This window comes from Streptomyces sp. IBSBF 3136, from assembly GCF_036815105.1.
Taxonomy (GTDB): Bacteria; Actinomycetota; Actinomycetes; order Streptomycetales; family Streptomycetaceae; genus Streptomyces.
This window is the reverse complement of the sequence record NZ_JAJSZC010000023.1, coordinates 13694-63332: the sequence shown is the minus strand read 5'-3', so window position 1 is coordinate 63332 and position 49639 is coordinate 13694. Positions and strand designations below refer to the sequence as shown.

44 protein-coding genes and 4 pseudogenes are annotated in these 49639 nt (G+C 68.2%); 17 read left to right on the top strand and 31 right to left on the bottom strand.

The features are described 5' to 3' along the window. Both V7E45_RS07905 and V7E45_RS07900 read right to left on the bottom strand, forming a co-directional pair. Positions 1 to 977, bottom strand: a 977-nt coding sequence (locus V7E45_RS07905) for a hypothetical protein (RefSeq protein WP_333773364.1), incomplete at its 3' end; no start/stop codon positions are given. 1214 nt (positions 978 to 2191) lie between these two features. After that, positions 2192 to 2383, bottom strand: coding sequence for a hypothetical protein (locus tag V7E45_RS07900; protein ID WP_333773363.1), 192 nt, complete (start codon positions 2381 to 2383; stop codon positions 2192 to 2194). Between the two features lie 422 nt (positions 2384 to 2805). Here V7E45_RS07900 and V7E45_RS07895 point away from each other — a divergent pair, with 422 nt between their 5' ends. Beyond that, entirely contained in the window at positions 2806 to 3393 is a 588-nt protein-coding gene (locus V7E45_RS07895; protein ID WP_333773362.1) for a hypothetical protein, read from the top strand. A 1316-nt stretch (positions 3394 to 4709) separates the two neighbouring features. Here the strand turns inward: V7E45_RS07895 and V7E45_RS07890 are convergent. After that, positions 4710 to 5672, bottom strand: a complete 963-nt coding sequence (locus V7E45_RS07890) for a hypothetical protein (protein WP_333773361.1) — start codon at positions 5670 to 5672, stop codon at positions 4710 to 4712. A 1262-nt stretch (positions 5673 to 6934) separates the two neighbouring features. On the opposite strand from V7E45_RS07890, the gene V7E45_RS07885 reads away from it, so the two are divergent. After that, positions 6935 to 7789, top strand: coding sequence for a hypothetical protein (locus V7E45_RS07885; RefSeq protein WP_333773360.1), 855 nt, complete (start codon positions 6935 to 6937; stop codon positions 7787 to 7789). Continuing rightward, positions 7786 to 7992 (top strand): hypothetical protein, encoded by a 207-nt coding sequence (locus V7E45_RS07880; RefSeq protein WP_333773359.1) that lies wholly within the window; start codon positions 7786 to 7788, stop codon positions 7990 to 7992. The genes V7E45_RS07885 and V7E45_RS07880 overlap by 4 nt, the downstream gene beginning before the upstream one ends. 93 nt (positions 7993 to 8085) lie before the next feature. Here V7E45_RS07880 and V7E45_RS07875 read toward each other — a convergent pair whose 3' ends face one another. Both V7E45_RS07875 and V7E45_RS07870 read right to left on the bottom strand, forming a co-directional pair. Beyond that, a complete protein-coding gene (locus V7E45_RS07875; RefSeq protein WP_333773358.1) occupies positions 8086 to 8607 on the bottom strand; it encodes a hypothetical protein in 522 nt (173 codons plus the stop codon). Positions 8608 to 8719: 112 nt separating this feature from the next. Then, the gene (locus V7E45_RS07870) at positions 8720 to 8848 is read right to left on the bottom strand and encodes a hypothetical protein (RefSeq protein WP_333773357.1); all 129 of its coding nucleotides are present in this window, start codon (positions 8846 to 8848) and stop codon (positions 8720 to 8722) included. A gap of 409 nt (positions 8849 to 9257) precedes the next feature. Between V7E45_RS07870 and V7E45_RS07865 the strand changes: the two genes are divergently transcribed. Continuing rightward, on the top strand, positions 9258 to 9473 hold the full coding sequence (locus V7E45_RS07865) for a hypothetical protein (protein ID WP_333773356.1): 216 nt from the start codon (positions 9258 to 9260) through the stop codon (positions 9471 to 9473). Between the two features lie 248 nt (positions 9474 to 9721). On the opposite strand, the gene V7E45_RS07860 is transcribed toward V7E45_RS07865, so the two are convergent. Then, positions 9722 to 9922 (bottom strand): hypothetical protein, encoded by a 201-nt coding sequence (locus V7E45_RS07860; RefSeq protein ID WP_333773355.1) that lies wholly within the window; start codon positions 9920 to 9922, stop codon positions 9722 to 9724. A 233-nt stretch (positions 9923 to 10155) separates the two neighbouring features. On the opposite strand from V7E45_RS07860, the gene V7E45_RS07855 reads away from it, so the two are divergent. After that, entirely contained in the window at positions 10156 to 10341 is a 186-nt protein-coding gene (locus V7E45_RS07855; RefSeq protein WP_333773354.1) for a hypothetical protein, read from the top strand. Between the two features lie 1467 nt (positions 10342 to 11808). Here V7E45_RS07855 and V7E45_RS07850 read toward each other — a convergent pair. Continuing rightward, the gene (locus V7E45_RS07850; RefSeq protein ID WP_333773353.1) at positions 11809 to 11952 is read right to left on the bottom strand and encodes a hypothetical protein; all 144 of its coding nucleotides are present in this window, start codon (positions 11950 to 11952) and stop codon (positions 11809 to 11811) included. Between the two features lie 248 nt (positions 11953 to 12200). Further along, complete coding sequence (locus tag V7E45_RS07845) at positions 12201 to 13079, bottom strand: metallophosphoesterase family protein (protein ID WP_333773352.1); 879 nt, start codon at positions 13077 to 13079, stop codon at positions 12201 to 12203. Between the two features lie 535 nt (positions 13080 to 13614). On the opposite strand from V7E45_RS07845, the gene V7E45_RS07840 reads away from it, so the two are divergent. Further along, complete coding sequence (locus V7E45_RS07840; protein ID WP_333773351.1) at positions 13615 to 13947, top strand: helix-turn-helix domain-containing protein; 333 nt, start codon at positions 13615 to 13617, stop codon at positions 13945 to 13947. A gap of 47 nt (positions 13948 to 13994) precedes the next feature. Here the strand turns inward: V7E45_RS07840 and V7E45_RS07835 are convergent, their stop codons facing one another. The 3 genes from V7E45_RS07835 to V7E45_RS07825 all read right to left on the bottom strand — a co-directional run bounded on the left by V7E45_RS07835 (position 13995) and on the right by V7E45_RS07825 (position 16142). Continuing rightward, complete coding sequence (locus V7E45_RS07835) at positions 13995 to 14810, bottom strand: hypothetical protein (RefSeq protein ID WP_333773350.1); 816 nt, start codon at positions 14808 to 14810, stop codon at positions 13995 to 13997. A gap of 405 nt (positions 14811 to 15215) precedes the next feature. After that, the gene (locus tag V7E45_RS07830; protein WP_333773367.1) at positions 15216 to 15545 is read right to left on the bottom strand and encodes a CBS domain-containing protein; all 330 of its coding nucleotides are present in this window, start codon (positions 15543 to 15545) and stop codon (positions 15216 to 15218) included. Positions 15546 to 15905: 360 nt separating this feature from the next. Continuing rightward, positions 15906 to 16142, bottom strand: coding sequence for a hypothetical protein (locus tag V7E45_RS07825; protein WP_333773349.1), 237 nt, complete (start codon positions 16140 to 16142; stop codon positions 15906 to 15908). A 484-nt stretch (positions 16143 to 16626) separates the two neighbouring features. Between V7E45_RS07825 and tcmP the strand changes: the two genes are divergently transcribed. Further along, positions 16627 to 17790, top strand: a complete 1164-nt coding sequence (gene tcmP / locus V7E45_RS07820) for a three-Cys-motif partner protein TcmP (RefSeq protein ID WP_333773348.1) — start codon at positions 16627 to 16629, stop codon at positions 17788 to 17790. Between the two features lie 6 nt (positions 17791 to 17796). Here tcmP and V7E45_RS07815 read toward each other — a convergent pair whose 3' ends face one another. The 4 genes from V7E45_RS07815 to V7E45_RS07800 form a co-directional block, all read right to left on the bottom strand. Then, complete coding sequence (locus tag V7E45_RS07815; RefSeq protein WP_333773347.1) at positions 17797 to 18543, bottom strand: DUF5131 family protein; 747 nt, start codon at positions 18541 to 18543, stop codon at positions 17797 to 17799. 204 nt (positions 18544 to 18747) lie between these two features. Next, positions 18748 to 18966 carry a hypothetical protein gene (locus V7E45_RS07810; RefSeq protein WP_333773346.1) on the bottom strand — a complete coding sequence of 73 codons (219 nt, stop codon included), beginning with the start codon at positions 18964 to 18966 and terminating at the stop codon, positions 18748 to 18750. A gap of 38 nt (positions 18967 to 19004) precedes the next feature. Further along, entirely contained in the window at positions 19005 to 19139 is a 135-nt protein-coding gene (locus tag V7E45_RS07805) for a hypothetical protein (RefSeq protein ID WP_333773345.1), read from the bottom strand. Between the two features lie 61 nt (positions 19140 to 19200). Then, positions 19201 to 19419, bottom strand: a complete 219-nt coding sequence (locus tag V7E45_RS07800) for a LexA family protein (protein ID WP_333773344.1) — start codon at positions 19417 to 19419, stop codon at positions 19201 to 19203. A 98-nt stretch (positions 19420 to 19517) separates the two neighbouring features. On the opposite strand from V7E45_RS07800, the gene V7E45_RS07795 reads away from it, so the two are divergent. From V7E45_RS07795 to V7E45_RS07785, 3 genes and pseudogenes are all read left to right on the top strand, one after another. Continuing rightward, positions 19518 to 19841, top strand: coding sequence for a DUF6233 domain-containing protein (locus V7E45_RS07795; RefSeq protein WP_333773366.1), 324 nt, complete (start codon positions 19518 to 19520; stop codon positions 19839 to 19841). 42 nt (positions 19842 to 19883) lie between these two features. Further along, positions 19884 to 20133 (top strand): annotated as a pseudogene (locus V7E45_RS07790) (DUF1206 domain-containing protein); the annotation flags it as partial. 105 nt (positions 20134 to 20238) lie between these two features. After that, positions 20239 to 20673 carry a peptidase inhibitor family I36 protein gene (locus V7E45_RS07785; RefSeq protein WP_333773343.1) on the top strand — a complete coding sequence of 145 codons (435 nt, stop codon included), beginning with the start codon at positions 20239 to 20241 and terminating at the stop codon, positions 20671 to 20673. Positions 20674 to 20775: 102 nt separating this feature from the next. On the opposite strand, the gene V7E45_RS07780 is transcribed toward V7E45_RS07785, so the two are convergent. Further along, entirely contained in the window at positions 20776 to 20928 is a 153-nt protein-coding gene (locus V7E45_RS07780) for a hypothetical protein (protein WP_333773342.1), read from the bottom strand. Between the two features lie 141 nt (positions 20929 to 21069). On the opposite strand from V7E45_RS07780, the gene V7E45_RS07775 reads away from it, so the two are divergent. Continuing rightward, the gene (locus V7E45_RS07775; protein WP_333773341.1) at positions 21070 to 21756 is read left to right on the top strand and encodes an HNH endonuclease family protein; all 687 of its coding nucleotides are present in this window, start codon (positions 21070 to 21072) and stop codon (positions 21754 to 21756) included. A gap of 179 nt (positions 21757 to 21935) precedes the next feature. Here V7E45_RS07775 and V7E45_RS07770 read toward each other — a convergent pair whose 3' ends face one another. From V7E45_RS07770 to V7E45_RS07755, 4 genes and pseudogenes are all read right to left on the bottom strand, one after another. Next, positions 21936 to 22385 carry a lamin tail domain-containing protein gene (locus V7E45_RS07770; protein WP_333773340.1) on the bottom strand — a complete coding sequence of 150 codons (450 nt, stop codon included), beginning with the start codon at positions 22383 to 22385 and terminating at the stop codon, positions 21936 to 21938. Between the two features lie 424 nt (positions 22386 to 22809). Beyond that, positions 22810 to 22905 (bottom strand): annotated as a pseudogene (locus V7E45_RS07765). Positions 22906 to 23209: 304 nt separating this feature from the next. Next, positions 23210 to 23725 (bottom strand): hypothetical protein, encoded by a 516-nt coding sequence (locus tag V7E45_RS07760; protein ID WP_333773339.1) that lies wholly within the window; start codon positions 23723 to 23725, stop codon positions 23210 to 23212. 504 nt (positions 23726 to 24229) lie between these two features. Beyond that, a complete protein-coding gene (locus tag V7E45_RS07755) occupies positions 24230 to 26365 on the bottom strand; it encodes a hypothetical protein (protein ID WP_333773338.1) in 2136 nt (711 codons plus the stop codon). Positions 26366 to 27648: 1283 nt separating this feature from the next. On the opposite strand from V7E45_RS07755, the gene V7E45_RS07750 reads away from it, so the two are divergent. The 3 genes from V7E45_RS07750 to V7E45_RS07740 are packed head-to-tail and all read left to right on the top strand — an operon-like array spanning position 27649 to position 31282. Then, the gene (locus tag V7E45_RS07750) at positions 27649 to 28725 is read left to right on the top strand and encodes a hypothetical protein (protein ID WP_333773337.1); all 1077 of its coding nucleotides are present in this window, start codon (positions 27649 to 27651) and stop codon (positions 28723 to 28725) included. Between the two features lie 22 nt (positions 28726 to 28747). Beyond that, a complete protein-coding gene (locus V7E45_RS07745) occupies positions 28748 to 30535 on the top strand; it encodes an Hsp70 family protein (protein ID WP_333773336.1) in 1788 nt (595 codons plus the stop codon). 15 nt (positions 30536 to 30550) lie between these two features. Next, positions 30551 to 31282, top strand: a complete 732-nt coding sequence (locus V7E45_RS07740; RefSeq protein WP_333773335.1) for a hypothetical protein — start codon at positions 30551 to 30553, stop codon at positions 31280 to 31282. A gap of 49 nt (positions 31283 to 31331) precedes the next feature. On the opposite strand, the pseudogene V7E45_RS07735 reads toward V7E45_RS07740, so the two are convergent. The 9 genes and pseudogenes from V7E45_RS07735 to V7E45_RS07695 form a co-directional block, all read right to left on the bottom strand. After that, positions 31332 to 31487 (bottom strand): annotated as a pseudogene (locus tag V7E45_RS07735) (IS701 family transposase); the annotation flags it as partial. Between the two features lie 197 nt (positions 31488 to 31684). Next, positions 31685 to 31996, bottom strand: a complete 312-nt coding sequence (locus V7E45_RS07730; protein WP_333773365.1) for a replication initiation protein, RepL2 — start codon at positions 31994 to 31996, stop codon at positions 31685 to 31687. Next, positions 31996 to 32286, bottom strand: coding sequence for a hypothetical protein (locus V7E45_RS40555; RefSeq protein ID WP_443055973.1), 291 nt, complete (start codon positions 32284 to 32286; stop codon positions 31996 to 31998). The genes V7E45_RS07730 and V7E45_RS40555 overlap by 1 nt, the downstream gene beginning before the upstream one ends. A 718-nt stretch (positions 32287 to 33004) precedes the next feature. Further along, complete coding sequence (locus tag V7E45_RS07720; protein WP_333773334.1) at positions 33005 to 34921, bottom strand: PEP/pyruvate-binding domain-containing protein; 1917 nt, start codon at positions 34919 to 34921, stop codon at positions 33005 to 33007. A 116-nt stretch (positions 34922 to 35037) separates the two neighbouring features. Beyond that, positions 35038 to 35751: a 2OG-Fe(II) oxygenase gene (locus V7E45_RS07715; RefSeq protein ID WP_333773333.1), complete on the bottom strand. Its 714-nt coding sequence runs from the start codon at positions 35749 to 35751 to the stop codon at positions 35038 to 35040. Positions 35752 to 35783: 32 nt separating this feature from the next. Continuing rightward, positions 35784 to 36533, bottom strand: a complete 750-nt coding sequence (locus V7E45_RS07710) for a class I SAM-dependent methyltransferase (RefSeq protein ID WP_333773332.1) — start codon at positions 36531 to 36533, stop codon at positions 35784 to 35786. Next, a complete protein-coding gene (locus V7E45_RS07705; protein ID WP_333773331.1) occupies positions 36530 to 37903 on the bottom strand; it encodes an ABC transporter substrate-binding protein in 1374 nt (457 codons plus the stop codon). The genes V7E45_RS07710 and V7E45_RS07705 overlap by 4 nt, the downstream gene beginning before the upstream one ends. 10 nt (positions 37904 to 37913) lie before the next feature. Beyond that, positions 37914 to 38972 (bottom strand): HesA/MoeB/ThiF family protein, encoded by a 1059-nt coding sequence (locus tag V7E45_RS07700; RefSeq protein WP_333773330.1) that lies wholly within the window; start codon positions 38970 to 38972, stop codon positions 37914 to 37916. Between the two features lie 12 nt (positions 38973 to 38984). Next, a complete protein-coding gene (locus V7E45_RS07695; protein WP_333773329.1) occupies positions 38985 to 39107 on the bottom strand; it encodes a hypothetical protein in 123 nt (40 codons plus the stop codon). A 1221-nt stretch (positions 39108 to 40328) separates the two neighbouring features. Here V7E45_RS07695 and V7E45_RS07690 point away from each other — a divergent pair. Next, positions 40329 to 40847 carry a hypothetical protein gene (locus V7E45_RS07690; protein WP_333773328.1) on the top strand — a complete coding sequence of 173 codons (519 nt, stop codon included), beginning with the start codon at positions 40329 to 40331 and terminating at the stop codon, positions 40845 to 40847. Positions 40848 to 41044: 197 nt separating this feature from the next. Here the strand turns inward: V7E45_RS07690 and V7E45_RS07685 are convergent, their stop codons facing one another. Together V7E45_RS07685 and V7E45_RS07680 are read right to left on the bottom strand one after the other, a co-directional pair. Next, positions 41045 to 44779 carry a CHAT domain-containing protein gene (locus tag V7E45_RS07685; protein WP_333773327.1) on the bottom strand — a complete coding sequence of 1245 codons (3735 nt, stop codon included), beginning with the start codon at positions 44777 to 44779 and terminating at the stop codon, positions 41045 to 41047. Next, complete coding sequence (locus V7E45_RS07680) at positions 44776 to 45714, bottom strand: hypothetical protein (protein ID WP_333773326.1); 939 nt, start codon at positions 45712 to 45714, stop codon at positions 44776 to 44778. The genes V7E45_RS07685 and V7E45_RS07680 overlap by 4 nt, the downstream gene beginning before the upstream one ends. A 2290-nt stretch (positions 45715 to 48004) precedes the next feature. Here V7E45_RS07680 and V7E45_RS07675 point away from each other — a divergent pair. Together V7E45_RS07675 and V7E45_RS07670 are read left to right on the top strand one after the other, a co-directional pair. Further along, a pseudogene (locus V7E45_RS07675) lies at positions 48005 to 48215 on the top strand (transposase); the annotation flags it as partial. Positions 48216 to 48821: 606 nt separating this feature from the next. Beyond that, a complete protein-coding gene (locus V7E45_RS07670) occupies positions 48822 to 49220 on the top strand; it encodes a hypothetical protein (RefSeq protein WP_333773325.1) in 399 nt (132 codons plus the stop codon). The last annotated feature ends 419 nt before the right edge of the window (positions 49221 to 49639 follow it).

The following is a 49639-nucleotide window of genomic DNA, read 5'->3' as shown; positions in this document are numbered from 1 at the left end:
ACGTCCGGCTCCGCGTCTCGGGTGGGGTTGCAGGTGGGGCGGTTGTAGCTCGCCCTGTCCGCGGAGCCGGACGTGTCGGGGGCGGGTGGCAGCTGCGTGTCGTCGGCCTGGAGGTCTTCCAGGCGGTCGCGGTCGGCGTCGGTGACCCAGAAGCGGTGCTGTTTCGTGGCGGTGCGGAACTGGATGGGCACGATCAGCCCGGCGGCGGTGCCGCGGACGAGGTCGTCGAAGAGGATGCCGTGGGGTGTGGGGGTGGCGTGTGCCTTGCCGCAGCGTCGCACCCCGTGCGGGCAGGGGTGGACGGCGTGGACGTCGCAGCGCCAGAAGTCCAGGGTGCGAAAGCCGGAGACGACACGGAGGTCGCCGGTCTTGGCGATGACGTAGGCGGGGAGGTTGTTGCTGCGGGTCCACTGGCTGTCGTGCCGGTTGGCGTAGTCGGCCCGGTCGGTGTGCCAGGCGGGAGTGATGCCGTTCTTCTCCGCCCTGGAGGCGCGTGCCCGGACGCTGCGGGGGCCTTCGGTGCCGGCGGAGGAGAGCTGGATCTCCCAGCCGATGCGCCGTCCGTCGGCGCCCTCGATGAGGGTGTCGGTCTGGATCCAGCTGCGTCCCACCCGGGTACGGACCTCGCTGTCCCCCGCGTAACCGCCCTGATGGGCGGCTTTCAGGATGCGCTCCTGGTAGGCATTGTGCTCGTCGCTGACAGGAGCGGTGTGGCGTTCCTCGTCCTCTGCACGCTCATGGACGGCTTCGCGCCTGCCGTTCCGCACCCGCAGGAACATCGGCGCCTCCACGCCGGCTTCCTGGCACACGCCCCCGCACTGCAGCTCCCGCTCCCGTACCGGCACTCCCCGCGCCGAGTACATGCGGTCCATGGCGTAGACCGTGCCCCACAGATCCTCGTACTCCTCGTGCCCCAGGTCCGCCCGGGTCAGATCCAGATAGATCCGCAGCTTCCTGTGCCAGACGATGTTGGCCACCCACAACCGCCCTTCCCCACACGAACACCGACACAACCGACGGTAGAGGCGGCCACTGACAAAGCATCAGGTGCAGGGCGGCCAGCCGTACCTATCAGGCCACGCGACAGACACGCCTCATGTGACCAGGAGGCCCTTTCCTGCCGGCGGCCCGGACACACTGTCGGGCCGCCGTGCAGCAGGGGCCTTCCATCACGGCGTCGCAGCCCTCCTGGCGGCGGGCCGCCGCATCACGCGCATCCCGGCGTCGCAGCCCGCTGGCCGAGCTGACCTACCCCGCCGACCGATGCCAGTTCCTCACAGGGCACAAGGAACGAAGTTGACGGCAATCTATACAACCGTCTAGCAGCCCAGGTTATAGACCGAGGTGCCATTTCCCGTACGATGCAGAGGACTCACCGCAAAACAACTGGCTGGCCGGGCCTCACGTCCGGGAAGCCATCAGGGGGCCCGAAGCCGGCGGCCACCAGCGACAGACCCCCTGCGGCGAGTACTGCAGTCACCGAGCCCGGCCGTCCATGATGCGGCCGGGCTCACTGCTGAGCACGACCCTCTCGGCGGGGCGATCCGGCTTCCCGGTCACGACCAGAAAGACCGCAGTACGTCGATGGCCGTGACGATCACAGGCGCCCAGTCGACGAACGCCTGACGCCAGGTCAGGACTTGTTCGTAACAGGTGCAGTGCTCGTGCTGGTCCATCGCTGCTTCACCTCACTTAGCCCCAGACAGCCCCTGGGGAGGGGACCTTGCCCTGAGTGAGCAAGGCGCTTGAGGGGGCCGTGTGGTGAAGCAGCCCCAAGCATAGGGCAGTTGGTTTTGGGAGTAGGACCGGAGCTTCCCGAAAACCACTACTTATTGGGGTTCAAGTAGTTATCCAACCACTAGATGTGGGGGTCAGTGTGTGTACCGAGGTGTCGGCGCATGTCGCCTGCTCAGGCCAGCCGACATCAGTGTTTGATCCGATGCTGCTGGCCTGTGGGCAGTGGGTGAAGGGCAGGAGAAACACTCGTTCTGGTGAGAGAAAACCGACTCCGCCCATGCTCAACCCCCGACGGCGGAGACACGCAGTACTGACGTGCCGCCACTGGCAACCGCCCACCGACACCTAACCGGCACATCGCGACGGCCCCGCGCTGCGCGGGTGGGGGTCGCCTCGGACGCCACAGTTGCGCACCCCCCAAACCCCGCGCCTCGTACAGACCAGCCACGGCAGGTCAGCGGCTCACTACTTGCACGATGCCGAGTACGAGGCCGGCCAGCACGCCCGTAGCGGTGACAGCAATAGCGATCGGCTGAGTGAGCGCCGGACGGCGGTAGACGAGACAGCCGAGGAAGACCACTCCGGCTCCGCCGACCACGGCGGTAAGCAGAGCAACGAGCAAGGCGAGCACGGTGATGGCAGACATGGAGTCCCCCTGTGGGTCAGGCTCGCGGACCGTCCGCGAGCAGGGATGGCGGAGCATGGACGCTCCCCGGCCCTTACGTCTTGGCCGACGACGCATCGACAGCACCGGGATTGGCCGCGCCATAGTCGTGGAAGCAGGGGCAAGCCCCGCAACCACGCTCTGAGCAGCGGATTTACCGGCAGCTGTGAACCCGCTCACACAATCCGGAGAGGCGGGGCCGACAGCGCTGCGGCGGCCTTGACTGTCCTCAGCAGGGATCCCACATTCAATAGATCCAAGCGGTCTTGTGAGCCTCAGATCAGGTAGCGCCGCCCCTACCTATGTAGTCGGGCGGGTGTGACGCCCCCCAGGCGGCTTCACGTCCACTCAGCGCGCACCCTCGTGCGGGCCCCGGCTCAACCGCCGACGTCTAGCCTTCTCGCATGGGGAAGCAGCAGCGATATCCCGACCCGTCACCGGAGGGAGAGGAGACTGCCCGCCACTTCGTGCAGCAGTGGGCGGAAGCGGTCATCCGACAGGCCCACCACACCCGCCAGGCGCGGAAGGACAGCGCCGCTAACTCGCGGGCCTACGACCTCGCCGAAGACTTCAGCCCGCCCCTTGAGCAGCTCCAGGCCGACTTCCGCACGCAGTGGGCCGAGGAACACCTCCTCATCTGGTGCGCCCACCAGCTCGAGCGCTGGCGCGGTCGTCTCGCTCACGAGCGGGGCGAGGAGCTGCCACCCGAGAACAAGGCCCTCAAGCTCGTCCGCGACGCCCTGGAACACCTCGAAGAGGCCGCCTTCACCGAACGCGCCGCCCGCTCTCCGGAAGACAAGGGATCCGCCGGCCGGGCCCTCCGCGACCTTCCCGAGCAGCAACTGCGCCTGGTGCTCGGAGGCCACAGCCTCTTCGAGGTCCTGGACGCGGAACAACTCGACGAGGAGGCCCTCAAGATCGTGCAGTCCGTCGAGGACGAACTGGAGGAGCGAGCCGTGGCCGCGTATCAGGACCTCCTGAGCGGACGCTGACCCTCACCGCTGTCCTGTGCCGGGGCACTACCGGGACCTGACCGGCCCGCCGACGGGTTCGTCGTGGTGGCTGTGGCGAGTTCAGGCGATGCAGAACTTGTGGGCGGCCGCACCGCGCCCACTGAGGGTGGTCCAGGATGGCGTCGGAGTCGGTGACCGTCGGCGCCCTCGAGGAACACGGCCAGGTCTAGGTCGCCGTGGGCGACGCCGAGAGCTCGTTCCAGCCGTTGTGGTGCACGGTGGCTCTCCGGCCGGCCGAGATTGAAGGCCAGCGGACGACGATCGGGGCGCTGCTCACGCCGCCTCCCTCCGTGCCCCGGACCGGCGCAAAGGGCGAATCCGAGAGCCCTCTGGACATGTGCGACTGCAACCTCCGTGTGTCAGCAGTGGCCTTGGCGCTCGGCGCGTTGTGCTATCCGGCGCCGGATAGCTTCGCGCTGCCCGAGGTCGAGGGCCGGTGCGCTACCGAGGACGTCGCGAAACTTGCTGATCAGGTTGTGTGCGCTGTCCGCGTGCCCTGCCGGCCGTGCGTCCGCAGGCGGCGGCACAGTCTGATCAAGGCGTCCGCGATGTCCCCGAGGCCAAGAAGACCGGCACTCCCATGGATGAGAGCGGGCACGGCTGCCTGTTCTGGATCGCGTGGAAGGTCGGCGGCATAGCGGTGATCCTGCTGCTCGGTGCCGCATTGCCTCAGTAGTTCTGACTACCGGCGCGGCCAGGGTGGCCTAGGACGCGCCGGGGTAACCAGTTCGGCTGCGCACAGTGGTTTGCGGCTGGTGACACGGTATTGCCGGCCGGCACCCCTACCGGCGGGACAAGGCGAGGGCGAGCGTCACGACCAAGGTCACGCCTGTGAGCGCCGTTCCGAGAGGCCCACTCAGGCTCGGGTGGCGCCACGTCAGGTAGGCGAGCCCGACGAAGACGAGCACAATTACGAGCACTAGGACCAGGATCAGCAGCGGCCAGACCGCGGGGGTGGGCGGCACCGTAGGGCCCTGGCGATGCGATCCCCCAGGGGAAGGCGTGGTTGAAGGCATGACACTTCCTTGTCTGAGCGTGTTGGGGCCACGCGTGAGTTGGGCAGCGGAACCGTGAGCTACGAGGGTGCTAGTCCCGCAAGTTCCGGCCCGGAGGTGGCTTCGAAGTCCTCGAGCGAGTCGAACGCCTGGTACACAGGGGCGAACCGCAGCCAGGCAGTGGGGGCCGACCTGGCAAGCCAGGTCGGCCTCTACGCCTCTCCTAGGCGACGCACCCGGTCCGCGCGTCGGTCAGCGGTGGGCCAAGGGACCGCCGCACATCGATCCCTTGGCGTGTGGTCAGCCGCGTGTGTGGGACGTGTCCGGGCCGGACCGGCGGTTCCCAACACCGTCCCCGGTCTCCCTGCCAGTGAGTTGGTTGGCAAGCCGCTTCACCTTCCGGCGGACCTGCTCGCCGACGACCTCCGGCTGTGAGACGCCGACGACCCGAGCGGCTTCCGGCCAGCTGTTGACCCCGGGGCGGCTACGTGCCATGGTCACCGCCTGCTCTTTCTCGGAGAGAGCCTCCAGGATCTGGACCAGGCGCGGGTCGTCGAAGCCCTCGAAGCCGGTGTCGGCAGCGGGCTGCCCGGAGAGCACGTCGTACAGGGTCATCCCATCGCCGAGCGGGGCGTCGAGCAATCGCACGCGTTCCCGGTTGGCCTGGCGGAGCCAGATCGGCTTGAGTTGCCCGTTGATGACCTTGGCCTCGGCCAGGATCTTGCCCACCGCGCCGGGGGAGAGTTGGCCTGACTTGTAGAGCGGGTCCGCCCAGTTGCCGAGCAAAGCGGTGGAGACCGGCTCACTCCAGCCGCTCCACCGGCCCAGCCCTTCCGAGACGAAGGCGCGGAGCGCGGCCCGGTCCCCGGTGCGCGCGGCCTCGCGGGCGTTCATCGCCCGGACCACATCGGGCACCGGGATGCCGACCGCCCGGAACCCGGACTCGATCGTCTGGTTGTCCGGGTGGTCGGGCTTGAGCGCCGCCATGCCGGTGGTGGTGGTGATCATCGTGGGAGGCGTGCCGCGGTCGAACGGCTCAGGCAAGTCGAATGTACCGTCCAGGTCGAGGGCGACGGTCCCGTTCTCGCGAAGGGTCGCGAGTTCGCCCTCGGCCCCGGTCCAGTCGACCGGGAACAAGGCCATGACCGCCCCTGCGCCGTCCGGATACCCGTTGAAATGAGCGATCCGCTCCGCGATGTGGGTGTCGATGGAGTCGTCGTCTTCGACCATGTAGTAGCTGGGCGTCATGTCCTCGGCGGCCATGGGCGCCTCCTTACGTCAGTGGAGAATCCTTCTCCTCTCAGGGATGGCGCCGGCCCGATCCGACAACGAGACCCGCAAGTAGCGCTGTGATCTGCATCACAGTACTGTCGCATCCCGTCCGCCGCTGGGTGCGGCACGGCCTCCACCGTTATGACCACCCCAACCTGCTGCGGACCCAACGCGGAGAAACGCCAGCGCACACCCGGGCCGCTGCGGCTGTGAGCTAGTGGGCGGCTTCAGCGTCGGTCACGGGCGAAGCCAGCGCGCCGAGTCGCGGGTCGGCTAGGTGTCACTGGTTGGTGAGGGCGGCGACGAATGCCGGAGCGAGGGCACGGAAACCTGCGCCATGTGGCCATGGTGGGGGCTCCGCTGACGGCGGGCCTATCGGCGTAGCGGAGGACGGGCGTGTGTGGGGTTTCGTGCAGCGTGACGTCCCACTCGCGCATCAGCTCCCGGCGCTCGCGGGTTAGCACCATGTACACCGCGGTGCCCACGGTCAGCACAGAGACCGCGCCGATCCCGCCGATCTCCAGCGTCGCCAGGTCCTGCTCGGTTGTCCCACCACAGCTCCCCGGTGTTCTGCACAGTGGCGTCCAGGTGCTGAGTGGCCAGGTAGCCGACCTCCCAGACGCCGGCCCCCAGCGCGATGCGGAAGGACAGACACCGCCACCCGGGCTCGTAGAGGCGGCGCCGGACCTTACCCCCTCCATCCTTCGGCAGGAGCGGGTGCCCGCGCGCCAGAACGTGGCGTCGGTCCGCTTCGCGCCGTCGAGGTCCTGGCCGGCCAGGGCCCGGCCGATCCCGCGCACGAGGGAGTCGGCGGACTGCTCCAGTTGCTTGTCGAACTTCGTCTGCGCCATACCGGGCAACGCCCCTCGGGCCAGGTGTGCTTGGGGCGTCACGGTGCCGCCGGAAGCGGACACCGACGCCGGACGAGGACGCTAAGACGATCTCCTTGTCGGCAGATTGCTGTGACGGGCACAGGTCGTCGGGAGCGGCGGGATCAACTCCAACTCCCCGACCAGCCCCTCCCGCGAGGTGAGGCCGACATTGCGAACGGCTCATTCACCGAGGTCAGTTCGGTGCGCTCAGCAATCTGCAGCGGTCGCATTGCTGCCGCCGAAAAACTTTGGAGCGGTGTGTGACATTCCCACTTCTACTCTGCACATGACTCCGTACAACCAGCCGACTGCTTGTGATCTGCGCGCGCGCCGTAAGGACATGGTCAAGGGTCGAAAGTGGTCCAACACGGAGGATTTTTTATGTGTGCGGTACGTGAGGTCGCGGAGGCCGTCGACGACGGCCTGTCCGCCGACCGGTCGGCCCGGATCCAGAGGGACGCCGCCCGGGTCAGCGAGCTGGCCGCAGGCGGCTTCGAGGGGCCGGCCTACAAGGTGTTCGAGAACGAGCTGTGCGCGGAGGTATGGCCGATCCTGCGCGGCATGCTCCGCGAGGGCCAGCTCGCCCGGATCGCACTGAAGTGGTGCGCGGAGCGAGGCCTCCCGTTCTGGATCCACCCCGACGACTCCGCGCTGCTGCGCTCCGATCCCGGGGCCCGTGACGAGATCCTCGTCGACGTGGTGCTGCGGGCGCGAACGTCGTTCCGGCGCAAGGCACTGGTCCAGGGCGGATGGAATCCCGCCTACAAGCAAGGACGAGGGGCCAGCTGCCTGACCACGTACTTCGTGGGCCAGTGCATTTGGGAGTTCCGCCGGGTGTACACGAAGTGGGCGAAGAACCGCCAGGAGTGGGCCAAGCAGCACGCGCTGTACGACGGTTCGGAGGAGTCCGCGCACGCCAACCCGAAGCTTTTCGGCCCGCTCCTGGAGGCCGGCTACCTCTCCGAGCCCGAGGCCGCCGTCCTCAGCACCAACTTCGAGGACATCCTGGACGAACAGCCCCCGGTCACCCAGGCCGTCATCCGCATGACCGTCGAAGGCTACGTGGACACCGAGATCGCGGACGCGCTGCACATCACCCACGCGGCGGTCCGGATGCGCAAGACCCGCTTCCGTGGCGTCCTGTACGACGCGGCCCGTGAGCGGCGCATCTGGATCCCCGAGCAGCTTCACACGAAGGCCGGCACCCGCCACCGCAAGCAGCGGGGTGCCGCATGACCATGCAACTGCTCGTGTTCCTGATGCTCGTGCTGGGCATGTGCATCCTCTTCTCCGCACTCGCCGGCCTCATCGGATTCGGAATCGCCCGCCTGGTCAAGGCACCGGTGGACAAGGCGATCGGCTGGGGGAGCATCGTGGCCCTCAGCATCATGACGCTTTGCATCGCCATGCTGGCGATCGTCGTACCGCTGGTGAGGTGACTGGCCGTCGCGTGCCTGAGCGCGGACGGGCTGCACAGCCGTACTGTGCAGCCCGTCGCCGCCGGACCCCGGGACAGAGGCACCGCCCGCCGGTCACGGACAGGCTGGTCCCTGGCGCAGGAGGTCTGGGCGGGCGTCGGCGAGCGCGAAAGCCCGCCTCAGCCCCTCCAGAAGGACAGGCGCGACCCGGTAGACGCGGACACGGTCGTCGAGTTCAAGCAGCCGGGTGTTGTTGTCGGGACCAGTCCGTCGGCATACCGCGCGGACGCTGGTGAGCGTCCCGCCGATCCTCCCCCGCGGAATCGGTGTCTCGGGATGGTCGGCGAAGAAGTCCTGTATGTCGTCGTAGGAGGCCATGCCGCCCAGGTCGACCACGCGGCGCAGGACAGCACGGGCGCCGGGCATCACAGCGGCGATCGTGTCGAACAGCAGCCGCTCCGTCCAACCCTCCCCAAGATCCTCGACGCTGAGACCCTCCAGGCCCGGCCGGCGATCCAGGGCGGGTGCCTCCGGCCAGTCGCTCGCCAGGGCGACAGGGTTGAACCCGTACGCGGCCTGCACCGCGGCGATCGCCTGCTCGTAGGTGTCGCTCTGCGTATCGATGACCAGCCGCACGCTCTCCCCCTCCACGGTCTTCGCCCCCATCCTGGCCCTAGTCTCACTGCCCTGTCGTCTGGCCAGTGGAGTCAGCTGCCCGGCGGGGAGGTGTACACCGCCGGAGTGGAGTTCAGCGAGCGGGACGGGTGCTGGACGACGAGGCTCCGCGCCGCCAGTCCGAGGGCTTCTGGCCGCGGAACGTCTCGCCGCTCTCGATCCGGCCCTTGTTCCGGGCGAACTCGCGCTCGGCTGCCGACATCTGCCGAGAGGCACAGCCGGGGTGCACCGCCTTCTTGGCCGCCGTCTTCTCCGCGGCCGGCTTCCCATCGCCCGCCTTGTTCTTCGCCGCCTGCGCCCGTTTGATCGCGTCGCGCTGTGCCTTGCCGGGCCACTTCTTCGGCTGCTGCCCACGTCACTGTTACCGGCATATCTGTGACGCCGAAGCGGCCCTATTGCCCCTCTCTGCACCACCTGGTGAAGGCGCATCAGGCCGTGCACCGAAGAGCCATTACGGAGAGTAAGGAAACCAATCACCGTACGTTCGTGCATCTTCATCCGTGTCCGGGAGGCGCCCCCGGGCCGGGGCTTGCGGGGCTAACACCTCGGTGACCCACGGTTCCACTGCCCAGTTCACGCGTGGCTCCGTCACGCTCAGACAAGGAAGTGAAATGTCTGCACCCACGCCTCCCCCTGGGGAGCCGCAGTGTCAGGGCCTCGCGGTCTGGCGGCTGCTGATCCTGGTCTTTGCGCTCGTGTTCCTGATCGTCTTCGCCGGGCTCGCCTACCTGACGTGGCGCCATCCGTCCCTGGGCACGCCTCTGGGAACGGCGTTCATGGGCGTGTCCCTGCCCGTTACGCTCGCCATCGCCTTGGCCCGGCGATAGCACGGTGAGCGATCGCACCGGTCGACGCCGGCGTCAGGCTGTCGAGTGGGGCGCCTCGTCGGCGCGGCCGCCGGCTCCGAGGGTTCGCCGCGGGGCCGGGACCGCGGCCGGGTGGGCGGCGAGCGTCGCGGGCCCGCAGCTCGTCGGTGAACGCGGCGCAGTCCACTGATCCGCAGAGGCCCGCCGGGTGCGTCCCGGCGGGCCTTCGTCGTCCTCGGCCTACTCCGGGAGTTGTTGGTAGGACAGGGTCAGAACAGGGCGTCCTGGTCCGGCTCCTCGCGGGGCAACGGCTCGACGTCCTCGCCTCGCCACTTCGCCTCGAGGTGCTTGCGCCATCCTTTCGGCGGAGGCCAGGGGACACCCCATTCCGCAAGCTGCTTCTGCGTCCAGCCGTCGTTAGGGGTCTGCGCGGCAGCGACCTCCTCAGGCGAGGGCACGTAGTTGACCATGCGGCGATGCTGCCCCAGCACACGGCCCTGGCGCCACAGGCCGGCGGACGCCGCGCGGGGCCGAGCTGGTCGACGCGCTCTGAGGCCGCCATTAACAACCTGCAGCGCCTTCCTGTTCTCCTGGATGAAAGGCGCCCCCGGCTCCATTCGTACTCATGCGCCACGCGCTCCTGTCTGGGAACGCCCAGCGCCTCGGAAGGGGTGAACGATCCGAGACGACTGGAGACGGCGCCATGACGACGCTTCACCACCTGATGACCCCCGCGCACCTGACCGAGGCCGACCACGTGATCGGCGTGGTGCACGGGCTCTACCTGCTGACCCGGGGCGCGCTGCGACTGCTTCACCCCGGTACTGGTCGCCACCGCCGGGGCCGGAACGGCGGAGGCCCGGCCGGTCACGGTACGGGCCGGGCCTGACGCTTCCCACACCTCGGGGGTTCGACTGGGCAGACGCCGAGGGGAAGACCAGGACAACGCCGGCTCCGATCTCGAAGATCCGGGACGGCCAAGAGCCCCCGGGACCCGGATCAGCGGACCCGTTCACTGACTTCGTCGCCGACCGGATCATCGGCCAGCGCAACGGCCGCCACGACGCGCTTGCCGACGGGCTCCCGGTGTACATGCTCACCTTCGAGTGCGGGAGCTGGCCTACGGCTTACGACCCGTCCCTCGGGGAGCAGGTCACCGCGGACTCGAAGATGAGACCGAAGCCCCAGGTGTAGTGGACTCCGGTGCCGTCGGATCGGCCGCTGCCGGAACGCCGGAGAGCGCCAACACTGCGGCGAGCAGCCCGCCGACGGCTGCTGCGGCGCCGATTGCCTGTCCCAGGTCGCCCCGCTGCTGAGGCACTCCGGCCTCGGTCCTGTGCTGGCTCCACCTGTACACGATGACTCCCACTGCCCCGGCGATCACGATGATCACCAAGGCACTTGCGCTGACCTGTACCGTCATTCTTAGGCCCTCCTAAGGGCTGTCGGCCTGCCCGTCGGACCCCGCCAAGAGACGAACGGGCAGGCCACCTCACTTGCGGAAACACGCGATAGTCGGCTCCTCAACCCCCATGGCTCTAAAGCCCATCGAGGGAAGCGGCTCGGCTGGTCGCGGCGCCACAGGGCATTTTTCATTGCCTGCTCCGCAGCATAAGGAGCAATTGCCGCGCATCGGGTGGCTCACGTACGCACGAGGGGGCGCATGACCGCCAAGTCTGTCTGGTAGCCATGAAAGCTGCTGGTCAGACGCGAGGGTGCCCCGTGCAGGGGTGGCTCCCTCCTCTTGTGGCGTCTAGACGGGTTCAGGGCCTTCGAGAGGGCTACCAGCAGGAAAGTGCCTGGTCAGCCCGCCAACGCGAGGCAAGAACATGGGTTGGCACGCGTCACGGAGGGGGCGCACAGAGCAGGGCGGGGGCGCGGGGAAAAACGGTTCAATACCGTCATAACAGAAGACTTCGCCCATATCGGGCGTCAACTGGGGCGGCGCTCTCGCGACTCCGGGACGGGTATCTGGGTCAACCCGCCGAGACGGATCAAGACGCGCAGGGTGCGGCTGTTCCTGAAGGGCCGCCGCCTCTGCTCCGCGCAGACGACCCGAGTCCGGGATCGACACCGGCCCGGACATCAAGGTCGGTGTGCGCTTCAGGGGGATCGGCCAAGTGGCCTGCGACACCATGAGCGAAAGGATCGTCGTGTCGACCACAACTGCGGCGAGCCAGGCCGCCAGGCTCGATGCCTCCCGGTCGGGCAGCAGGGCGGCGGAGCTCGACGTCGACAAGAACAGTGCCGTCGTGGCGGCCATTGCGTGTGGCGTACTTGTCGGCGCCGACCACCACGCGGAGCGGGCACTGCTGGCTCGGGAAGGGCGTCGACCAGGCGCAGGACGGTGCTCCGGCTAACGCAGACCTCGAAGCGCGGAGCTCAGACGGGCGCCGGCCCGGCCCGCCAGGGCGAGACCGACCGCGGCCAGCGTCGCGCGCAGCCGCTCGTAGATGTCGAGGAGGTCCTCGTCGGCTTCCAGCCACACCTCCGGCGGCATCCGGCAGACCAGGGCGGTCAGCCGGGTAAGGGCGGTCAGCCCCGGCAGCCGGTCGGCCCCTCGGTCAGCAGAGGCTCGGTGCCGGGCGAGCGACCTTGCGGGGCCCTGGCTTTGTCCACAAGATTGGACAGCAGTTGCGCAGCGCCTCGGACAGCACTCTGCGGTTCCGTCGATTCGAACAGTGGAAGTCGCAGCGGGGTGCTGGAGGCGGCTGCAGAGGATGAATCCCGTTCACTGGAGGCACAGGGTCAGTTCAGGCCCGCGGGAGAGGGGCCGAGCCTTTCGATGGCCTCGCGCATCTCCTCCTTGTCGGCCTCGTAGACCGTCTCACCCATGCGAGGGTCTCGTGCGTGGAGCGTATGGATGATTGGCCCGTTGGGCGTTCCCAGGTGAACGAGGGAAGCCGACGGGCCGTGGACGGCACGCTCGGTGCCGGGGCGGGCGGTCAGGTCGATACGGCTGACGACGCCGGGCGTGACCCAGACGGTCGCTTGCTCCAGACGGGCCAGTATCTGCAGGTGGAAGTGCCCGCACAGGATGAGCTGCACGTCGGTCCCGCGGATCGTTTCGGCCAGCTCTGCGCTGTTCTGTAGGCCGAGCGCCCGCTGGACGTCGACGTCCAGGCAGACCGGCGGGTGGTGGAAGGCCAGGACGGTGCCCATGGGCGCTGGCGTTGCAAGGAGTTCGCGAAGCCAGTCGAGCTGGGCGCCGTCGAGTCGGCCGTGACCCTTGCCCGGAACGAGCGTGTCCAGCGTGATCAGTCGCCATCCGTCGACGGTGGTTGCCGCCGCGCGCTCACCTGCGGCTCCCTCGTACACCGCGTCGGGCTGTACGTGGCCGGTGCCGAGCACGTCGGCGAACGCGGTGCGGTCGTCGTGGTTGCCCGTCGTGTAGAAGACGTTCACCCCTCGCCGGCTGGCGTAGCCGGACAGGAGTTCACGTGCCCGTGTGTACGCCTCGTGAGAGCCGTCGTCCGCGATGTCGCCGCTGACGATCACCGCGTCGAGGTCGTCCAGATGACTCAATTCGCCCAGCAGGCGGCCGAGTGCCGCAGTGCCATCGGCCCCATCCTCGTCGGGGCCGCCGGACCGGTCCAGGTGGGTGTCTGAGAGATGCAAGATCCGCATCGCCCGACGCTAACCTCCGGCATCGGGACCGAGCCGTGGCCTTTCTCGCCACGCGGCCTCCTCCACGGGCTCCTGGCTGTCCCGGCGCATGAAATCGAACGGCGGCAGGGCTGGATGCTGCCCGAAGCGCTGAACAACTGCTGCCCGCTCTCGTGAACAGAACCAGCGGCCCCCTGAGCCGTGCCGGGGACCGCTCCGAGCGCGTGACCAGCCAGCCGGCCAGCCGCCATACCGAGGCGCGCATGTCCGAGTGACCGGGGCACCGCGGCATCGGTCGTGGCGTCAGGGCAGGCCGAGCTTGTCCTCAATGAAGGGGAAGAAGCCGCAGCCGCGCGTCTGTTCCTCTCCTCCGAGTAGGTGACTTTGCGTCAACTACCACTGCAGCCAAAAGTGCAGGTCAAAGGCCGGTTCACGGAGGGTGAGGCAGGAGGTTTCGAAGACTTTTTGCCCCAACTGAGTTTTTAGCTAGAGCTAAAGGTGGCATCCTCGTAGAGAGGCAACACATGTTGCCATGCGATGAGTTGGGGGTAGATCTGTGAGCATCTTTGCTCGCTCCGAGAACACCACAGACTTAGCGGCTGCCCGGCTGGCCAGGCAGGCCTCCGCTTCATTGGCCGGCCTGCTGGCAGGCCTGGGCTGGTCCCGTTCGGACCTGGCGAAGGCCATGGGGGTCAGTCCCGGGCGGATCAGCCAGATCATGTCCGGCGACGCGAACCTGACCGTGCGCACCCTGGCCGCGGTCGCCGAGGCACTCGACGCCGAGGTGGAGATCACGTTCCACCCCCGGCCGCGTCAGACGGGCACCGACAACTGTGACGGCAAGGACTCCTCACCGCTCACAAGCGCGAGCCTGAAGTTCTCCCACTGAGCGGTGATCCGCCGGTTGTGTCCGAAAGTCGTTGTGGCGCACCCGCCCTAGGGCTTCGTCTCCTGCTTGCGCCCACGCCAGCGGCTCAGCAATGAGCGCTGCGGCGGCAGTTGCGGACTGTGGAACGCATCGTTCGAGGTGGCCTTCTCGCGCAGCGCAATCAGCTGCGCATACTCGCTGCGCCGGCCGTGGACGTAGGCGAAGAGCAGCAGGTGACCGCACTGCGCTCGAGCTTCTGCGAACGCGCGGCGCTCACGGATGGCTTCGTCCTCGCTCGGCTCACGCGACCACGGCATGCCGGGCTCCCGGCAGTCCTGGGCGATCGTGGTCTGCACTTCCAGAGCTGCGTCCAGGGCCTTCTCGGCATCGGCGTACAGGGTGGTGACCGTCTTGACGTCGCCGCTGAGCTCGTGCCGGTCGAGCAGGTACAGCTTGAGGTCGTAGACGAACACCCGCAGCTGCGCCGAGCTGTGGATGCCCTCGAGGAACGTGTCGGACCAGGCCCGGGCGTCCAGGTGCACCCGGTCGATCAGCCTCTCCCTGACCAGGGCGATCCCCAAGGTCATGAACTTGATGTACGGCGGCGTCCCCTCTTCCTGCTTGCGCCTCGGTACCGCGGCCGCTCCCGTGGCGACACCCGCCACCACAGGCGGAAGATCACCGGCATGAGGCAGCAACGCCGCCGCGACCACCGTGACACCGCCCAGCATCCCCAACATCAAGGCCAACAGACCGATCGACTGCCGGCTCCCCAATAACCGGCCCCGCCGCGAGAAATCCCGCAGCAGCCCGAGCCACGCGATCGCGGCACTCACCACCGCGGGTAACGCATACCGGCCCACCCAGACGTGCTCGTGCCACATCACCGACGGTCCCCTCGACGTCCGCACACAAGGCAGGGACAACCGCCACCACACACCGATGAAGCCGGTCCTTCCCCTTCGGCGCGTCACACCAGCGCCCACCCCCACAGCAGCCACCCAAGACGAGGCCACCGCGAGCAGAGCCGATGATGTCACCCACCACCACCCAGGTCAGTCACTTTGCGCAACAATTGGCCACCACCCGCAGGCCCGCCCGCGCCTCGGCCGCGTGCAGGCGCGGCTGCGCGGTGAGGTGGTGTCGTCGGCTGCTGCTGCCGTACGAGCTGCGAGCCTGGAGCGTTCGTTTAGCGTACGAACGGCGTACCGATCCGCTGGGGTGGGGGCCAGGCCCCACCTGACCTCGCCCCAGACCGCAGCGCGCGACACCCGAGGATCGCGGGCGGTTCAGCGGGCCAGGGCGAGGACGCCCAGGGCGTTGCCGTGTTCGTCGACCACGGGCAGGGCATCGAGGCGGCGGTAGCGCATCGCGTGCTCGGCTTCGGTCATCGTGGCCACGGGGGAGGCGAAGGGGCCCAGGTCGACGAGGATGTCCCGCAGCTGGACCCGGTCGGTGTACACGGAGCTCTCGCGGACCGCGGTGAGCTGGGCCTGGGTGAGGATTCCGGTGCATACGCCGTCGTTGTCGCAGACGAGCAGGTGTGCGGTGCGGGCGCTCGCCATGACTGACGGGGTGAGGACGAGCAGCGGGTCGGCATCCTTGCCCGGACCGGCCAACTTCGGCTGACCGAGCTTCGCCTCGCGCAGCGTCCAGTCCACCAGGGACGGGATCGACTGGAACCGGCCATGACCTGTGCTTCCACGCCCTGGCCGACGTCGTCGACGCCGCGCAGCGCCATCCGGCGATCACGGCCGTGACCGTGATCCGGCGTGACGGCGAAGCCCTGCTCCGACAGGAGAGCGGGAGCCGGCGAGCGGCCTGGGCGCTCCCCGCGGAACGGCTGCGTCCCTACACCGAGCAGGAGGCCGCCGAATTCCTCCGCCTCCACCAGGCGCTGCGCCGGGCGCTTCCCCCGCACCGCCAGGAGCTGGACGAGATCGCCGCCCTCGCGCGACCGCTGACGCCCGCTGTACTGGCTACTCGGTGTGCCGGACCGCCTTCTTCACGTCGAGCTCTACGCCAGCCCGCATCGTGCTCTGCTCTTTCGCATGCTCGGTGATTGCGGCTTGTACGTCTTGCGCGAGGTCGCGCCATGCCTGCCATGCAGTCTCGAACGCGGGCGGGTCGTCCTGGTCGCGTAGGGCCTGGACGGTCGCGTGTGCCTGGTCGGCGGCGCGTTGTTTCTCCACAAGTTCTTCGAAGGTGTGTGCCACGTGCAGGGATCCTACGTGTCGGCGTTGCGAAGCCCTCGCCTCGACCCGCGAGACGGAGGCTTGGGCGCGCAGCGCTACGGCCGCCACTCCTCTCGGGCAGGCGAGCCGGACATGAAGGAGTCGCTCGTCCTGGCTCTCGGTGAGCGTCTGCCAGGCCGCGCAGCCGCCAGGTCGTCCGCCAACACCTCGCCGCCCTCGCGGCGCCGCAATGGCTGGACGGCGAGGCCACCTGCGCGCGGTGGCGCGAGATCTTCACCGCCCGGCGCGACCTTCTGCGCACCAGGCGGTAGACCTCATCAGTTGTTTGAGACGGGACCACAACGCCCGTAGGTCGCCCGACAGGTGCCGGGCGACCTTCGATAGCCGCGGCCGCCCAACATGCCTCACCACGGCCTGTGTTCCCGGCGCTGCCGCCCTCTTTACGGTGCGTGACGCTTACTTCAATATCGGTTATCACAGTGGATTCTGGGGTGGGGGGAAGGCCATGTCGACGGGCACGGACAAGGATTATTGGGCCTCACAGGCGCTGCCGAGCGTCCTCAAGCACAAGCTGCTGGGCCAGTACATTCCCCGCTTCGGCGGGATGACCGGCTCGCGTGGTCGTCGCCAGGTCGTGTACCTCGACGGCTATGCGGGCGAGGGACGGTACGAGAGCGGCGACCCCGGCTCTGCGGAGATCGCGATGCAGGTGGCTGCTCATCACCTGGAGAAGAACGCGTTGTTATGGAACTGCTTCTTCGTGGAGCAGAAACCCGATTCCGTTGCCCGTCTGGACCAGGTCGCTGCCCACTACCGCGCCTTGGGCGTGGACGCGAGGGTGCATCACGGCGACGTGGACGGAGTTCTGGGCGAGGTTCTGCGGGTTGCCGAAGGGCTCCCGCTGTTCCTGTTCCTTGATCCGTGCGGCCTGGGGCTGCCGTTCGACCGGATCGTTCAGACGCTGAACCAGCGGCGCAGCAGTCCGCGGCTCTGGCAGCCGACCGAGTTCTTGATGAACTTCAGCATGGACGCGGTACGCCGCCTGGGAGGCAATGCCCGGTCCGCGCGCGGTCTGGAACGCTCCTCCGAGCGCTTCGATGAGGCGTGCGGCGGCCGGTGGTGGCGTGAGTACTTCCGGCCGGACAAGCCGGTCGAAGCGGACGTGGACGAGATCGTGGCCGCCCAGTACGCCCAGCGGCTGAGGGAGAAGACCGGCATGTTCGTGCAGTCGGTGCCGGTCGCCAGAAAGCACGGGCAGAAGGCTGTGTACCACCTGGTCTTCGGCACCCGCAGCGAGCACGGCCTGTGGTTCTTCGGCGACGCAGTCGCCCGGGCGCGCGACGCATGGTGGGATGGACTCGAGATCAAGGAGGAACGGGAAGACCCGAACACTCTTTTCTCCGCTACCTCAATGGTCCGCCCGGACCCGCAGGAGGTCATCGACGTGGCCGTGCCCGCCATGGCCGACAACATGGAACGGATCCTGCACCAGCAGAAACGGCCCTTCAAACTGCTCAACCACACGTTGGACGTGTTCGGCGACTACTACGGGCAGGTCACCGAACCCGCCGCGCGCAAAGCCATCAAGCTACTGCACAGCAGCGGCCGGACGGCCAGCACGGGCGTCGGAGGGAAAACCCACGAACTCATCGTGCAGCCCCCTCGGTGAAGTCCATCAGGCGCCGGTAAGCGCAGGCATCTGATCCCAGGTACGGCCTTGCAGGGTGCGGCCGCCGGCCTTAGGCGTGTGGCCGCCCCACTGCTTGAAGAAGAACGCGACACGCTCCTCGAGGCACAGATCACGGATCTGTGTCACCCAGGCTTCTTCCATCGGCCGATGCCGCGGGCCGGACTCACCGCCGGCGATCACCCAGTGGATGCCGTCCAGGTTCAGCTCCTCCAGCGGACCGAGCAGCGGCTCACAGGACAGGAACCGGACCGCGGCGGGCACCTGCCGCAGATCATCAACCCGGGGAAGTTCCTTCGCTGTTTCCACCGAGACACCCATCCAGAGGTTCCCGGGCCACACCAGTTGGTCTGCGACCTGCCGCAGGCGCCTGGCCCGTTTGGTCAGCACCTGGTACGTATGCTGCGGCGTGTCCGCCATGACCTCGAAGACCTGCCGTACGAAGTCCAGCGGCACGCGGGCATGGAACAGATCCGACATGGAGTTCACGAACACCGTCCGCGGGTTCTTCCACCCGTACGGAACATCCAGCGCATCGGGATGCACGGTTAGATCGAACCCCGGCCCCGACGTCCGGGGATCCCCGTCATTCTGATATTTCGCCGCCCCCATCGCCTTTAACCGCTTGGCCAACGTCAGCGCGTAGCAGTTGTCGCACCCGGAGGAAACCCGGTCACATCCTGTCGTCGGATTCCACGTTGCCTCAGTCCATTCAATTGCGCTTCGATCGCTCATCAGTTACCTCCCCGCCGTCCAACCGCTCCCACCAGACGCGGGACGGCATATTCAACGAACCAGAACGGGCGTTGACACCTGGCCATCCAACCACCCCGACACCGCCTGTCCATCGGCTACGAGCTGGAGCAGGCCGTGAAGAAGGCGGTCCGACACACGGACGAGGACCCAGCCGAGTAGGCGAAGCGGGCTGTGTGCCGCGCGTCAGCGCGTGCTCAGCCGGTACTCGCCGACCGCCGGAGCCACCTGGTGCATGGCCGTGGTCACGGGCTCGACGTTCGTGACCATGGTCGCCGTCCCGTCGAGCAGCTGCTGCTCGACGGGCGTCGGCCGCGGGAACGGAAGGGCCGGGCCGCCTTCGAAGGCGTGCCGCTCGATCTGCCTGAGGGCGCGCTTGCGGCTCGGGTGCGGGCGATGGGCCATGGGTTCCCCTCCTTCGTTCGCGCCAGCATGGCAGAGAGCTACGCCGTCTCGGGCCAGGTCGTCAGCACGGTGCCCGTCTCCCCGTCGGTGAGGGTGAGGCGAGGCGTCGCCATGGTGCCGACGGAGCCGATCCAGCGCCGGCACTGTCGCGCGCCACCGCCTCGTTCGACCACCAGCCGTGCTGCACGGCTCGGCCCTCGCTGGTGAGCAGCAGGTGGTCGCGGCCGGCGCGGCTCACGCGAGTCTGATCCCTCTGGAGCGGCCGGGCTCGCGGACGATGGCGCGCTTCGTCTCCAGTTCCACCAGCTGGTAGTGGACGGAGGCGCGGCTGCGCATGCCGACCGCTGCCCCGATCTCGGCCACCGTGGGTGCTTCCCCGCGGTCGGCGATCGTCTGCCGGATGCAGCGCAGGACGCGCTCCTGGGTGTCGGTGAGGTGGTCAACGCGATGCATACTGAAACTAGAGCATGTGTTCGAATTCTGCGGCAAGCGGATACACGGCCCGCACAGGGAGGAGCGGGGAGGTGGACCAGCCGGCCACGCGTCTGGACATGCTGCGGTTCGCCCGCCGCGTCGTCGAACAGCAGAGTGCGCGGCAGCTCGCCCTGATCGACCGGTGGATCGCCGCCGAAGAGCGCAGGGAAAGCGAGCGGCGCCAGGGCGAAAAGATGCGGCCGCCGCGGCCGGAGTGGCTGATCCAGCACGGGCTCAACCGCAGCAACATCGACGCCGTGCACACCGGCGACTGCTGGGCCGCGGCCAAGAGCGGGCGGTGCCGCCCCGCGACACGCGAGCAGGCACTTGATGCGCTGCGGCGGCAGGTACCGGCGTGCGTCCACTGCCGACCCGACACCGCACTCGGCATACCCGACTAGGCCGGCCGCCTGGTGCGGGCCGTGCGAATGTCGGCCTACAGCGCGGTTGATCATCCGCGCGTCGCGGGTGGCACGGCCCGCGGGGTCGTGTTTGCCGTCGCGGATGTGTTCGCCGTGGTGGCGGCAGTCCGGCACCAGCCCGGGAGGCGAAAGGCATGGACGACACCATGCGCGCGTCCCGGCCGGTCCGTGGCTGCTCGCGGTGATCGCGCCCGGTCTGGCGGCGTTCGGCGTCTTCTCCTGGGGCGAGGCCCGCTGGCATAAGCCCTGCTATCAGCTGACCACGGCGTAGCTGCGCGTGTGTCTCATTCGGTCTGGTGGCCGTCGACTCGCTCATCTGGATGAACGGCGGCGGCAGGCGGAATGGCGAAGCGTTCCGCCGGGACAGGCGGAGGTCATGACACTTCCACGCTTACGGCGCCTGCGCACGGGAGCGGCCGCGCTGCTCACCACCGCTGTCCCGACCGTGCTGGCCGCATCGCTGCTCGGCCTCGCGTCCGCTCACGCCACGACTCCTGCGGTGTCGCGGGACCAGATCGCGTGCCCGCGGGGGTTCGTGTGCATCTACCCCGACATCAACTTCAACGGCCAGCCCTACGTCAAGCGCGCTGTCGACGGGTCCGTGCGGCACCTGCCGGACTACATCCGCGGTAACGGCAGTTCCGTCATCAACAACAGCAGCCGCACGGCGCGCGTCTACCAGAAGGACAACTACTTCGGCCGGCACGTCTGCGTCGGCCGCGAGGGCGGCACCATCAGCGACCTGCGCTCCTACCAGCTCAACGACACCACCCACAGTCTCCGCAACAACGACACCCCCTGCGGCGCCTGACGACCGCCTTCTAGGGCGGAGTGACGCCCAGGTGAGGGATCACAGGGCCCGCACGGCCTGGTGCAGTGCCGGGCGGGCCCGCTGGTTTGATGCCGCCTGGGATCAGATCCGTTGCTGGATCCAGTAGGCCAGCAGGCCGGTGAAGGCGGTGCCGGTGCCGTACGCCAGCCCGCGCAGCAGGGGCGTCAGGTAGGTGCGGTGTGGGGAGCGGCGGGGGCGCCGTGGTGGGTCGGGTGGCGGGGGTGGTGCGGTCATGGCGCTGGCTTAAACGGCGCCGTCGAAATTCCGACTTACCGCCCGATCGGGTAGAGCCGGAGGCGGTCACCGGGCGCGGCGCGGCCTGGTGCCGCTACGAAGATCACGACCTGTTCGTGATCTTCGAGAGGAACCTGTCCTGTGCGCTTCGTCCGCACCGCCTCCGCAGCCGCAGTCGCCGCCGCGCTGCTCCTCCCTGCCGCTGCCCATGCCGCGCCAGCCGCCGCACCCTCAGCGCACGTCGCGCCCGGTGAGACGGTGAGCCTGCCCGTCCGCGACGCCCTCGCGGGCCTCCCTGTACGCGTTGAGGACCGCGCTGGATACGAGCGGACGAAGTTCAAGCACTGGGTCGACGCCGACAAAGACGGCTGCAACACCCGCTCCGAGGTCCTGAAAGCCGAGGCCGTGATCGCCCCGGAGCAGGGCGCCGGGTGCAAGCTGAGCGGCGGAGAGTGGTACAGCCCGTACGACGACCGGTACATCCACGGCCCCAGCGGACTGGACATCGACCACCTCGTTCCGCTCGCCGAGGCCTGGGACTCCGGCGCCTCCACCTGGACCGCCGCCGAGCGTGAGGCTTACGCCAACGACCTCGGCGACGACCGCGCGCTCATCGCGGTCTCGGCAGCCTCCAACCGGTCCAAGGCCGACCAGGACCCCACCACCTGGCTGCCGCCGGCCGCCGGCTACCGCTGCCAGTACGTCACCGACTGGATCGCCGACAAGACCCGCTGGGACCTCAGCATCGACGCGGCCGAACAAGCCGCGCTCGACCAGGAGCTGAGCCACTGCCCTGACGTACCGGTCACCGTCACCACAGCCCGCTGACATCCGCCCCGGCGCCCGCCCGTTGATGACATCGTCCGCCGGTGGCGGATGGGGGGCGCCGTGGCCGCACGGTGCGTGGCCTGAGAACGGCAGATGGGCCTCCCCGCGATACGGGGAGGCCCATCATGGGGCACCGGCTCACCGGTCGGCGTCACCTACCGCCACCGGCAAAGGGGGGATCAGTGGCGGTGTCCGCGGTGGTGGCCCCAGGAGACCTCGTCGACGAACCGGCCGCGGTCGTTGCGCAGCGTCGCGGTGTCGTGGTCGTTGTTCCACACGTACGCCCGGCGGTCCTGGAAGAGGTCGGTGCGGGTGTCGCGGCCGATGCCGGTGTGGACGCGGACCGTGGAGCGGCCGTCGAGGCGGACGTGGCGGAACGTGTAGGAGTGGCCGTCCTCGTCAGCAAGGGTCCAGCCGTCCAGGTTCACCGCCCGGCGCGTGGAGTTGGTGATGTCCACCCACTCCTTGTTCAGCGACCAGTTGGAGCGGTCGTCACGGCCCGGGGAGTCGTACTGCACACCCGAGATGTACACCGCGACGTGCGCGCGGCCCGGGTGGTGGTCGGCCGCCGCAGCCGGCAGCGCCACCGCGCCCACAGCGGCGGCCGCCACGGCGGCGACGGCGGTCATGCGGCGGACGGAAGAAGCAACGGACACCAGGGTCCCCCTTCGTGCGCACACCCCAACTCTGGCCCATGGCGCCAGAAACCGCAGGCCAGCGGGGTGCGTTGTGCTGGTGTGCAGCCGGCTGGCCGCACACCCACACCCTGCAACCCGAACCCCCACAAGGTGAGGGAAATGCGCACAGCATTACAGATTCACCAGATTGCTGTGACACTCACATGCAACGACCATCTATGCTGTGAGTGCACCAGATTGACGCTCTGTCAGCCAGGCCGCCGCGAGATTGTGGGCCTGAGGCAACCATCCGCCAGGACACGCCACCCCGGTTCAGCGGACGCGTTCACCCGAAAGTAAGTAACAGACACATCGGGGACCGCTGGCTCGAAGGCCGATGCACCGGCCTGGCGCAGTCCCCGGGAGGGGGTTACGGCGGAGAGGGCAGGATTCGAACCTGCGTGGGCCCCGAGGGGGCCCGACCGTGAGGCGAGCTCGCTGGTCCCCGATCAACCACTCCGGGCACCTCTCCCCGTGTCCGGCACCGGTGTTGTCCGCTGCCATTCACAGGACCGACTGTCGCAGGATCGGCTGACAGCGTGCTGACATGCCCGGCCCGGTCCCTCCGTGGACTCATGCCATGAGCGATCAGACCGAGCATGAGCGCGGGCTCGTGCCCGTGCAGTCCCACCATTTCCAGATCATGCCCGGGAGAAGTTCGCCGTCTGGGCTGCTCAGCCCCGGATGAACCGGCAGCCTGACGCTGGGGCAGGCCGCCAGGTGTCGGCGCCGGGACGTCCAGCACGGCCGTCTGGAGGTGCCGGCGGTCAGCGGGCTCAGCGGATTCCGGTGACCTGCAGGGCCGTGGTCCAGTTGTTCTTGATGGCGCTGCGGGCGGCGGACAGGGTGATGGTGCCGGCGCAGACGGCGTTCTTCAGTTTGGTCTCCACTCCGTCCTTGGAGTGCGCAGTCTGAGAGCCGGAGTAGGGCTCGGGCCAGAGGTTATGGGGGTCGCGGGGTGCGCCGCCGAGTTCGAGGGGGACGAGGTGGTCTTCCTCGTAGTCGGCCATGTTGGTGTCCGTGTAGCCGTAGTCGGTGATGCCCTGAGCTTTGAGGGGGTTGGTGTAGGAGGTCGGGGGGCGGACGGTGGCGGTCCAGCCGGAGACGCAGATGGTGCTGTTGATGTTCGACTGGGTGACGTCGGGGTTGTAGGCGCCGGGCGTGCATGAGGAGTCGGGCAGTGGCAGGTAGGCGTGGGAGCAGGTCGATGCCTGGGCGGTGCCGGCCGTGGCGGCGATCAGTCCCGCGGTCCCGAGGGCCAGGGCGGTGAGGGTGGCGGTGAAGCGATGCATGTGGGGTTCTTCTCCTGCTTGTTCGGCCCGGAGGGTGGGGTGCCGGGTGACTGACGGCATGACACCACCACTCGCTCTATGCGAGTAGATCCTGTGGAGTGAACAGGAGGCGACCTGCGCAACCTTTGCCTCTGCCGGATAAAGCCTTGCCGAAGCTCCTTGTTTGATCGCCGAATTGTGCCGTCAAGACACCGCCAGTCGGTCAGCGGGCAGGCCGGTGACTCCTGGAGCGGGCAGGCCGGTGACTCCTGGAGCGGTCACGCCTCGGCCCTGCGGAACGCGGCACGGCACCGTGATGCCGAAGTGCTCGGGCAGTTCAAGGCGGCGCTGGCTGGTCCCGGGGCCGCTGCGGCGCCCGGCCGCTGATGCAGGCATGGACACGCTGGTCACACCGACGTACTCATGCGGTCGCGTCCGGGAACGGGCCCCGCCCGGCACCTGATGGCGCGCCACTGGGAGCTCTGCCGCCCATCTGGTTCTCCGTCGTCGGGGCCGCTGTCCCTGTCAACTACCGATGACCCAGGACAAGGTGGCGGTGCAGGAGCCCTCCGCATAGGTGGCTGTGATGTCGAGGGCCTTGGCCTTGTCGGGGACGGCTCCCTTGATCTTGTGGGTGTCCGTGTCGGTGAGGGTGCCGTGCGTGATGGTTCTCTTGTCGGCGGTCAAGGTCCACTGCAGGTTGGGGCGGCAGCCTTGCGCAGGCTGGACGGAGAGGTGGCCGGGCAGGGTGCCTCCTTCGTGGGTCAGTGTGAAGCGAGTGTGGATCGCGCGAGTGCCGCTCACCGTCCAGGTGTAGGTATTGCTGCTGGAGCCGAAGGCTCCGGATCCCGACGCGTCGACGGTGGGCTTGCTGCCGGATGCATAGGCGACCGGTGACGGACCGGGTGTGACCCAGAGCGCAAAGATGATCAGCGAGCTGAGGAACACAGCGAAGGCGCCAAAAAGGAACCAGATGACTTTGAGGTCTCCTGAGTGGCCAACCTGCGGTGCCGCGATGGAGACCCGTGGTGCGTCCGGAAGGATCCCCGCCCGGGCCGGGCCAGAGGACGCCCCAACGGACGAGGACGCAGAGGTGTCCGGGCCGGAAGGTTCGCTCTTCGCAGCCGCAGGCCCGGCGCCCTGCGGCGCGGACAGGCGGGCGGCTGGGCCAGCAGGAAAGGCGGGGGCCGCACCTGCACCGGAGGCCGACAGCGGCGCAACATCGTATGGACTCACGTTCGGTCGGGCGTCGTTCTGCGTCACAGGTGCGCCCGGGTCGGTACCCCCGGGTGGCTCTTTCTGGCCGTCGGGCAGGTCGCTGTCAGGCTTCGGCTGTGCGGGAATGGCTGCCATCTCGGCGTAGCCGTAGCCTGACGTCGGGCTTGGCCACGGCTCCTCTGAGCTGGGGATATGGATTGCTTCAGCTCGTGGGTCCATCCAGGCCGGCTCATCGGGGCCTAGTTCTTGGTGCTGGGCGAGAACCTGGCTGACGATGTCGTCAAGGTCGTCGTTCAGCGCTCGCTCGGCGATGAACGAGGTCAGCTGGGCGTCCTGTTGGGTCGCGTTCTGCTGCGCCGCACGGAGCTGCGCCTGGGCCCGGCGCAGCTCCTCCTCCAGGCGGCCGATGGTCTGCTGTGCCTGTTCCTGTTCTGCGCCGACTGCGGCGACGAGCGCGTCGGCACGGTCCCGCTGGGCGCGCAGCACACGTACGGCTTCCTCCCGTGCAGCCTCCGCTTCAGCCCGTGCCAGCGCGGCCTGGCCGCGGGCGGCATCGGCGTCGGTTCGCGCCGAGCGGGCGGCGGCGTGGCCTGCCTGGGCCTGATCGCGCCAATGGGTTTCCTTTGCCCGTAGGGCCGCTTCGACTGCTGCTGCTTGTTCAGCGGCGGTCTGTAAGGTGTCGCAGGCCTGTGCGAGTCGCTCCAGCAGCAGGGCCTCGCGCTCCAGCCACGCTTCCTGCTGCACCGCTGATTCCTGCCGGAGTTCTTCCTTCTCCTGCAGGTGCCATTCGGCCTGCTCCTGCCACTGCTCGACTTTGGCTCGGGCCGTGGCCACGTCTTGGCGTAGCCTGGCCACCTCGGCAGAGGCATCCTCCAGCTTGTGCATCGTGTGCTGTTCACGCCCCTGCAGACGGTGCAGGTCGTGGCGAGCGGATCTCAGCGCCTGTCGGTGAACAGCCTGGGACCGCCGTGCTCGCTTCTCCCGCTCATCCGCCCGCGCTGCCCGGTGCCGCTGCTGCTCCAGAACCGTCTCAAGCCGGGCGATCTCCTGTTGCTGGGAGCCGACCAGGAAGAGTGCGCCGGCGTAGCCGTCAACCACCTGGTAGACCTCGTAGACGTCGGGCAGACGCTCCCTCAGCGCCGGCTTGTACGCTGCCCACAGTTCCTTCAAGTCTTGGCGCTGCGGCGTGCCACGCTCGTCCTCGAGAATTCGCAGGAGGTCGAGGATGACGTCGCGGGTGGGCACCAGCTTGCCGTTGGCCATCCGCTGTACGGAGGCCTCACTACGTCCTGACCGCAGCGCGCCCAGCCGCTTCGCTCCGGCGGCCCCAGGCTTCTCGTCCTTCGATTCAGGCGGGGCTGCGTCCAGCAGACGTTGGGCGATCTCCTCCAGTGTCACCGGTGGATCGCCATTCAAGAGCGGATCGAAGAGGACACGGCGCACCGTGGCCGTCCAGCTGGAAACCTCCGCAGGTAGATCTTTGGCGATGGGCCCTAGACGCCGTCCGGGACGGGCCATGTTCATTCCCCCCTGGACCAATTACTGGTCACGTTCTGCATCAATTCCGGTTCCGCGACTGTGGGGCGCAGATCGCCCGATCACGGACACAGGAGGCCACCATGGCGCGTCCCGCACCCACTGCGCAGCCCAACGGTCAATCCCGCCTCAGCGGCACCACAGCCTTGGCCGGTGCAGGTATCGGCAGCGTCGGCAGCCTCGCTGCGTCTCTCACCCACGCCCCCTGGGGCGTAGTACTCGCTGTGGCCTTGGCCGGCCTTCTCGTGACACTTGCTCAGTCAGCGATCAGCGGGACGATTCCGCAGGATTCCGCCGACCGGTTGTCCTGGTGGCAGACGTACTGGAACCACCGCTGTGAACGCAGTCGTCTCAACACGCCGCCCGACAGCCGCCCTCCGGCCTGATCGCCGTAGTTGCTCGGATCGCCCGAGACGGTCGACCCCGGCAGCGAGGCCCGGCGTCGCGGTGCTGTGGATGCCGCGGCCGGCGCCCTGGCAAGGACGCGTAGCCCCCAGACCACGCAGCCGACGACGTCTGCCAGGAGCGCGCCGAGCGCGGAGGGGGTCTGTGAATGCGGCCGCACCGACGCCCAAGCTGTACGGCGCGGCCCTCCGCATCGACCTGCGGGGCGGCGGGCTCGCGGCATTTTGTGCGCATTGACAGGCGGCTTGCTGGGCACCGGCGGAGCGATCGGCGCCAGCTCGGTCACCATGGGGGGGCCAGAGCAAGACCAGCCACTAGTACTGGCTCCGCGCTGTCCGACGAGAGGCCTACCGGGCGGGTGCCGGGTACGAGCCCGGCCGAGACGAGGGCCCGAGCGCCGGGGCGGGATGACCTCACGGCCGTACCTTCGTACGCCCGCTCCCCGTCGTGCAGTCCGGCACGGAAGCGACGCCTTTGCCCGACGCCGGTGCCAGAGGGCAACGATGTCCTTGTCGTCAAACCGCTGATACCACGCGGATCCGCCGGAGCCGTACTCCTCGCCCTATCTAATGCTTTTCCGGATTGGGCACTGGCGTTGACGGGAAGGGAGCCGGGGACACCTGGCCGACACGCCGCGGGTGGCATGATCACTTCGTCAGGGGGGCGACGCAGTGCCGGATTCCCACAAGCCCAAAAAGCTCGAAAAGCCCGAGCAAGTCTCTTCGTTCATCGACCTGCTCCGCAACGCCTCTGCCGTCAATAAGGGCATTGAGATCATCCCGGACGTGTTGCGGATCGGCCTCGACGCATGGAAGACCAAACGCGACGGCACGTTCTTCGAGCAGAACGCGTACATGGCCGCGCTGCACGAACAGGCGGCCCGTGCGGTACACCACCGGGACCTCGAAAGCGACTGGCACCGCGCCCGAATCACGGTGCGCCTTCAGGCCGAAACCGCCCGCCAGGCACAGCACCGGGCGCACAGCCCCTTCAACCTTCCGCCCGAGGACATCCATGACTACCTCTACCGCGAAACCGGCGGCGGCCGCGTCCCCGCCCTGCTCATCGCCCCGTTCTTCCAGGACGACCTCGGGCGCGACGACAACGATAAGGGCCCGTCCCGTTTCCTGCTGGCCCTACGCCGCACCTGGGACCGCATGCCGTGGCAGGACGACCTCGTGCCGGTCGCCGGAGCGATCGGCCGGCCGCTGCGCAACCTCGACCTCGACGTGCGGATCATCAGGGAGGCCCTGCACGACCTGCCCGTCGTGCTGGCGTACGGGGAGGTCCAAGCCGGTCGCCGGGTGCTGCTGGAGCTGTGTGCCTGGAACATCCTGGGCGAGGCCGCCGGCGGCTCCGCGATCCGGCTCAGTGTGCCCGGACTCACGCTGCCCCACCCCGAGGATGGCAGCGACCGGGTGCCCACGGAAGCAGCGCTGGCCTTTGAGGACGAGCTCGGCACGTTCTGCGGGGTGTTGATCGGCGTGCTGTGCGACTGGTTCCACCTGACCCACCGCGGTCGCACACCGCAGCTCCACCGTCTGCTGCCCGAGCGGATGGAGACGGCACGGCGGGTCGTCGCGAGCGCCGCCGCGCCGTTGTTCGCGCTGGCCGTCGAGTATGACCTGATGGGCCCCGTCACCGCGTACGTCGGTCAGGCGGAACTGTACGCGGAGACCGGCCAGACCGAACGCGCCCGCGAGATCGGGGACACGGCCCTCACCGCGCTACGCGCCGAGCCCACCCTCGCCTACGCCCACCCGGAGCTGCTGGTCCGCCTCGGCCGCGTCTTCGAGTCGATCGGTGACGCCGGGACGGGACGGAAGTTGTGGGCGTGGTACGTCGAGATGGTTTGGCGATGACGCACGACCGAGGGGGACGCACATGAGCGGCGAGTATCCAGTGGTGGCGGCCATCGACTTCGGCACGCACGGCAGCGGATTCGCGTGGACGGTGGTCAGCGAGGACGACCGGGAGGCGAGCCAGCGGCGGATCCTCTTCCAGGACCGCTGGCCGGGCAGTGAGGGCCTGGTTTACCCGAAGAACCTGTCGGCCCTGCTGCTCGGCCAGGACGGGAAGACGCTCGCATGGGGATTCGACGCCCGCCGGGAGTGGCGCGAGCTGGGCATCAACGGCGAGCGGGACGGACACGAGTACATCAGTGCTTTCAAGATGGCGCTGACCCCGGAACGCTACGGTGGTGCGGCCGTCCCCGGCCTGGGCACGGTGAACGCCGACTCGCCGCGGCGGGCAAGGCCGCTGATCGTCGCCTACCTGCGGGAGATCCACCGGTTCGCGCTGGGCGAGATCATGAAGAGCGGCTACCAGCCCGAACACGTGCGCTGGTGTCTGACCGTTCCCGCCATCTGGGACGACGAACAGCAGGACTTCATGCGGAAGGCCGCGGCCGAGGCGGGCCTGCCGGAGGACGGTGACCAGCTGCTGCTCGCCATCGAACCCGAGGCGGCGGCCCTGCACTGCCAGGTCCACCTGGCAGGGGTCGTCGGTGCCGAGCGCAAACGGCTTGGTGTGACGGCCGGAAGCCGCTTCGTCGTGGTGGACTGCGGTGGTGGAACGGTCGATATCACCGCGCATCGCGCCGACGCGGGGCCCGACGGCACCGTTCGTCTCCGCGAGATCACCACTCCCCGCGGCGGCCGTTTAGGCTCGGAGTACATCAACCGGTCCTTCGTCACGGAGGTGCTCACGGAGAGGCTGGGGGCACCCACCATCGCGCTGGTCCGGGAACGGGCCGAGCACCTGCTCTTCGACCTTGTTGACCAGTGGGAGGCGTGGAAGGTCGCGGCGCAGGTCGACATCGACCCGGCGTCGGGGGCACCACGGTTCAAACGCCGAGCGAACTTCTCTCTGCCGTCCGAGCTCTACGACATGCTCGACGACGAGACCAAGCGCCGGCTCGCGGAGTATCCCGGCGGCGCCCCCCACCGGATCGTGGTCGACGCTGCCGAGGTGGCTCGGCTCTTCGACGAGGTTATCGACGAGATCCTCCGGCTGGTGGACAAGCAACTGGAGCGGGTCCGGCTCGCCGACGGGCCTGCACCCGGCGTGGAGCAACTGCTCCTTGTCGGTGGCATGGCGCGGTCCGACTACCTGCGGCACCGGCTCGCCCTGCACCTGAGCGACCGTGCCGAGGTGATCTCGCCGGTCGACGCCGCGGTGGCGGTGCTCTTCGGCGCCGTCCACTTCGCCTACGACCCGTCCGTCATCCGCGCCCGCAAGGCCCGGTACACCTACGGCTGCGAAACCTACATGCCCTTCGAGAAGGACGTCGACCCCGACGACAAGCGCGTCGACACCGTCAAAGGGCTGCGGTGCAAAGGCAGGTTCAGCGTCTTCGTCACACGAAACGAGGAGGTGGAGGTGGATCGCGTCGTGTGCCACACGTTCTGCCCCGTGACACCCGATCAGTCGTCCATCGCGTTCGCGCTGTACCGCACGCGGGACCAGGCACCCCGGTACGTGGACGATCCGCACTGCAAGCGGATCGGGGAGGTCGAGATTGACATCTCCGGCTCTCTGCGCCTGCCCTTCGAGGAACGGTCCGTCCTGCTGCGCATGCGCTTCGGGGACACCCACGTGAAGGTCGAGGCGGTCGATCCCGCCACTCAGCGCACGATGGCTAAGACCGTGCGGTTCGACAGCGCCTACTGACCGAGAGCGGAGCGGATGAACGGCCACGCCGACGACGAGGATGCCATGAAGCTGACCGAGCTGATCAACCGGTTCCTCAACCGCAGGAAGGCTTACGAGCAGGCCCAGAGCGATCTGCTGACCGCCCTCGTGGACGAGGTCGCCGCTCTGCGCGGGCGTGTCGCCCACCTGGAGAAGCGGGAGCGGGTACACGAGGATGTCCTTAACGTCCTGCGCGGGCAGCACGTCGACAACCGGACGGACGTCTCAGACCAGGCGTTCCTCGCCCATCAGGAGGTTGCCAGGTCCTTCAGCCGGCTGGTCGAGCAAGACCTGGTGCCGGTCGCCGGTGAGGTCGTGCGGCGTCGCAATGCGGAGGAAGGTGTGTTCCTGCCCGCCGATGAAGTGGTCCGTGCCGAAGCGGAGGTCGTGGGTCACCTCACCCGGGCCCTGTTCAACGGAGACGGGTCGGACTGGCTCCTCCGCCAAGGCGTCGTCCTCCCGACCGGCCAATGGGAGGCACTGCGCTCCGACGCCGAACACATCGTGGCGATGGCCGAGGCGACGTCACACGCGTACGCGTGGCAATTCGAATGCACCATCGGTGTACCGCTCGATCCGCGTAAGCAAGTGGTCTGGCAACCCTGCAGCCCTCACGACCCCGTCGCGTTCGTCGTGGCCCCAGCCTACGTCGTCACCGAAGGGGACCCGCCACGCCGCCACGCCAAGCAGCGCGTCTTTACCGGCCCCCAACCCCCCGCCGCATAGCACCGCGCCGCGCGATGACGAGGGTGACGTGGTGGTGCCAGCCGCGCTAAGTACGGCACTCGAAACGGTCCAAGCCCAGCCCGTGTTTGAGTTCGCAGTAGTCGTGCTCAATCCGCCAGCGCATCTTCGCCCACCTCACCAGGCCAGCGATCGGGGTGATGGCCGGCAGGTTGCTCATCCAGTAGCCGGAGGCCGCTGCCGCACCGGAAGAAGCGGCTCGATCCGCCCCGACAGTTGGACTACTTCTCGGACCGGCTTTCGGGCTTCGGCGCCGCTCCTCCGACTAGCAGAGGGAAGGCGTGGTGAGTGGCGAGACAGTTGATGGTGTCCTGGTGCTAAGGAGCACGTCCTGCAGACCGCACCTCATTGACGTGATGTACATGAGGTGCGGTCTGCAGGACGTCATGTGGCGCGGCGGAGGGGGATGACGACGTGCTCGCCCATGCGCTTGGGGTCGAGTCGGTAGTACCTGATGTGGCCGATCCTCTCGGTCTCCTCCAGCCAGCCGGCTTCGATGACCTGCTTGCGCGTGCGGGAGAAAACGGGAGCGGCCATGCCGACGAGCTGGGCTAGGTTGGCGGCCGTCTCAAGGACGGCACCGGACCGGTCGGTGGGGTGCAGCGCGTAGAGCATGACGACGAGTCGCTGATTCGCGGTCATGCCGGCGGTCTTCTCAAGCAGCTCGAGGTTCTTCTGCTTGTCGTCGCTGCTGATCACTGGGCCTCCCACCGTGCAGGGACATTGTCATCGAATCCGGGGATGTCCGGCGGGTTGCACGTCTTCACTGCTTCTCGTTGCTCGAGCCCCGTTCCGTGGAAGGCGATGTAGGGGCTGATCCGGTAGAAGTTGTAGTTGCCGACCCGCCCTCGAACGATCAGGATGCGGTGCTTCACCAGTTTCCTGCCAGACGACGGCCATCCGCTGGGCGTACGGGCTCCCCTCGCACCGGACGCGCCGACGCCCACGGCCCCGATGCCCTCGGCGCGCTCCGCGCTGGTGCGCACCGGGCCCACCCAGGCGCGGCACACGGCGAAGGCCTGGCACCCTCGCCGCCAGAGCCATCCGGCGGTGACTCTGGAGCGACGGGCGGAGCGAATTGTTCCTCGGGCGCATCCCGCGCCGCGCCGTCGGCCTGTCCCCCACCATCCCTGCCCGAGGACACGGCATCCTGTCGTGCGGGTGCCTCGGGTCCGCCCGCTGCCCCGGACGCGGACCTATCCCCAGCGGATGCGCCAGATGTGTCACAGCGCCGAGAAGGTAGTCACGCCCGACGTCGTGCGCCTGTGCCGTCAGGCCTGGGGCTAGCGCTTCATGTCTCGACGTGAACCTTGCTGGTCACGGGTCCGGAGAGCGCCTCTAGGATTTCGTTACGACGAAAATGTGCGCCGATGTGGGGGCGTCGGACGCGGACCAACGAGACGGTGTTCAGGGCGAGACCAGCAGGCGCGAGCAGTTACTTGAGCCTTCCTGTGAGGGCTTGGTGAGCTGGCGCCGTACGGCGGCCGGGGTTCTTGCGGCTTGGTCCACCGACGCCGGGCGTGGGAGGTACACACCGCCGGGACGCCGTTCGTGCTCTTCCCTTGGCCTCGAAGGGGCGGTCGGAATGTGCTGGTATGCCGCACAGGTGCTGCGGTGACATGCCGACAGCGCCCACCGAGGGCAGCGAGGGGCGTGGGGGACCAGAAGGGCGAAGGGGGCGGGAAGCCGGGCCCGGGCGGCTCGTTAGGGTGCCAGTGCCTTCAGCACCCGGCTCTGCCATTCGGCGTCGTGCCGGCGAAAGCCAGCTGCCTTGTAGACCCGTTTGAGGCTCGCCGACTCGTCCTCGTACGGGATCTCCAGTTCGTCGCATGCCTCGGCCACGAGCTTCGGCCGCTTCTCGAAGTAGTCGAGGTGGAATGCTCCTGTGCGGATGAAGAACGGATAGGCCTCGTTGCGCAGCGCGGACAGCACACGCAGACAGCTCAGGACGTGCCGGACTTCATCGGTGGCCCGGGGATCGGAGTCGGGCATGGTCAGCATCTCGTTGAAGCTCACCCCTGCCTCCCGGCGCCACAGGGCCGTGTCCCGGTAGCTGTTCCAGGCTCCGATGCCCTCGACCGCGATGCCGCACAGCGAGTGCAGCGCGGCGCCGAGTTCCCGTACGTACAGTTCCCCGGTACGCGATTCGCCGGGCTCCGCCGCCGAGTTCGCCGCTACCGACTTGACGGCTTCGACGACCCGCGCCAGATCCGCGCTGTCCCAACGGGCCACCGCGGTCCGGAAGGAGGCCTCCAGCAGGGTGACAGGGGCGAGCTGGTCGAAACGGCGCCATTCCCAGAACCAGAGCAGCTTCTGGTCGGTGACGACACTGACGTCCTGGTGGAAGTGCCGGCGCAGCTCCCGCTGCACTGTGGCCGACTCGGCCGCTTCGATCTCCTCGGACGTGTAGGCCACGAGTCCGCCAGGGAGCGCCTCGATGTACAGGGAGTGACCCTCCGCGGTGAATTCGAATCCGCGGTCGTAGAAGCACAGCGACCGCCAGTCGAGTTCCTGGGGTCGGGCGGAGCCCAGCACCACCGAGCCCTGTGTCACCTGGCCGGTGGTCCCGTCGACGATGGTCTCGGTCCCCGGCACGAGCGCGTCGCGGGCGCCGGTCGCGCCGACGACACACGGCTTGCCGAGTTCGCGGGCGACGATGGCCGCGTGAGACAGGAGGCCCCCCTGCTCCGTCACGATGGCTGAGGCCCGCCGCATGGCGGGGACGAAGTCGACTTCCGTGATCTCCGCGACGAGGACGTCCCCGTCGCGCAGTCCGGAGGTGTCACCCTCGTCGTCCACCAGGAACGCCGGGCCGGCTGCGAGACCTGGTGAGGCTGCCACCGTGGGCGCCGTGCCGTCACCGGCGGGAACCTGGACGGGACGAGTGACGGGGCGCATCTGCAGCAGCCATAGCCCGCCGTCTGCGTCGATGCACCATTCGACGTCCCATTCCCCGGGGAAGGTGTCACGCAGCCGGTCGAAGGCGTCGCACAGGCGGGTGAGTTCGTCTTCGCGGAATGTGCCGCCGTACAGCGACACGGCGGACCGGTCCAGCGCGGGCTGTTCCGCCGACCACGGGATCACTGCCCGGTGCGGTTTGGCGCGGCCCGAGACCAGCTCCTCGCCGAGGCCTTCCACCCATTCGAGGTAGAGGCAGTCGCCGCCGTCGGGACTCACGGCGGAGGTGAAGGCGACGCCCGAGACCCGGGGGTGGATCATCTGCTGGATCACCACGGGAATGCGGTCGGTGGCTGAGCCGCCGTAGGACGCCACCCGGGCGCTGGAGCCGCTCGCGCTGACCTCGGCGACGGCGCGTGCGACCGCTTCGAGGTTCGCCGGGACGCCGAGTCGGGACTCGAACATGCCGGCGAAGCTCATCGCCGATCCGTCCTCGTCCGTCGCGGAGGAGCGGACGGCGACCGTGCCCTGCGCTCCCGTCAGCCACGTGCTCAGCTGCCGCGCCAGGTCTGGCTCACCGTCGAGCAGTGCCTGCGCTTGGGCAGACGACAGTGCGACCCCCGGGGGGGTGGTGAATCCGCCGTCGATCAGTTTTCGCAGACCGGCCGCCTTGCCGCCGTGAGACTCGTGGGCCTGTGCCAGGCGCGCCAGTGCGTCAACCATGTGGTCTCCCCTGAAGCATCGTCAAATTGTCGTCGGGGGCTTCCCGTTACTGTAAGCGCTTGGACGTGAGCGTACAGCAGCAGTCCGTGACGGGTGATCCTCTGGCGGGTCGGCGGCTACGCGGGATTGCGTGTGTCGAGGGCGTAGTGCGTGGCGATCGAATACCTGATCCAGTCCTGCTGAATGCGTGAGACCAGATGGGTGTAGGAAGGGTTGATCGGTATCACTCCCACGCTGCCGGCGCGCGGCGCGATCACCAGGCCCTCACCCGTCGGCGCCTCCACGACCAGCTCGCCGCCGGACCCGGTCGTGTCGGGATTGCTGAGGAACCAGACGAGGCCGAAGCAGCGGTCGTCGAAGGTGTCGGCGTGGCGCCGCAGATAGTCTCCCCTTCGGTAGGCGGCGATGTCGGCCGAGGCGAATCTCAGCGTCCTGCCGTACACGGCGGACAGCGCGTCCAGGGCCTGGGCAGAGACCACCGCCGACAGTAGCCCCCTGAGGGACATCGAGGCTTTACTCGGGCGCCGCAGGCAGGCGTTGCGGGAGAACCGCGCCGTGTGGGGTGAGGAGAAGAAGACGGCCGGGTCGACTGGATGCACCTGCGCCTTCTCGTCGAACAGCCAGTATTCCTGTTGCCAGCCTGGGTCCTGGCGCATGTCCTTTTGGACGGCGTCCGCCACTGTTCTGGGAATGGCGTCCGTGATGTCCGCTCCGGCGGCGCCGCTTCGCCGGAGGTCGGTGAGCGTGGCGGCGAGCCGGTCGCTGGTCAGGAAGTCAAGCGCCGCCGTCCGCACGTGCAGCCCGGTTGCGACTGGTGTGGTACTTGTCATCTGTCATCAACTCCGAATCCGGACCGCTGTCCTCACGGCGTCCTGCGCGCCACGCTGATGAGGTCCACGGGCCAGCGCGACGACCAGGAATGGGTCACCAACTCGTCGAAATAGGCCTTCTGGTCCTCTCTCAGCAGGGGTTCCTCGACCCGCTCCAGACGGAACCCGGTGGACCGCAGCGCGTTCACCCATGGGGAGAAGCCGAGGAAGGAGGCGACGACGGCTCCGTCGCTCCACAACTGTCGTTCCGCGACTGGATAGCGGCGGGTGAGCTCCTGGGTGACCCGTCCCGTCGTGGAGTCGAAGCAGGACAGGGCCAGAGGGTGGTAGGTGCACACGACCAGCAGGCCCGAGGGTCTGAGGATCCGGTGGGACTCCCGCAGCAGCGCAACCGCGGGTGAGTGGTCGAAGGCTCCGTGATCGCTGATCACCACGTCGACGGACGCATCGGGCAACGGCAGCCGCTCGGCGTCGGCGACGACGTACTGCACGTGCTCGTGGCGGATGGCCCGCCGCAGTTGCGCGCTGGACACGTCGACTGCCAGCACGCGGTAGCCGCGCTCCGCGAAGCCGACCGCGTCATGGCCACGGCCGGTGCCCAGGTCGACCAGGCGCCGGCCGTCGCCGGTGGCCGGCAGCAGTCGCAACTCGTCCTCCGGGAGGTGCGACAGCCCCCAGGAAGGATGCAACTCTTCGTGCAGGTGCTCCGGGTGCGAGGCGCAGTATTCCTCCGAGTGGCTGTCCCAGTACGAACGGATCAGCGGTAGGTGACGGAGTCTCACCGGTGCTCTGCCTCTCGGCTGGAGTGGGCGTCGGACAGCGAGGTGAAGTCCAGCAGGCCCGACGGCGGTATCCACAGGTTGGCCGGTCCGCGATGGCGCATCTGGGCGCGCAACCCCGCCACGGGGACGGGAGCGGGCCGGTCTGCCGTCCCGGCGAGCAGCCTTTCGGCCAGGGCCGCGCGGCGGACCGCCTCGGCGGGTGACTCGGCGGCCAGCGCCGCTTCGAAGCGGCGGAGGAACTCCTCGGGCGCGCTCCCGCTGCGTCGGCTCCTCAGGTAGGCGGGGGCCAGCGGCGCCACCGGGTGCGTCCACGCCGGTGCAGTCAGTGTCAGACGAAAGGCGTCCTGCGCGCGCTCCCGATCCATGATGAACTCCTCGTAGGGCCTCTTCACGGGTACCAGGCGCAGCCCGAGCCGCTGCCACAGTTGATCGGCCAGCATCCGGGCGACCTTGCGGTTCGGCTCGAACTCCGCGTAGTAGAGGGGCCACCCGCGTTCCCGCTCCGAGCGGGTCGCGGCACGCGCTGCGCGCACGGACCGCTCCGCCGCTTCGCTAGTGGGTCCGGTGTCCGTCCACAGGCCGGTGAGGGTGCGAATAGGGCGCAGCAGATCACGTTCCGCGCGGGCGATCGCCGCACGGTCGATCGCCCGCGCGATGTCTGTCGCGGGGCCGAGGACAGCGGGCAGGTCCAAACCCACCAGCACGTCTAGATCGGCGGCGCTCACGAAGTGTCCCGGCTGCCCGTCCCACGCTGGATTCGCGCCAGTGGTCAGGGACGACGCATCCAGCGCGCCCGTCGCAACGGCCCGGTCGTACGCCGAGCGGTCGGCGAAGGTGACCGCGGTGACCTGCGGGCCGCGGTCGGGTCTCGTCAGGACGGTATGGTCGGGCTGCCGGCGGGCCAGCGAGTACTTCCCGCTGGCGACACCACGGGCGCGGGGCGCCGGTCCCGCCGCGGGACAGGTCAGCAGCCGTCCCACCTCTCCCACCGGCACTCTCGTGATGAGCTGGACCGTACGCTGGTCTACGAGCCGCAGCTCCGCTAGGAAGGCCAGACATACGGTCGCGGCGCCACGGGCGAGAGCCGCGCGGCGCAGCTGCTCGCAGACGTCCCGTGCCGCGATGGGGGTGCCGTCGCTCCAGCGGGCCTCGTCGCACAGGACGAGGCGCCAGGTGTGGCGGTCCTCCCGTACGACGCCGCTGAACAGCTTGCTGGAGATCGAGCGTCCTGGGCCCTCCACGAAGAGCGGTTCGACGAGCTGCCGGGTCAGCAGCAGCTCGCCCCAGTCGCGCGCCTCGTGCAGGAGTCGCCGTGGCTGGGTCTCCACCTCGACGACTACGCCGTCCGTCTGCCTGTCGGCCGCTTCCATGGCGGCCTTCTCAGCCGACGCGATCGGGGGAGGCCGGGATCTTCTCGGGCCTTATCCGCGACCAGTCGACGAATGTCCGCTCACGATAATCGACCAAGTGACCGGCACCGCTCAGGTGGTGCACCAGTTCCGCAGCCATATAGGCCCCCAGCATCGTGTTGTACGGTGCGAAACATGCGTCGAGCAGGGCGGCCCGGTCTGTGGGCCCTAAACCCAGGCGTGCCGGTGGAGGACTGCCATGCGTCTCGGCGAAGAGGGGGCCGAAAAATCCGCTCTGGGTCATCGCACCGCCATGGATGAAAGGAACTCCAGCCTGCCACAACGGCTCCGCGCACAGATCGAAGGAAAGACCGGCTGGGGTGTCGATGCACACGGCTGCCGCACACACCTCGGGGGCTCGTTTCAGTATTGCGGCCACGTCGGCTGCAGACGTGATCTTCTGGTTCTCCGTGCGAACTCGGATGCTGGTCGAATGGGATTTGGCGTACGCGGTGGCTGAGGTGGTTTTCGGCCATCCCAATGTCGCTCGGGAATGCACGAACTGCCGTCCCAGGTTCGAGGATTCGACGATATCGAAGTCGACGAGGACGACGCCGCCGATCCCGGCTCCGACCAGGTGTTGCAGGACGGCGGAGCCGGTGCCCCCGAGGCCGAGCAGCAGGACGCACGAGGCGCCAAGCGCGGCCTGCGCCTCGGTTGGCTCCAGGCCGATCCGCTCGAGGTAGGCCGCCTGCGCGCGGTCGGCCGGGTCGACCTGTGGCCCGCCCTCGACCTGCCGCGGCCGTCGCCCGACGACGCGCAGGTGCTCCAGTCTTGCCAGCACGCGAGGCAGCTGCCGGCGGTCGTCTACAGCGCCCGCAACGCCCGGGCCAGCGCCGCCGCTGCCCGACGTCGTGAGGCATTCCAGCAGCGCGTCGACCAAGTCCGGCCGCGCGGACACCCGAATCCGCCGCACATCCGTGAAGAAGTCGAGCCCGTTGCCGGACCTTGCGAACTGCCAGCCCGGCTGAAGACACCAGACCGTCGCGGATCCGGCAACGAACTCGTCTGCGCTTCCAGTGCCTGACATCCCAGGAGGCACCTAACAACGCATGGTGAGAAGGCTGTCAGCGGGAACGACATCGATTTCCTCGATGTAGAAGATCTCTTCCCCGGATTCGCCTTCTATTTCCTGTTCCGTGCTCTGCTCAACCAGTTCAGGCATGCACGCCTCACCTCGCAGGTCGGCTGGAGGCACCAAAACTAGGGCGGGACGGCGGGGCCGTCAAGGGGCGAAACCCCCGGTATTCGTGGGCATTTGAACGATCCTCGCACCACCGGTCTCTGTGGTTTCAATTGCACCGAGCCGCCTGAACGGCCGATCCAAAAACAATGTGCGCATTCACGCCATGATTTCCGAGGCCGCCCCGCCTGAACACAGCCGAAATTCGCTCACACCCGGACCTGGGGCGATCGGGGCCTTGCGGCTGACGACGCGAGCAGTTGCTCGATGAGCAGCTCGTTGTCGGGGGCGCTGACCCGGCCGGGGTGGGTCACCGCCTCGACCAGGTCCTCAACTCACGGCAGCGGAGTCCTCGTCGTCCCGCGGCTGACGAGCGCCTGCGCGGGATGCGTTCCCCTGGCAACCGTCGCCGCCGGTGAGCGGGTCCGCCGCGAGCCCACCCTGTAGCGGTGTAGAGGCCGCCAGTCGAGCCCTGAGATCCAGGAAATGCACATGTCAGAGCGGTTGAATGGGATTTTCGCCATGGGCAGCGTTGAGGCTGCCACCCGGGGCTTGCGCCGCTAAGCCCCGCTCCCCCACACTTCGGCACCCTCCGAGCCCGAAGTAACTCCGTCATGCCCCCCCGGCCACTCGCCGCCTCCTCGCTTGGATCGCCCCTTCCGTTGGCTTGGGTGGCCTGGCCTTGGCCGCCAAGTACTACGTTGGCACCCCGGAGTGGGGCGCCCTGGTTAGTGCAGCAGCCGGTGTCGTCGTCAGTGCCCTGCCTGCACTGCTGCCAGGAATCTGAGCACCGCCGTGACACATGGCGGGACTGGTGGCGCCATCACGAGCGTATGGCGCGTCTGCGGATCCCCGCTTCGGAAGGACGTCAAAACCCGACACGGACGCGAACCGGTCACCGCGATTCGTCTGGCTGGCCGCATGACCCACCAGCAGGCGCCGGTCACTGCGGGACTTGGTGCCCGTTCTTCGGGTAGATCTGAAAGTCGCCCTGGATCTGTGCAACGGCTCCCCCGTACCGGGAGCTGCTGAACTGACGGACTCCCACGTACCACCGCCCGATGACGACGCGGCCCCGGCTTTCGATCGGTGCAGAATTCAGGCCGGCTTCTGCAGGGTCTAGATGGAGTGAGACCCGTCGGTAGTCTGACACTTGTCATGTAGACCCCGGAGAACCGGGTAAGAATCTGACGGAGGCATCCAGTGAAAATCACCATCGAGGGGGCGAGCGAGGAGTTCGCCGAGAGGGTGCTCGCTCTCGCCGCGCAGCAGGGCGCGGAGCTGACCGTCGCCACTGTCGATACCGGCTGGACCGTCGACCGCGCCGAGCGTTACCTCCGCTCCCTCCCCGCCGGCGCCCGCCGGTTCGCCGAGATGGTCGTGGTCGACGGCGACGGTTACATCGATGCCGAGCGGCTGCGCCAAGTACTGGGTAAGCTCAATGGGCCGACCGTCGCCCTGTCCCGCGCGGTGCCGCGCGGTGTGCGCGAGGGTTGGTGGCCGGAAGGCATCAATGCCCCCATCAGCCCGGTGTGGGACCCGGACAATCCGAGTTGGCACAAGAACATCGCTTACCAGATGGCCAAGGAAAACGTGCCGATCTTCCGGGCCGCCATCACCCAGCTTTCCCTCGCTCAGGGACTTAGCGATCCCCTTGGCCTATCCCCCAACTCCTCAGAGAGTGCGGAGCGCATCGATGAGGACGAAGAGGAGGCGTCGTGATCGGGGCTTGGCCTGACAGCAGCGACCAAAAGGCCGCGTTAGCCGCGGCCGGTGTGCCCCTGACGAACTGCACTGGCGACGCCGCGCGCTGGCAGGTATGACCCCGACTCCTGCGCCAGTACCGGGATGCCCTTAGTGTGGTCCTGGGCGAGCCGCCCGCATCATCACCGTGGCAGGCCTTCCCGGGCTCCCACCCCTCATCGACCATGGTGGGAGAAGGCCGCCCAGTAGTAGGGCGATCCGCTTTCCGAGGATTCCGCCTGGCGGGCTTGCGCCTCGCCCAGAGCCTCGGCTGGGGCGAGGCCTCTCTGGGTCATGAGCCTATGAAACTCTTCCATCAGCACCGGTGTCCTCATGTCGTTCACCGTCCACAGGGAACCGACTGTGGCCGCTGCCCCGGCTGTCAGGAAAGCCGTGGACAGCGTGAGCGCTTCATCGAAGTTGTCTGCGGTAAGAGCCGAAGTGCAGGCGGACAGCACCACCAACGGGCCGACGGTGGTGGTGCGCCGGCCGCTGTGGGCGAGTAGGCGGCTCACCGTGAGGCTCTGGCCGTTGGCCAGGAGCAGCTTGGACGTGGTCGGATCCCTGTCGAACGTGGCGTGACAGGCGAGGTGCACCATGGGCAGACCTTCGCCTTCCGTACCGGGGAGTGCGGCGAGCACCCGCCCCGGTACGGCCGGGCCTGTACTGATTGCGTCGGATGCACCCAGCCTCTCGGCGAGCGGGTAGTAAGCGCGAAGGCTGTCCGCTTCGTCGTCGGCATACTTCAGATCTTTCGTCGGGTTGCCCACGAGAAGCGCGCGGCCGTCATACGTCGTCAGCTCGCGCTCCGCGACGGCGAGGAACGCGCGGGCGGAGGCCGCGTAAGAGAAGATCGCCTCGTACACGGCGTAGTGGGGCGGTCCGGAGCCGTCCGGGCGCCGTGCTGCATGCCAGGGCACCAATCCGGCATGGCCGCTTGGGACTAGCACCAGCCGGGGCTTGGTGGAGCCGGATGCAGAAAGTGTCTCGAGCAGTCGCCCGATCAGGACGTCCCATGCCCAGTCGCACAGGTGGTCCAAAGTCTGAGTCCAGGTGCTCCAGGCCGTGTGGCTCTCCTCGCGGGCCTGGCGCAGGGCTGGACCTGTCTCCGTTGCCTCGGCGGACATCCGTGCGTCGGAGGCCCGGAGGTGGTGGTTGTAGGCGTCGATGTACTGGGCGAGGGGGTTGCCAGGCACTGCGCGCAGCCCCGGCAGTTCGAGTCCCACTGGCTGGCCGGTGCGGGGCACGAGCAGTGCGTATCCCGCTGTGTGCGGGGTGCCGGTCATCACGTACACCAAGGCGTCGTTGCCGGTGGTGTTCAGGGCGTGCTGGATCTCGTGCAAGGTGGGCGGCCCTGGGAGCTGCGGCTGGTTGGTGTCGGCGGTGAGGGCGGTAATGACCTGGTGCCTGAGCTCTTCCGGCACTGTGCGCCGGCGGTTGCGGTGTGCCTCGGCCCGGGCCGCCTCCCAATCTTCTGCAAGATCCGGTCGGTCGGCTTTGCGCAGCCGGTCGCCGACCGACCCCGAAAGCATCGCAGCGTGTACGACGAGTCCGCGGCCTTGCTCGAGTACTTCTATCGCCTCGTCGGGCCGCTGATCTGCGAGGCACCAGCGGGCCACCTCGGCAGTGTGGAGGCGGGCGCCGCGGGCTGTGGCCAGTGCGGACTGCGGGGACTGGGCCGGAGCATTGCGTACGTGGAGGTCCAGTGCGAGTCGGCCCTGTGTGCGGGCCTCGGCCCGGTATTCGTCCGCTTGCCGCCCACCGGGCGACGAAGCATCGAGCGCGAGGGCCAGGCTCCGTAGGCAGCGGGAGAGTTCCGCCAGCGACGCCGGTGACGCGGACTCGGTGTCCGGGCCCCTGACCTCTGCCGCCTCGCGGGCGAGGCGGACGGCAGTGCGGGCATCGTCGAGCCGTCCGGAGCGCTGGTGGCGGAGGCGCACCCCATAGGCGAGTGCGCGCTGCATGAGGGCCCGGTCGGGGTGGTCGGCCGGCGTGAGTGCCAGAGCCCAGTGCTGTGCTCGTAGGGCGCGCCACAAGTCCACCGCCCGGTGGTCGCGGCGGTAGCGGGTGAGGAGGGTGCCGCCGAGTTGGTGCAGGGCTGTGGGCCGGTCGGGGTGCCCGTCCCCGGCTGACCGTATTGCTGCGCGGCAACAGCCGACGGCATGGTCGAGATCGCTCCGTTCTCGGGTGTTGTCGGCGGCTTCCAGGGCGGCCGGCTCTGCGTGGCGCAGCCTCAGCGCCTCGGCCAGGCTCAGCATCCGCCGGACATATTGGGGATGCCCCGGGTCCGTTGCCTGCACGGCGTCGACCAGGGCGGTGACGGCCTCGTCGGCGTCCCCGATGCCGGTGCCGAGGTTGTGGCGCTCAGCCAACGCTCCCCCGAGCTGAGAGAGCCAGGTCGGGCGATCCGGGTCGCGGGCACTGACCAATGCGACAGCCTGCCGCATGGCGTCGACGGCCGTGGTGAGATCCGCGAGGACGCCGCGGACGCTGAACCGGTCCCGCAGGGCGCTGCCCAGTCCGCCCAGGGCGACCGCTTGCGCTCGCGTGCCAGATGCGGCGGCTGCCACGGCCGCCCGTTCACCTTCGATCGCCTGGTCGAGGTCGGTGAGCCGCTGGCACCGGTCGTACCGGGCCCGGAGGGCGGATGCGAGGCCGTGCAGGCGGGTGCTGCGGGCGGGATCCTGGGGCGCTGTCTGTTCGACGGCCCTGGTTGCGCAGGCGACGGCCTCGTCGATGACGGCCGGTGTCCCGCAGCGCTCGAAGCGGGAGAACAGGACGTTGCCGAGGTTGTTGAGCCACAGCGGACGGTCTAGGGAAGTGGTGGGCAGCGACTCGAGTGCCTCTCGCAGAGCCTTCTCAGCGGCGGCCAGGTCGCGTTCGACCCCGCGATGCTTGTATCGGGTGTGCAGCGCCGCTCCCAGGTTCCCCAGAAGGGTGGGCCGCTCCGAATGTACCGACGACATCGCCGACAGCGCCTTCTCCGTCAGCGCTACGGCGCGGTCGAGGTCGGCAGGGTCACCTTGATTGTCGTAGCGCGTGCGAAGGGCAGAGGCGAGATTACTCAGTCGGGTCGGGAAGTCCGGGTCTGCTTCGACGGTGGCTGCCGCGGCTTCTTCCAGCCGCTCGATCCCCGTGGTCAGGTCGTCCGCATCCCCTGTCGTACGGAACCGGGTGAGCAGACAGTCACCCAGGTTGCTCAAGCAGGCGGCACGCGCCGGATGGCTGTTTCCGCATTCGGCGAGTGCCACCTCATGGCAAGTCACGGCCTGTGTCAGATCAGCGGGATGGCTGCTCAAGCGGTAACGCTGGTGCAGGCCGTTGCCGAAACCACTCACCACGGCGACGCGGCGTGGGTGGTTCGGGGTCAACGCCGTCACGGCTTCGGCGTGCTGCTGGACGGCATCGTCGAGTAGACCGGCGTCGCCCAGACGGTGAGCGCGTTTGGCAAGAACGATCGCCAGGGTGTGGAGGCGGCCAATTCGGTCTGGATGACCGTATGGCGTCAGGCCCACGGCCGTGCGGGCTCTCTCCTCGGCGCAGGCGAGATCCTCCTCTCGGCCCAGCGCCCGAAAGCGAGTCAGCAAGGCCACTGCGTGATTGGAGGCGTACCCGGCGCGGTTGGGGGCGTCCGCCGGGGCTGCTTCCCAAGCTGCGGCGTAGAGGTCGGCGGCGGTGTCGAGAGCGTCCATCCGGTACTGCTCCCCGTGCGGTGAGGGCCGCAGGTAGCGGGTGAGCATGGCGTTGCCGAGGTCCCGCACGGCGTCTGCGCGCGTTGCGGAGGCTATGGGTGCCTGGGCCACGAGGTCCAGCAGGACACGGATTGTGTCGTCGAGGTCGTTTCCTGCGGGAGCGGTAACGATCTCCCTCTGCCAGGGGTGCGCCGGGATCCCGGCCTGCGCCGGGTTCATGGCTGTCCTCCACCTGGCGTCGTCAGCGGCTGGGGCAGCGCCGGGTCGGCCGGCCAGTCGAAGGTGACCGGCGGCAGACTCCGCTTCGCCAAGTACATGCCCAGGTTCCGGCCCTCCCCCGGCTCAGCCTGGGTGGTGGTCGGAAGCGGGAAGCCCAGGGCACGGTAGAGGTTGGTCCGGTGAAGGAGGAAGGTGTCCTCTGCGGCGTCGCAATAGGCCTCCACCGCCGCTGCGACAGCACGGCAGGCGAGCCCCACCAGGAGCAGGCAGGAGACCGCGTAGACCACCTGAGTCCACCAAGCCGGCAGTAACCAGGTCCACGCCAGCAGCCCTGCGGCGAACAGTACGGCCTGTGCCCGGGTGACGATCAGGCTGGACGCCGACTCCAGACGTGTCCGTACTGCCGGGTCGACCACTTCGACGAGGGGCCGCCAGCACAGTTCCATGTCCAGACCGTGCCGTTCGGCCACCCGCTGTTCGGCGGCCGCCAGAGCGTTCGCTATCCGGGTGGGCTGGAGGGTGGCGCTGCCCTTGGGGTAGTGGCGCCGGGCGGCGGAGGCGGCCGCAGCCCGGCGTACCTGAAGGACGTCGTTCGTCGTGGGTTGCATGGCCGCGACGAGCTTGCCGCGTTGTCCACGGTGTGCTGCGATACGCCGCCGCGCCCACCACCGAAGCAATGGCACGTCCGGCCAGGCACCGCTGAGCAGGTTGAGCACCCCGGGCGCGCACCACACGGTGAGCAGGGCGGACATGACGATGATGCCCAGGGCCAGGGCGGTGGTGACTCCGATACCGAAGCCGCCGTGCCGTGTCATCAGGCAGACCGGGTGCGCTTTCGTCGCGTCGTCACCGTTACAGTCGATCCGGCGTGGCCGGGTGCTGGCGAGATAGAACACGATGCCTACCAGCCAGAAACACACCACTGCACCGCTCATGGCGCTGCTCCAGCGGCGGGCGAGCGGTTCGACCAGTCCTTTCGCAAGGTCCCCCATGTCCGGTCCGGCTCAATCCACTTGCTTGAGCGCTTGGTGGTGGAGCGGGCAGCACTCGTCCTCGTACGGGCCAGCGTCGTCTCCTGGTACCCGATGCGTGCACCCGGCTTCGGGACACTGCCAGTGTTCCGCCTCCACCGGGGCGCGCCGTATCGGGAATATTCGTTCTTCCGGAGCAGACGGAGGCGTGGATTCGCCCTCGGGGCTCGTCGCTGGTCCCTCGTCGCGCGGTTCCATGCTGGGGTCCAGTGCCAAGTGCCCTCCTTCGCCGTGTTGGATGAAGGCTGCCCAGACCATGGGGTTCATATGACCGGAGTCGTCGTTTTGGTCGCCCCCTGCCGGGGGCTTTTTCATCGGCATGCGATGGACTACTGCCGAGCAAGGCGCAGCTCGACGTTGTAGACGGGACAGGTGGCAGTGGGGCGAGGTCAGGGACAGGTGTGGAAGCGAGAGAACCTGCCGTCGGTCTTCCATGTGGCCCGATCGGCGTGGGTTCTCGGGACACGAACTCCCCCGGCTGCGGGCTCGTCAGCACGTCAGATTGATTGAGTCACGCAGCGACCCGCGCTTCCCCGACGGTCGGCCGCCCCGTACCTCTGCCTACTTGTTCGCCCGGCCGGCGCCAGTGTCTGTCAGCAGTCGGCGGCGAGCCTGCTCCGGGGTCTAGTCTCGGCACGAATCTCAATAGAAGGCAGCCTCTCCCCTCACTGCATGCGTAGGCATCCCGTACCTGGTGCAAAAGGCGTCACTCCGGCTATTGACCCGACTCGCGAGGGCTCTAGAACGCGATCAGCCGGCATGGCCGATGGGTGATTACGGCGTAATCACTGCGCTCCTTCGCCGACGCGTACGCCCTTGGGACTCTTGGGCGTGTGTGATGGGCCGCATGATGCTGGGCGATACCGGCAATCCCTATGACGCTCTCGTTCGCACCGTCGGCGTTCGAAGTCCTTCGAGGCTCCAGCCACTGGCGAAGCTATGGCTTGCCGGACGGGCGGCATGTGACCCTCAAGTCGTGGGGCGGCTCCCCGGCGCAGGTAGAACTGCATGGAGCAGTTGCGCTGGGTTGGGAGCAGCCGCCGGGACAGTGCGCAACTCACGGTCGCTGAGCCGCAGTTCCGTTGGGCGCTGGTCTGGATCGCGACGCGAATACTTGCCGGGCTGCATGGTCCGCAAGACATGCGACTCGTTGGCCTAGAGCCCTCCCGATCGAGCATGTGACGGGCCCGCCCATGAGTCGATCCGTTTGGCATGGGGCGGGATGATCTGCCGGACGAAGACTGGGCTCAGCTGAAGCCACGCCTTGGGCCAGGGAAGGCGGTGGAAAGACCATCGCAAGCGCGCCCGAGCAGAACACCACTCTTGCTATTGACGAACTCGCCGCGCCTCGGGACTGGGAAGGCAACGACTGCGGCGATGACCTGCCGCTCCCGCACCGTGACGATCAGGGTCTGGGCCCGGCGTTTAAAGAGCTCCTCCTTGATCACGGACGAGCTAGCCACGGAGCCAGCACGAGGTTCTCGCGACCCTTCGCACAGGCCCTAGTTCGACTGATCACGCGGTGCCTTCCCCGCGGCGCCGCTCAACCTCTCCTATCTACGGCTCCTGCGTCGTGGTGATGCGCTCGTGTGATTACGCCGTAATCAGCGAGTTGAGCCTGACGCAAGAAGGCGAGGACTCCACAGTGAGCCCAGTCATTGTCATGCTCTCCACGTCGAGCGCCGGTCCGCAGAGGTCTACCTAGAGCGAAGCGAGATCCCGTCCGCACACCAGGGACGTGGGCTTGGCAGCCAACTCCGCGGGGGTGACTGGCCGCAGGCCTACGGCGGTCAAACGGCCGGCTCCTGGGGCCGCTCGACGAGCAGGTCGCGTTCCAAGTGTGTTCCGCCACGGATGAGGGTGACGGTCCGAGTGCAGTCACGGCCCGCCGCCGCGGGGATTGGGCTCCGCAGTCGGATGGTGGAGACGGCCGACTCGAGGCTGCGTGGACCGGAACACGTACGACTTTTCGGTCTGGTTCGCTGATCACAGGGTTCGCTCCCCCACCGTCGCCTGCCCAGTCCCCCTTCGAAGCTGCCGCGTCGTGAGTGATTACGCCGTAATCACTCACAGAGCGAGGCACACAGGCCAGCTGGGTGATTACGCCGTAATCAGGGAACCTGACACAGGAGGCGAGGACACCGCGACGAGCTGAGCCATCGACCGACCTGGTCATCGCGCAGGAGCTTAATCTCTCGTCGCCGCAGGCGACCTGACCGCCTATCCCTACACCGGCCACCTCGCCTCCGCCACCGGCCTCGTCCCCTCATCGCCAGAGACTCCGGACGCCGCGCCGGCAACCTCCATCAGCCCCGACGCTACAGTCGCCGCCTGCGAAGAGTGTTCTGTCTCTCCGCGCGAGCAGCGTCATCCGCGCCGGCCTCAACCGTACCTACCGCCTCAAGAGCAGCGGGCCGCAAACCCCGCCGTCATCGCTTCCCGCGCCTGATGGAGTCCCTAGCCAGGACTGTTCACCTACCACCAGAGATCTGAGGTTGGCCACCGTCCATGCCACCGAGGCGATCTCCGCATCATCCAACGGGTGGTCGTTCCTGCCCTCGGGGGCGAAGTAGAGGAAGATCGACCAAGGCACGGGTGATGTATGGGCGCGTGAGTAGCCTGGTGTCCAACCCCCGGTGGGTGGGTGGATCCTCGTTCGTCAGGAGAACTCGTCCCAGACAAAGGCAGACCTGACCATGGCGCAGTTCTACATGACCAAGCGCTGAGGGTCGCCCTGAGCCGTCCGAGGTGGCTGATTGGTGGCTACAGCTGTCGTGGAAGGCGTCCCGGCAGGTCAAACAGAGGAATCGGCGCAAATCCTGCGCAGTTCAGCAGTACCGCGGGTTGGGAGGGGGATCGAAATTCCCCAGGCTTGCACGACCCCACGCCGTCCAAAGCAGGGATTCCAAGGTCTGACTCGGGGTCCCTCAGCCTCGCTCATAAGACGGGTGTCGCAGTTCGGTGGCCGTTCCCCCACCGCCGCTGTCAGTTCCGAACTGTACGGTCCCGCTATGGCTGAGAGGCCGACCACGAGCTGGCGTCACGGCGTAGCTGAGGAAGCCAAGGAGCTTGCAGCGGGCACCCTGGATCCTGAGTGTGCCTGCATGATGGGGCTGTTCCCCGACGAACTCCTCACAGCGACGGACGAGGTCCTCGACTCCTTCGAGGACGAGCTCCCTGGGCTGGGGGAGGCGAGCGACGAGAGGGTCTTCGTCGTCGTGGAACGCGTTGTCCTAGCACTGAACGCTGTGAGCGAGTCTCATAACGAGGCCGCCTTCGAGACCGACGAGCGCGAGGCGTTGTGCGACTACATCGACCAGTCGCTCAACGAGCATGGTGTCGATGTAGTCCTGACCGCGCGCCAGGGACTGGGTCGGTACCAGCTCACAGACAGGTGGCGGAAGTGGTAGGGCCACTCACCGACGATGCCCCGGCCTGCCCCGAGTGCACCCAGCCCACGAAGTTTGGCGGCTACCTCTTGGTTCGGCGGGAGGACGATGGCCGGCGGACCTGTCGGACACTGTGGAGGTGTATCGGTGGGCATGTCTGGTGGCGGTGGATCGACCGGCCGCAGGAACCTTTGTAGGCCTGTCCTATGCCCGAACTATTCCGCTGACATCCAACGCTGACATCAACGCTGCCGGACGGCAGCGGTACAGAGCAGCCTCGTCTACCGTCGGTCCAGGAGGCGCGTCCTGACCAAGCCGAGGAGCGATCGATCTCCTTAAGAGGGTGTCACTAGTTGGAATCCTGGCGGGGACACCAGCTCAAAGGCGCTCCTTCGAGGCCCGCTGACACCGGCCCGAGGCGTACCCGGACGAACCCGTGC

Coding starts and splice junctions, on each gene's coding strand:
- V7E45_RS07900 (WP_333773363.1), bottom strand. CDS start 2,383: ATGTCTGCCATCACCGTGCTCGCCTTGCTCGTTGCTCTGCTTACCGCC.
- V7E45_RS07895 (WP_333773362.1), top strand. CDS start 2,806: ATGGGGAAGCAGCAGCGATATCCCGACCCGTCACCGGAGGGAGAGGAG.
- V7E45_RS07890 (WP_333773361.1), bottom strand. CDS start 5,672: ATGGCCGCCGAGGACATGACGCCCAGCTACTACATGGTCGAAGACGAC.
- V7E45_RS07885 (WP_333773360.1), top strand. CDS start 6,935: ATGTGTGCGGTACGTGAGGTCGCGGAGGCCGTCGACGACGGCCTGTCC.
- V7E45_RS07880 (WP_333773359.1), top strand. CDS start 7,786: ATGACCATGCAACTGCTCGTGTTCCTGATGCTCGTGCTGGGCATGTGC.
- V7E45_RS07870 (WP_333773357.1), bottom strand. CDS start 8,848: ATGTCGGCAGCCGAGCGCGAGTTCGCCCGGAACAAGGGCCGGATCGAG.
- V7E45_RS07865 (WP_333773356.1), top strand. CDS start 9,258: ATGTCTGCACCCACGCCTCCCCCTGGGGAGCCGCAGTGTCAGGGCCTC.
- V7E45_RS07860 (WP_333773355.1), bottom strand. CDS start 9,922: ATGGTCAACTACGTGCCCTCGCCTGAGGAGGTCGCTGCCGCGCAGACC.
- V7E45_RS07855 (WP_333773354.1), top strand. CDS start 10,156: ATGACGACGCTTCACCACCTGATGACCCCCGCGCACCTGACCGAGGCC.
- V7E45_RS07850 (WP_333773353.1), bottom strand. CDS start 11,952: ATGCCGCCGGAGGTGTGGCTGGAAGCCGACGAGGACCTCCTCGACATC.
- V7E45_RS07845 (WP_333773352.1), bottom strand. CDS start 13,079: ATGCGGATCTTGCATCTCTCAGACACCCACCTGGACCGGTCCGGCGGC.
- V7E45_RS07835 (WP_333773350.1), bottom strand. CDS start 14,810: ATGTGGCACGAGCACGTCTGGGTGGGCCGGTATGCGTTACCCGCGGTG.
- tcmP (WP_333773348.1), top strand. CDS start 16,627: ATGTCGACGGGCACGGACAAGGATTATTGGGCCTCACAGGCGCTGCCG.
- V7E45_RS07815 (WP_333773347.1), bottom strand. CDS start 18,543: ATGAGCGATCGAAGCGCAATTGAATGGACTGAGGCAACGTGGAATCCG.
- V7E45_RS07810 (WP_333773346.1), bottom strand. CDS start 18,966: ATGGCCCATCGCCCGCACCCGAGCCGCAAGCGCGCCCTCAGGCAGATC.
- V7E45_RS07800 (WP_333773344.1), bottom strand. CDS start 19,419: ATGCATCGCGTTGACCACCTCACCGACACCCAGGAGCGCGTCCTGCGC.
- V7E45_RS07795 (WP_333773366.1), top strand. CDS start 19,518: ATGCTGCGGTTCGCCCGCCGCGTCGTCGAACAGCAGAGTGCGCGGCAG.
- V7E45_RS07785 (WP_333773343.1), top strand. CDS start 20,239: ATGACACTTCCACGCTTACGGCGCCTGCGCACGGGAGCGGCCGCGCTG.
- V7E45_RS07780 (WP_333773342.1), bottom strand. CDS start 20,928: ATGACCGCACCACCCCCGCCACCCGACCCACCACGGCGCCCCCGCCGC.
- V7E45_RS07770 (WP_333773340.1), bottom strand. CDS start 22,385: ATGACCGCCGTCGCCGCCGTGGCGGCCGCCGCTGTGGGCGCGGTGGCG.
- V7E45_RS07760 (WP_333773339.1), bottom strand. CDS start 23,725: ATGCATCGCTTCACCGCCACCCTCACCGCCCTGGCCCTCGGGACCGCG.
- V7E45_RS07745 (WP_333773336.1), top strand. CDS start 28,748: ATGAGCGGCGAGTATCCAGTGGTGGCGGCCATCGACTTCGGCACGCAC.
- V7E45_RS07740 (WP_333773335.1), top strand. CDS start 30,551: ATGAACGGCCACGCCGACGACGAGGATGCCATGAAGCTGACCGAGCTG.
- V7E45_RS07720 (WP_333773334.1), bottom strand. CDS start 34,921: ATGGTTGACGCACTGGCGCGCCTGGCACAGGCCCACGAGTCTCACGGC.
- V7E45_RS07715 (WP_333773333.1), bottom strand. CDS start 35,751: ATGACAAGTACCACACCAGTCGCAACCGGGCTGCACGTGCGGACGGCG.
- V7E45_RS07705 (WP_333773331.1), bottom strand. CDS start 37,903: ATGGAAGCGGCCGACAGGCAGACGGACGGCGTAGTCGTCGAGGTGGAG.
- V7E45_RS07700 (WP_333773330.1), bottom strand. CDS start 38,972: ATGTCAGGCACTGGAAGCGCAGACGAGTTCGTTGCCGGATCCGCGACG.
- V7E45_RS07695 (WP_333773329.1), bottom strand. CDS start 39,107: ATGCCTGAACTGGTTGAGCAGAGCACGGAACAGGAAATAGAAGGCGAA.
- V7E45_RS07685 (WP_333773327.1), bottom strand. CDS start 44,779: ATGAACCCGGCGCAGGCCGGGATCCCGGCGCACCCCTGGCAGAGGGAG.
- V7E45_RS07680 (WP_333773326.1), bottom strand. CDS start 45,714: ATGAGCGGTGCAGTGGTGTGTTTCTGGCTGGTAGGCATCGTGTTCTAT.
- V7E45_RS07670 (WP_333773325.1), top strand. CDS start 48,822: ATGGCTGAGAGGCCGACCACGAGCTGGCGTCACGGCGTAGCTGAGGAA.